Genomic DNA, 57671 nt, shown 5'->3' on the forward strand with positions numbered 1-57671 from the left:
AACTCGATTAATGAGCCTTTGAACTCGATTAATGAGCCTTTGAACTCGATTAATGAGCCTTTGAACTCGATTAATGAGCCTTTGAACTCGATTAACGAACCTCTGAACTCCATTAATGAGCCTTTGAACTCCATTAATGAACCTCCGAACTCCATTAATGAGCCTCTGAACTCCATTAATGAGTCTTTGAACTCCATTAATGAGTCTTTGAACTCCATTAATGAGTCTTTGAACTCCATTAACAAACCTCTAAGTAGCGGCGAGTAGTCCCCAATCCCTAATTCCCAGCCCCCAAGCCTCAATACCCAAATACCAAATACCATGCAAAACCGCAACTCAAAAGCTACAAACACACTAGGAAAACCATTCGCCACTACAACCACCAGCCACAGACCTTTCCTAGAAATTAAAGACGTTAGCAAAGTCTATCCCACAAAGAAAGGCCCCTTCACCGTACTCGATGGCGTTAACCTTAACGTCGAACAAGGCGAGTTTATTTGTGTTATCGGCCACTCTGGCTGTGGCAAATCGACACTGTTAAATATGGTATCCGGTTTTAACTTTCCCACCTCCGGGCAAGTGTTGCTGGAAGGAGAACCTATTACCAAACCAGGCCCAGACAGGATGGTTGTCTTCCAAAACTATGCCTTGCTACCGTGGCGGACTGCTTTTGAAAATATCTACTTAGCTGTAAACGCCGTTTATCCTAACAAACCACAAGCCGAAAAAAGAGCGATCGTCCGCGATCATTTGGCAATGGTGGGACTAGCTGATGCGATGGAAAAGAAACCAATGCAAATGTCAGGTGGTATGAGACAAAGGGTTTCTATTGCCCGTGCTTTGGCGATTCGTCCCAAAGTCTTAATTTTAGATGAACCTTTTGGGGCTTTGGATGCAATCACCAAAGAAGAATTACAAGAAGAATTGCTCAAAATTTGGAATGAGAATCGCTGCACAGTGCTAATGATCACCCACGACATTGATGAGGCACTATTTTTAGCAGATAAATTAGTAATGATGACCAATGGGCCTCATGCAAAAATTGGCGAAGTTATGGAAATTCCTTTTTCTCGTCCCCGCGATCGCGCCCGGATTATGGAAGATCCACAATACTACCAACTGCGTAATTATGCCCTAGATTTCCTCTTTAATCGCTTTGCTCATGATGATGTCAACTAGTAGCTTTTCAATTTGATAAAGGTTAGCGGGCTACATTTATGCCCGCTTTTGACATTGCTGGCGTCTTGTGCTTTGTCTGTTTATATTTGGTTTGCGATCGCTTTGACCCGATACCATAAAAGAAAAGTGGTGACTTTTGTCAACCATCGGCGTCATTGGATATAGAAAATCGAACCAAATCTTAAATATGAAAGTTTATAAAGAAGATTTGCAATGGGCTGCTTCCCAAGGTTTAATCTCCTCGCAACAAGTAGATGCAGTTTGGGATGCACTGTCTGAGCGTAACAGCGATCGGCCTCAATTTAATTTTGCCAATGTAGCTTTTTACTTTGGCGCGTTGATTGTGATCTCCGCCATGACTTGGTTTATGGTACTGGCTTGGGAGTCGTTTGGCGGTAGCGGAATTTTTCTCTTAGCCAGCATTTATGCCTTTTGCTTCGTCATCATGGGTAGAAGGCTGTGGTTTGACCAAAATTTGAAAGTTCCTGGAGGACTGTCATTTACAATCGCAGTTTGCATGACTCCCCTAGCGATTTACGGACTGCAAAGATGGACGGGATTTTGGATTCAAGCCGATCCGGGAACGTATCGTGATTACTATCATTGGATCAAAGGCAGCTGGTTTTTCATGGAAGTGGGAACTATCATTGCAGCTTTAATTGCACTCAAGTTTGTGCGGTTTCCGTTTTTGACTGCTCCCATTGCTTTTTCGCTGTACTTCATATCGATGGATTTAACACCACTGCTATTTGGTAAAACTGATTTTAGTTGGAAGCAACAACTATTAGTTTCTATGTGGTTTGGTATCGCGTGTTTAATCGTTGCGTACCTAATCGATATTCGCACTCGCAGGCGGGATGGAGATTTTGCTTTTTGGCTGTATCTGTTTGGGTTAATCCCTTTCTGGTTTAGTCTTTCTTTCATGGGAGACAGTAACGAATTCCAAAAATTTATATATTGTTTGATTAATTTAGGCTTAATGGTGCTATCGGTATTATTGAGACGAAAAGTTTTTATAGTCTTTGGGGCAATAGGTGTATTTGGATATTTTGGATACCTTGCCTCTACAGTTTTTAATAATGCCGTACTATTTCCGGTTGTGCTGACTATTCTGGGAATATTTGTGATCTATTTGGGTATTTTGTATCAACGCAACAGCCAAGCTATTGAGCGTTTCTTTGAAGGCTTACTACCAGAACAATTGAGACAAATTTTACCGAGAGATTAAGAGGTAACTAAAAAAGATGTAAGGACGCCAAGAGGCAAACAGGGATATCCTTATGTCCCCTTCAAGCATTAGCTCTATTACAATACAGATATCCACTGTGCTGTCCATCCACGTAAATCCAGAAGATAATCGATGAGTAATCAACTACAAGACTACAATCCTAGCGGCGTAGGTGAAGTAAATGGCAACCTCTTAGGTTTGCCCTGCGATTACGAGTCTGCAAACTTGATTGTCTTTGGTGTGCCTTGGGAAGTCACTGTTTCCTATGGTGCAGGCACAGCTAACGGCCCACAGAGAATTCTAGATGCTTCGACTCAACTAGATTTGTTCGATTTCGATAACCCTAATGGTTGGAAGCAGGGAATTTTCATGGTGGAAATTCCCCAGGATATTTTAGATAAGAATATATACTACCGCGCCTTGGCAGCAAAAATTATCGAGCGATTAGCCCAAGGGAAACAACTCTCAGATACACCAGATTTAACACCTGTGCTGACAGAAATTAATCAGGCTTGTCAACAGGTTAATAAATGGCTGTTTGAAAATTGTCAACAAGCAATTAACAATGGTAAGCGAGTTGCAGTCATTGGTGGAGATCACAGTTCGCCGTTAGGTTATTTCCAAGCATTAGCGGCTAAGTATACGAACTATGGTGTTTTACACATTGATGCCCACGCAGATTTACGCGATGCCTATGAGGGATTTGAGTTTTCTCATGCGTCTATTATGTTTAATGCGATGAAAATACCGCAAATTTCCAAGCTGGTGCAGGTGGCTTTGCGTGATATTAGTCATGATGAAGTGCAAATGATTGACCAATCTAGCGATCGCATTATTGCATATTACGACCCTGCCATTAAGCAAAAGCTTTACTCTGGAACAACTTGGATTGATTTATGCCGAGAAATTATCAATCATTTACCTGAGTCCGTTTACATTAGCTTTGATGCAGATGGTCTAGATCCAAAACTTTGTCCCAGTACAGGTACTCCTGTTCCAGGTGGGTTGGAATTAGAGCAGACTTTTTGTCTGTTCCGAGAATTGGTAAATAGTGGGAGAAAAATTATTGGCTTTGATATCTGCGAAGTCGGTGATGCTGAGTGGGATGGTAATGTTGGAGCGCGGGTAGTTTACAAGCTGGCAAACTTGATGGATTTGTCTCAGTAGAAAATATATCATAATTTGTAATTGGAAGACGAATAGTAGAGTAATGATACAAATACGTTAGTAGGGGCACAGCATTGCTCATGCATGTCAACTTAACGTAAAAGCCTGCCTAGATAGACCTTTCAGAGATTGCCTCGTTTGCCTCGTTCCCAGTCTCAGACTGGGAATGCCAGTTCCGAGGCTCCGCCTCTTTCTTTTGGCGGCACCACCAGGGAATGCATTTCCAGCCAGAGACTGGAAACGAGATTTGAGGACTTAGGATTTTTATCCGCTAACCATAGTTGGTGTTTTAGATAAAAGTTTAATCTTGGCAAAATATCTAACTTTTTGTATTTGATTTTAATATTGTTATGTGCAGCTATGTAATTTGATAGCTATAGCTTTCCACATTGCCCAGCTTCTATCCAAGATTCTTGTGTATAAATATGCCAGAAACTAAATCAAGTCCTCATACACATACAAACACATCAACCAAAGTTGATACCTTAGCTGCATCTGTTGTCTCCTCCTCAGCTTCTCAGGAAATCTACGATGTTGTTGTGATTGGTGCTGGTCCTATTGGGTTAGCAACTGCCATTGGCTTACGTAAACGTGGCATTGAAAATGTCCTTGTTGTCGATCAAACTCGCGCCTTTCGTGAAGTTGGACAAGGATTGGATTTACTCCCCAATGGATTACAAGCTCTCAAACATTTAGATCCTAACGCTTACGAAGAAGTCAAAAAAATTGGACTTGGTTTCTTGAATTCCAAGCAGTCCAATGACCAGAAAACTGTCGAACCGACAATAGGGCAACAACCGGCAAAGACTTCACCTCAATGGGCTTACAAAGATTTCCAGGGGCAGATAATTCAGTCAATATCGCTTAGTTTCGATGACTGGTTTAAAGATTATGGCGAGGGTCGAGTGTCAATTTCTTGGTACAATTTGCAGACAACCCTCAGACAGCTACTTCCACAAGACCGAGTTAAAGCTAATCACCGTTGTATAAATGTTGTGAATGAGCCGGAAAAAGGTTGTGTCCGGATAGATTGTGTAGCTAACACAGGAATAGAAGTCAACCCCTATGCGTATTGGACAGATGGGCAGAAACATAATGACACGCAGCCCCAAAACTCAGATATTGCCCCCCAAGAATTAGCAACAAAATCGATTAGAGCTAAACTAATTGTTGCAGCAGATGGGATTAATTCTACAGTTCGGAGGCTGCTTTACACAGAAACTCAATACCATAATTTTGCCCGACCTGAATACTCTGGATTTGCAGCTATATTTTGTAGGGAAATAGCTGAGGTAGCAAAGGAACTGTGGACAAAATTAGAAGAAGATTTCTTTCAAGACTCACCAATTGTAACAATCACTAATGATGAAATATCTGGAAATTCTGTTTGTATAAATAACATCAGCATAATTTTATTTCGCAGACCAACTGGTGAACTAGGGTACATAATACACCTTGCTTTGCCTTTAGACTCGTTGCAAGGAAAGTCTGAAAGTTCTTTAATTGACTTAGCTTTGCAGGAGTTGGAGAAGGCAGGCTTTCCTGATGCACTTAAGCAATTAGTACGTATATCTCCTCCTGCCAAGATGCAACAGCGTCCATACTATATTCACCACGCTACCATTTCGGATTCTCTACAAGTTTCTAACCCAACTGACCTCAATACTGAAGCTGATCCTGCCAAAATTCCACCAGCCTGGAGTGTAGGGCGAATCGTATTAGTTGGCGATGCCGCACATGGAATGCCTCCCTTTATGGCTCAAGGAGCTAATCAAGGATTTGAAGATGCATTAGTAGTTACAACACTCATCGCTAAAATTGCTCAGGAGAATAACTGGGATGATCCGCAAGCTATAGCCAAAGCCTTCGAGAAATATGAGTGTCTTCGTCGCCCATTGATAGGATACGTCCAACAGGCAACATTAAAGCGATCGCCCCACTCGTCAGACAAAGAGTGGCAAGAATACGCCCAACACGTGTATTGCCGCAATTTCGCTCAATTGATAGAAGGGCTGTTATAGATACATAGAACAGGAGGCAGTTCTAACTCCTGACTCCTGACTAATTATTAAAGTAATTAATATATAGCAGTCCTATCTGATTTTGTTCAAATTCGCGGTGTCTAGATCCCCGACTTCTATGATAAGTCGGGGATCTAACTTTTCACGAATGATTTAGGATTGCTATAATTCTTTTTTCTGCTTTTACTGGGCGTGAGAATACTACGTTTTTTGAGGCGTAGGCTTTTAATTTCTATTTTCATAACTATGAATTATGAATTACCTCAATCATCTTCTAGCTTCAGCAATTGTTCATCAAGAGTTTGTATCCGCTCGCGCACAATTTCTTCTGAGAGAATTCGCTTCCGCATTGCCTCATTGAGTGCTCCTTTTTCTGCCAGCAGTAAACGCCGACGAATAGCATCAAGTTTACTGCTGTTGCCACTTTTGCCTGACAACTCATCAGGACGACGATTATAAAGTTCCCGTAGTATCTTTTCTGCACCAGCAATTCGTACCTGATAAGCTGAACGCATCTCTTCATAAACGGCTTTTGGTAACACCCCTGATTTCAACAAGCTATCTAATTCATCCTGTGCTGCCTTACCTGTCATCAACTGGGCTTGTAATTCTTCAACGTGTTGTTGAGCTTCTGAAAATTTAGATAATTTTAAACGTTTTACCACCCAAGGCAAACTTAAACCCTGTCCTACCAATGACACCAGCACACTGCCAAAGACTATAGCAATGAGGACTTCTCGCCCTGGCAGTGTAGTGGGTAAGCTCAATGCCAGAGCCATTGAGAGTGAACCTTTGATGTTGCCTAAAAACAGTAAATGTTGCCAGCGCAGGGGAATTGGGCGGTCAAACCAACGAACCACTGCTAGCAGTGGATAGACCGTAAGAACTCGCCCGACTTGATAAGCCAAAACTGCAAGTAGAATTGCAGGTAAAGTCCTCCAGAGCGTTACCAGGTTTATTTGTACACCAATCAGCAGAAAAATAAAGGTATTGACGGTAAAACTGGCATATTCCCAGAAACTCAACAAGGTGATGCGACTAGAAGCAGAAGTATTGCCAGAAAGCGCTAAATTCCCGAAAATTAATCCAGCTACAACTACGGCGACAGCACCTGATACATCTAGAAATTCTCCAGCCTGGAAAGTGCCTAATGCAACTGCTACCGTCAGTAATAGACTGCTAAGGGGATCATCCAAACGGGCGAATACAGGTATGCTCAAGTAGCCTAAGACTAACCCCACGAGGCAGCCTCCTAGAGAGATAAATAGGAATTGTTGGATTCCCTGTAGTAAGGTGAGTGAACCTGTCGAATATACTTGCAAAACCAGGTTGAACGTAACTAGGGCAGCAGCATCGTTAAATAGGGTTTCTCCTTCAACGATGGTGGAAAGCCGGGAGGGCACCGGTATTTCCTTAAAGATGGCAATCATAGAAACTGTATCAGTATTTGCCAGCATTACTCCTACAAATAAGGCAGGTATCCAACTCAGTCCCAGTCCAAATTTCAACAGGATGGCAATAATACCACTGGAAAGCACAGCCCCTGGCCCAGCTAGAAGGGCAATTGGTTTAAAGGTGCTGCGTAGGCGACTGACATCTGTATTAATACCAGCTTCAAAGAGGAGAATTGGCAGGAAAAGATTCAAAACAAGGGTTGGATTTAAACCAATCGGACGAGATAATAGCTCAGTGATCGGCAGACCGGCTAATACTAAACCCACAACATAAGGAATTCGCAACCGCCGGGATAGCAAAGCTACACCTGTAGCAACGATTAGGAGAATAATTAAAACTTTGACTAATTCTGTAACATCCACTATTGCGTTTTAGAAAGTTAGTTTGACTTGACTGATAGATTCTCTCCTCATTCATGCCAAATTAGCAACTTCAGCGTGTGGATTCGGAATGTCGAATTTCCTCCACTTGACCAACTTCAAAAAAAATTAGAGTGAATGGTTGCCCCATTTCTCGTTCGATAAATTCTTCTAATAACTCTACTTGTCGAGGTGTGACAGGTTCTCTTGCCCGCAGCCTAAGCCAATCACACCGATGGGATGTTTTTTTAACTGGAAGTCCCTTACAGAATAATCAACAAGAAGGTTGATCTCTATTTGTGCATTTATGGGCTATTGTTGCTTAGTCAATCAATCGAAATCGGCCATAGGTCAAATTGTCAAAATTTCCTAAATCAAGAAAAAAGCGTAAAAATTTGTAGATAAATATAGACAATCTTTCCTCTAGCCCTCAGTATGTTTACTAGGATACTATTGCTCTGTTAACATCAAACAACGATCGCGTTAATGTTTTTCAAGTCTATCGACATTCAAAATATCAGTGAGCGCGATGCCAAAAATCGTTCTGCATCAGTGGGAAGTTTCTCCCTTTTGTAACAAGGTTCGTAAGATTCTCAAGCACAAGCATCTTGCCTATTCTGTCGTCAACTATAACGGTTTGCTGGCAGTGGCAGCTTCACGATTGTCATCTGCCAGAAAGCTTCCCGTGATCGAATACGATGGTGAGAAGGTTCAAGACAGCTCGGATATTGCAGAATTTTTGGAAGCCCGACACCCAGAACATGCACTTTACCCCGCAGACAGCAAAGATTTAGCACAAGCCTATTTGTGGGAAGACTGGGCAGATGAATCATTGTACTGGTTTGAAGTATATTTTCGCTTCCGCTATCCAGATGCTCTCCAGCTAGCGACCAGCTTACTGTGTAAAGGACGATCAAAGTTTGAGCAAGTAATCTTTGCTCCCCTAGTTCGTTACACCTACGAAAGGCAACTGAATGCTCAAGGAATTGGTCGCATCGACAAGAACCGTGTTGAAAAAAAGTTTTTCACCTATCTAGGAAACCTCGATACCATCCTCAGCCAGCAAGATTGGTTAGCGGGAAACCATCAGACCATAGCGGATCTAGCTGTTGCTGCACAAATAGATGAGATACTTCGCACTAGTCCGCTCAAAGAGCGCATTTTGTCATATTCCCACGTCAAAGATTGGCTAGAACGCATCTAATCCTGACCAAAAGAGGACTCTTGGGATGGAGAGACAGGGATAGAAGGAGACGTTGTATACCCATCCCAAAAGTCTGTTGGCAACTAAAGAGGGTTTCATGCCCCCACAAATCTTATTTGTTGGCTATGTATCAGGTGGAGTCTGAATCCCCACCTTATTTCTCCCAAGTCTGTTTCTTCAATTTAGTTTGCGCTTGAGGAAATAGCCTGCACCTAAAGCACCAAAGGCTAATAGACTGAATCCAAAAGTAGGCTCTGAAACGGTAGTAGGGGCACTAGTAACAATCGAGCCATTGACTGAAAACTGACCTTGGGAGCTGCTAAAATCAGGGCTGAAGGTTTCGGTTGCTGACAGCGTGAGATTGCCGATAGCACCTTGAAATATTCCTTCCCCGCCGATGATGGTGACATTACCAGATAAAGTGTTGATTAGAGTAGTGGGGTCTAGCAAACTAGTGCCGCTCACCTCACCAAAAAACTTATTGTTGCTACTGCCCTGTAGTGTAAAAAATCCTTTTGGTAACTTGAGCGCACCCAATGCGGTTGGATCTGTGCCAAATATTCCTGCGCCAGTATTCAGATCAATTTTGGCGTAGGCGAGGCTGTTAGGGTTAGTCAAACCATAGGGGGCATCAGTACTTGTGGCTTGAAAAATTAATTTTAGAATCCCCGGTATAAGAGAAGAGTATGTCACTAGTATTTGTTTGATAGCTAGCGGTAAAAGGGTACGTAGTTTGGGCGATCGCTGGAGTAGTAACCACCGCCAAACTGACCAATGAACAAGCTACTGGAACTATCCCTAAAAAGTTGGTGCGAAGCATTTTTGTGGTTCTCTTGAAATCCCAATTTAACCAGCATGTCAGTTGCTCACCATTAGATGAGCCACCCGTTCTGCTAAAGCAGCGATGGTCATGGAAGGATTGCGCCCAACAGCTTGAGGTAAAATTGCCCCGTCAGCGACGTAAAGATTTTTGTAGCCGAAGACTTCTCCTTTGTGATCGACAACCCCATCTTCAGCGGTTGTCCCCATTTTGCATCCTCCAAGGGGATGCACTGTCAACAAACTGCGGAGAACTGACCAGTAGAAAGGAATGTAAAGTTTACCACCGTTGGCTTGGGAAAGTTGCTTTTGCAGGTTAAGGATGGCATCAATTGCAGCCTTTGATCGCTGGATATTCCAGTCAAGTTTTAAGTCTGTTTCCCAAGGTTTAAGCCAGTTGCGACCGAGAGAAAGTTGCCCATCGGCAGCATCAACACCCGCACCGAGCCAAACCATAACGTTGCTTAAGGGGTTCTTTTCGTCCAAACCACGCTGCAAGTGATTGCGTAAAGCTAAGGCGAATAGGCTGAATTTGCCAGAATTCAGTTTGCTGCTAATGGCATTAAGCAACATATTGGGAAAGCCATCATCTTCAATAATAAAACTTTCTCCCTCAAAGCTACCGTCAGTAAAATCCATACCTGCGGTAATAGTTGGGCCAATGGATTGCCTAACCTCAACATCTTTGCCATAGAAGTCGGGTGTGAGGACGTTGGCGTTAGCACTCCAATTTTTACCGAGTTGCTGACTAATTTGGGGTAAAGTGCGGTACTTATCGCGGCTTTGTAACAGCAACTCACTAGAACCGAGGGAACCAGCAGCAATGACAACTATTTTGCCTCTCTCTTCACCACGAATTAGTTTACCGTCTTGGATGCGGTCGAAGATGACGCGATAGCCCCCGTCTTCTGGTTGAATGTACCGTACCAAGTGGAGCGATCGCACCTCTGCCCCTTTATTCTCCCCAGCGGGGATATAGTTCAAATCGAGGGTGTTCTTGGCGTGGACATCACACCCCAAATCACAATTACCCAGATGGATACAAGTGCCTTGCTTCTGCCCTTGGGCATTGACAAATTGCCGGGAGTGCTTCTGATTCAATGGGTCTTCCAGTTGGTAATTCCAGTCTGGATCGAAGGAGATTGCTAGGGGCATACTTTGGAAGCGATCGCCATACCCCACCTTTTGCGCCGCTTGTTGCATCAATTTCGCCCGTTGGGTATGCTGCCCTGGCGGTATGGGATGCACACCCATCATTTTCCGCACGCGAACATAATAAGGCAGCAATTCACTATAAGTAATTTCCGATGGCCAGCCCTGCTCAAATCGCGTTGGATTCGCCTCCAAAACCACGCTGGAATAGCACAGAGAACCGCCACCAACCCCCGCCCCCTGAGCAACAGCCATCCCCTTGAAAAAACGTAAATCGAGCCAGCCATTTTGTTTTTGCGGCTGGCTGTGTTCATAAATCCAGGCATCTTTAGCTTGACGTGGGTATTGGTCTTTAGTCCAACGCCGACCGCGTTCCAACACCAAAACCCGCGCTCCTGACTCAGCCAAACGGCAGGTAACTACTGACCCACCAAAGCCGCTACCGATAACGATGACATCAAATTGCTGGCTCATATGATTTACTTAATCACTACAGGGTCTGAAGGACGGGCAAGGTTATCTCTTTTTGGTACTGGGATATCGCGGGGAATCCAAAAGTGTATCCGTTTATCGCAACCCTCGCAGATGGCATAGTCATTCAATTCAATAACGCCCAACTTCGTCCACTCTTTTTCATCGAAGTTTTTGACGTTGATGGTGTAGACCAAGGTGTTGTTAGGATACTTTTCCAGTCGTAATTCATCCCGGAAGTCTTCCGCATCAATTTTAGGGGTGCCTTCTGCTACTCTGAGCATAAACAGGTCTGGGGTAACGACCTTGCCTCCTGGCTCGACACCAAGGGTGGAGATTGGAAAGACCTGGCGAAATCCTGGTCTCTTATCTACTAGCCGGAAAATCACGCGGTTAATAAGTTTGGCTCCAATATCTGGGCCAACTTCAGGAAAGTTGGTTAACTCAGTATCGGTGATATGCTTCGTCTTGATGCCTGTGAGATAATCGACAGTCACGAAATTACCCGGTTTTACCTTTTCGTGAGGATTTAGGGTAGGATAAACCTTACCAGCCAGACCTAAGGCACGGCGATCGCCCCGCTTAATTCCAGTACCAGCAACGGAAAGACGGGCGAACACTAAACCTTCTGAACCCTTAGCAAAATAGCCCGTGTAGGGTGAATCCTCAGTTATTTTCCAAACACCTGTGTAGCAAACACCATTAGCGTGGATTAACTTGTCGTAATAGGGGCGGATATCTCGCCTGTCGAATAAATTCCGCGCTGCGTCATTAAACAATTGTACAAAGGTTGTCAGTCCCACACCTTGTTGATAAGGCAGTGGTTCACCGTAGGGCCCACTAAAACCAACTTCTTTTACTTCTTTGTAGGTAGACCCGTTATACTCGAAAACATCATTGTCAGGGGTAGAAGCTTTAGGATTGTTGAGCATAGTTAGTATCAACAATGGAATTTGGAATAAGCACAAAACTAAGTCGATAATCCCGAAGGCAGGATAAATGTTGGGGTAAATAAAGAAAAAGAAGATGACTCCAGGCGGTCGGGAAAGGGTCGCTAATACGGCGTTGGGAGTGTAGCGGTACGGGTCATTTGCTCCAGGAATGTAGAACAGCGATAGCAGAACCACTAGCAAGCCAGCAAAGGAAGTCCATACTGGGTCTTGGGTAGGTCTTTGGTGGAGTAATTCCAGCAACCAATTCGGTGCAAAGATCGCCGGTAAGCCGATCGCCCAGTCTTGGATAACACCTAGCCAGACGATGCGGCGAAACCAAACAGCATATTTGTTCATAGCTTGGTTATAAAGTTTTGAGATATTCGACTAATGCTTGTTTATCTTTGGCGAGTAAATCAGTGCCATAGATATGTCCTTGGTTACTATTACCAGGAACGCTAATGTCATATTTAAAACCTACACGTTGCGCTTCTTCTCCTTCGGAAATAAAGCCAACTTTTTTCTGGTCGTAAACATCAAATCCTCGGTAAAAAGATTGGGGACGATTCTCTGGTTTTTCTAACAAGTCTTGTAGGGATGGCACTGAACCGTTATGGAGATAAGGCGCTCTTAACCACATACCATCAAGGGAGACAGATACATAACCATTGGTCTTCCGCAACTCGTTGAAGTCCCAAGAGTAACCATCACCAAATTTGTTGTAAGTATCTGCTGCTTGCTGCGTCCACATATCTAGACGGTGGCGGTCAGTTCCTACTTCATCAACAGGAATCACCTTACCAGTCCTTTCGCCGCCAAATGCATGACAAGATGCACAAGTGCTGCTAAAAATCTCTTTTCCTTGTGTAGCTAGTTGCTTATCAACTGCAAACGGATATTTTGGAGGCGATAGTTCCGAAATATAATCTTCTACCCGTTGGAGATCCTCTACTGGTAGAGACTCTTTAGTTGCACCGTCACCAATAGCGCCAGTCTGCACCGTTTCTCGCAGCGAAGTTTCTAAACCATCCCAATGCAGGGCAAAGTTTTGGTGTTGCTTTTGATTCCACAGAGGCATCATATCTGAGTTCCCAATGGTGTCATCTTTGGGCAACTTTAAGGTAGTGAACTTCACAGGGTTAAACGGGTCAATTCTACCTGGACCCCAATTGGGACGAGAATCAGTCCAAGCAAAGTCTGCTTTTTGTTGCAGCAGCCCTTTCTTTGTTTGGGGAATAATTACAAAGCGATAAAGCAGGTTTTCCCACCAGGGAAACTCATGGCTATATTTGATTTCATCAAGGATATAGTCAGGTTCAAATCTGGGGTCGCTAGCAGCATTACTGAGAAAGCGGACATAGCCTTGAGAATCAAATTTATTTGCAGGTCCAGCTGCAATGATTGTTGGCTTATCTTTGATGTTTTCTCGATAAGTAGCATGATGACAAACAGCACAAGTTATCCCAACTCTAGGAAACCCAATTGTTTTTTTAGCAAAACCGACTGGTAACTCTTTACCTTCTTCCCATGTAATTCCCAAAGAAGTATAACCACCTGGGCCTGGTAGCTTATCGGGAAATATGCGCGGCAATACTAACCAAATCCAATACGGTACACCTTGCGCCTGTTCTGTACCAATAGAACCATATTTAAAATGATCCTCTGGTAACTCATAAACTTCGCTAGGAACTTCGCGGAAAAGGTTGTACCATCCCACGTAACCCACAACCCCAAAAATCAGGACAATAACTACAGCAATTGAGGTGATTATTTTCCCTAATTTTGACTTAAGTATTGCCATAAACTTAGGTTTATCCTTGCTAAAGTGTCCTTCAAAGTTTCTTCATGTACTCAACAATTGCATCTTTCTCTTCTGGGGAAAGATCAACGCCGTACAAGTGACCGCTGTTGCTGTTACCATCAAGTTTTGTATCGAACTTGAAGTACTTTTTACCATTTTCTTCGGCTATATCAGAGACAAAGCCAACTTTTTCTCTATCAATAACGTCGTAGCCCCGATAGAATTCTTTTGGTCTGTTCTCTGGTTTTTCTAGTAAATCCCGTAGGGTGGGGACTGAACCATTGTGCAAATAAGGGCCGCGTAACCAAACACCATCAAGGGGCATATTTGCATAGCCATTAGTCTTGCGGAAATTTTTAAAGCGCCACGGATAACCTGCATACAGGGTATTTTGGTTAGAGATGGTTTCATAAGTAAATGAATCTAGGCGATGCCGATCTGTACCAATTTCTTGAATTGGTACAACTTTGCCTGTATAGGCACCACCAAAAGCATGACAACTAGCACAATTACTTTCAAAAAGTGGTTTTCCCTTCGCTGCTAAAGTTTCGTTAACTTCGTAGGGATATTTTGGTGGTGGTAGTTCCCAAAGCCAATCAGCAATTCGTTGAATTCGAGGCAAATCAATCGTGGTGGGTGTGACTCCAGTCCCTAAAGCTGCACTCTTATTTCGTTCATCAACGGAAGTGTTATTGCCATCCCAATGTAACTGCAATCCCTCGCGGGGTTTTTGATTCCAAACGGAGGGGAAATCAGAAGTACCAATCAATTCATCCTGACGCAATTTATCCATTGGGAAATGGAATTGAATTGCTTTATAAGGATTAAAAGTATCTACTCTTCCTGGGCCCCAATCTGGTTGTTTTTCAACAAACTTAAGTCGATATGCCTGATTAATTAGTGCATCTCTAGTTTGGGGAATTGCAATGAAGCGATAAAGTAATTTTTCAATGGGATTAAGACCACCACTGATTTTTTCAATTTCTGGCAACATCCGGTTAGCAGTAAAGCGCTCATCCAGACCAACTGCTGATAAAAACTTGATATATCCCTGCAAATTCAGCACATTAGCAGGCATGGCTGTAATCACTTGATGTTCGCTATTAGGGGTATTTCGCAGTGTTCCTGTATGACATACAGCACAATTCAACCCAATGCGATCAATAAATACTCTCCGTTGCGAAAAACCTACAGGCAAATCTTTGTCAGGTTCTTTGATAAATCCCAAAGAAGTATAACCTTTTCCAGGTAATTTATCTGGGAATAATTCTGGTAGAACTTTCCAAATCCAGTAAGGGATGCCATTGATGGGTTCGCTGCCGATTGAACCATATTTAAAGTGGTTTTCAATGTCAGCAAAATCCACTGGGGAGTTAGACAAAACAGGCCAAAGCAAAAAGACTGCTACTGCTACAACACCCACAATCACAACCCAAATTCGCTGGAAGACTCCCTTGATTGAGGTCGGGAGTAGCGTAGGGTTTGTTTGTTCAGTCATGAAACACTCCCTATATTGTCGAGATTATCTGTAAGCGAAATTATTAATGTAATACCCATCGCTTTTTTATCTAGATAATTTTGCCAGCTCAGTTTGATGAAAGACTGACATTACTTCTTCCATCATCTCTTCATAGCTATTGAAGCGATCCTGCTCGTAACAACCTAAGGGGTTTTCAATTACATTTAGCAGGCATTTATTGCAATAGGTACAGGGTTTATCTGCCAGGTCTTTACCTGCTTTAAAAGATTTAACTAAGTCATTGTTAGCAATTAAGGTTCGAGCCATTGTGACGCCATCGCAATAATGATCGTTAATTGCCTGACGAATATAAGAAGCCTGCTGTAAACCACCAGTACATAATACCGGAATATTAACGTGCTTTTTAATTTCTCTTGAATCCAGCAAGTTTCTGCCTTGGTTCTCTATCAGTAACTGCTTGATTTTGGGGTCTTTTACATCATCACCACTAAATGCTTGAGGAGGCAATTGCTTTTTCACGCGGTTCCATAAAAGATTGAAAATTGGATGCAAAAATGCTTTGCGGAATAAAATGTAGTTACGTGTAGTTTCGATGCCACTTGACAACATAGCGTCATATGTTTTACTAATGATATCGAAATTAAAATCACCAATGGGATTAAGTGGGTGAGGAAACAAGCTACCAGTTGACACATGCACGCCATCAGCCCCAGCTTCTTCTGCCCATTTACAAACTTGGATAGAATCTTCGATAGTATTACCTGGTTTTTCCCAAAAGGTGACGGCGTTGTTATAGTCAACGGCACTAATTTTGAATTGCAGGTGAAAGTCGTTGCCTACTTCTTTACGGATTGCTCTAATTACATCTAGCAAAAACCGCGCTCGATTCTTTAATGAACCACCGTATTCATCTTGACGGTCGTTGATTCCAGAACTGAGAAATTGATTAAAAAGATATCCATTCGCACTGTGCAATTCTACCCCATCTAACCCTGCTTCACGGGCACGTCTAGCACCATCGGCAAAGTATTGGATTGTTTCTTTAATCTCTGCTAGTGTCATCGCTTGACACAGAAATCCGTGGAATGGCTCAGTTTGGCTGGTGGAACTTAACGCTTTTTTTCCTGAGTTTTCTATACCGCCAATGTCCTGTTGTCGCCCAGAATGGCTTAATTGCAAGATAAATTTACAATCATATTCGTGGACTTTTTCTCCTACTTTTCGCCAAAAAGGAATGTGCTCATCACAGTGAATGGTGGCGTAATTGGGCATAATTCTGCCCCGGATGGCGACTGGGACAAAGGAAGTAATAATAGCCCCTACACCACCACGAGCAAACTTTTCTTCCCAGTTGATTCGGGCTTGGGTACCTGAACCATCATAGTTATCCCACCTTCCAGAAATGCTAGAGCGAAATATCCGATTTTTTACTGTGAGATTACGGAATCTCAATGGTTCAAAGATAATATCGTTTTCCATGTGTTCCTCTATCTTTCGTGTTGTTTCGGCAATACGATTCGGCTTGGTGAATTCTTCGTAGCACTAATTACCTCGCTAGAGAACTGTTATTTATAGTGTCTCTGGGAGGGCAATTGTTTATGTCTACAAATCCACAATGCAGGTTTTCGGATGCGATCGCTAAGTATTAAGTTTTTGTTACCTAGATTTGCCTACCAAGTTTCAGCATGGATGTTTATCCTCATTGGTTTTTACAGTTATATAAAGACTTTTGCAGTTTATAAACCTACATGACTCACGGAGCAATTCTTAAAAAAAGCGAAAACTTTGGTCTTTTATTTTCTCTGATGTTAAAGCAACCTTAATAGAAGCTGCTAACAATTTGTGACCAAGTTAAGTAAGTACGTAGGGGATAGATATAACCTTAGCAATTTGGTTCTTGAAGGCTATTGTAAGTTTACAAGTTTTTAAATTTTTGATTTTATGTGTACAAAAAAGCACAATATTATTTATAAAACTTGTGTAGTAAGTTCATATATAACGAACCTTAGTAAGGTACATTTTAAATAATCAAAAATATCCCAAGGTTAAATCCGGAAAATGGAATAACGATGATGGAGCATTAGTGTACCTCTGCAAACGTGAGGTGCAGTGGAGAAGATTTAGGTGTTACAACCAGAGAGTTTTATGAAAAAGACAAGTCTAATTTTGAAGGGCTGTCTGCTCCTGCTGTTCGTGACTATGTTTATAGTCTGCGGCTTTTATGAAACGCCTACAGCTCTAGGTGATGAGTATAGTGAAACATCTGTACCCATAAGTACTGAGTACTCTGATACGGGTGCATCCGAATACCCTGATAACTGTGAGGGTATCGGTTATCTCCCAGAGTACACAAAGGAGAATTTGACAGATGCTGAGAAACGCGGTCGTTGCACCTGGTACTTATGGACTGGCGGTAATGACAAGTACTATCGTGATTTAGCGAAGCGAACGCGTGGCGGTGCTGATCTGCTAAAGCTGATTGATTCGGATAAGCATGATCAGCGATTCAAGCTCTATGGCGCAATTAACGATCCTGGATGTGAAAAATCGACATCAAAAGATGAATACGGATTGCAGCTAGATAAATGTAAAGACCCATTCTCAACTGGTGTTATTGGGCTGCGTAAGTTCCCCAACCCCAACTTTGATCAAGCAAAATGGAATCCTGTTGAATATGCCAAAAATTCACAAGTCGAGCCTCCCTACTTGATCGGGCAGTCTTGTGCCATCTGTCACGTAGCGTTAGATCCCCTCAACCCACCCAAAGACAAGGAACACCCAAGATGGGAAAACCTCGTACCAGCATTGGGTAATCAGTACATCAAGGAAAACAAATTCTTTGACACCAGTGTTGCGGACAATAGTTTTATTAAGCAAGTACTTAACTCTCAGAAACCCGGGACTTCTGATACGTCACGGATTGCCACCGATCACATCAACAATCCGAATGCGATTAATGCCATTTTTAATTTAGGCGATCGCCCCAAATATCCAGAGGTGATGAACGATGGTTCAACTAAGGATGTTAATCATATTCTCAAGGATGGCGCGGACTCTACAGGAGTACCAATTGCCTCACTACGCGTCTACGTCAACATTGGGATGTGCGGCGATTACTGGACAAGTCTGCATGAGCCTTTATTAGGGAGAACTCCACAAAAACCTTTTGATATCGAAAAGGCGCGGAAGGACTGCGAAGGCTGGAGACAGACAGAAGCACGCATGGCTGATGCAGAAGCATTCTTAAAAAGCATCAAGCCGATGCACCTGAAAGATGCACCGGGTAGTGAAGAATTCTTAACTAAAGACGAGGAAGTTCTCAAACGTGGCAAGCTTGCTTTTGCCAGCACTTGTGCTAGTTGTCATTCCAGCAAAAAGCCACCTGCTGAGATTGCTGCTGACCCCGAACAGGCTCAGAAATGGTACGAAGAGTCTGTACTCAGTAGTAATTTTCTCGACCACAACTTCTTGTCTGATGACCAGCGTTATCCGGTGACACTAATTGGTACCAATGCGGCGCGATCGTTGGGGACAAATGCTACCAAGGGGCATATTTGGGATCAGTTCTCGTCGAAGACCTACAAAGAACTACCGTCACCAGGTACTTTGACGCTGTACAACCCCTTGGATGAGAAAAAACCGATCGAATTTAAGATACCGGACGGCGGTTTGGGATATTACCGTACACCTTCCTTAGTAAGTATTTGGGCAACAGCACCACTTCTTCACAACAACACACTAGGACTTTACAATGAAGATCCTTCAGTGAAAGGACGTGTAGAAGCCTATACGGATGCTATGGAAAAGCTGCTGTCACCTGAAAAGCGTCAGGGAATTATCAGTAAGACAGATCGAGATACCAAATTAGACCTTCCCCCAGGAGATCCGAATCCGAGATTTAGGATTCCTGTTCCAAAAGGTACGCCTGTGAATTTGCTGGCTAGCATCAATATTAGGGAGGCGATTACATCCCTCAATCTCAACAGCCTTTTCCAAGACTTGAAACCAGAGGGTGGAATCAAGGGTAAGTTGGCACGCGTGCTTTTAAGAGCTAACAAGTCTCCTGACTTCGTTGAGGATGAGGGTCATTATTTTGGCTCAAATCTACCAGATGAAGATAAGAAAGCCTTAATTGAGTTTGTGAAAATGTTCTAAGACCAATATGCTTGGGTTTATGATATTTGGCCCCGGAAGATCCCCCCAATCCCTCTTTTTAAGGGGGGCTTAATTTCCTCCTTTTTAAGGACGGTTAGGAAGAATCAAGCCTTATTGGTTCTAAGACAGCTTGTCTGGATGCTGCACTCGTTTCCAGGTTAAATCTGGGAACGAGCAAAAATACTTAAATTAAATAGTAGAGGATATATATGCAGTATTTACCGATCATCTTCGTTCATGGATATGCAGGTACACAAAAAGACGTTGAGCAAACGGTCGATGATCCGTTTTATGGCTTCAATAGCGGTTCAACTCATATTCGAGTGGATGAGGAAGAAAATCCCCACAAGTTTTTTTTCGAGAGTCCATTACTGCGGCTAATGACCGATCATGGTTATCAACCAATTGTTGACAATCAGAATGTGAGCAATCAGATTAAAAAATTGTCTGGGCAACTTAATAAAACTATTTGGATCTACCGATTTTATGATATCTCTACACCCAGTTTTGGCTCTAAAACCGGAGTTCGACAGGAGATGGAGGATATAGCTAAGGGTTTAAGAGACTGGATAGAGAAGGTCAAGGAAACGACGGGTGTAGGCAAAGTTTATCTTGTCGCCCACTCAATGGGGGGACTTGTTTGTCGCAGCTTGATTCAAAAGATTTATCCAGAACAAGGAGAGCAAGCTGCCGATCATATTGACAAATTCTTTACCTACGCCACACCTCATGGTGGGATTTATTTTGAAGTCGGGGGTGGCTTGCTCGAAAATCTTAGAGACAGGTTCCAATTGAATAATTCTGATGACTTTGGCCCTCTGCGGATGTACCAGTATTTAACACCTGATGCCAAGCCAACCGATAAGTTACCCGATAACTTTCAGCTAGAAAAACTACAAAGCATCGAGAATGCATTTTCGCCAAACCGGGTTTTTTCTCTGATAGGCACTAATGCACATGATTATGAAGAAGCTTTTGGTCTTTCACGCACGACTGTTGGGGTGAAAAGTGATGGTTTAGTTCAGATCGATAGAGCCTATATCCTCGGATCTCATCGTGCCTATGTTCATCGCTCTCATGGTGGGCGTTATGGCATAGTGAACTCGGAAGAAGGTTATCAAAATCTGCAACGCTTTCTGTTTGGTGATATCCAGGTGAAACTGTCTCTGAGCAATGTCGAGTTAAAAGACTTGGACAAGAAATTTTATCAACTGGAAACTAGGGTTGCTTTGCGTGGTCTTCCTATTCCTATATATGAGCAGGCGATCGCTCATTATTGCCCAATCACACAAGAGTTAATAAGAAAAGATAAAGCTAAACCCATTCCCTTGTTTACAGCTTTTTTAATCCCAAGAAACTCAGCTAGTGATGATAACGTCTGTAGATATGCCCTGCGTTTAGCACTGTATTCCTTCAACAAACAAGGGACGAATTGGTTGCTTGACAGTCATCTCGACCAAGTACCCCTATGGTCTGACTATCTAATTACTGATGTTGTCGCAACAGATGGCACATACGAGGGTAAATACAGCTGGAATTTCGATCAAAAAGAGCCAGTAACTAATTTAAATCGGAATCCCGAATCTAGTTCAGGGGTATATGTTGCATATGTTCTTCTGCCTGAACGTGGGCAAAGAGTCTTAGGAACAAATGCGGCAGTTCGCTTGGAAATCTCCAAATGGCAATAAATGTGATTGTTAAGTAGTAGTCACTCAAGCCAACTTTGAGGAGTGATAGTAGGAAATAGGGAGTAGAGAAAGGTTTTTTCGTTTTGTTAATTTGGATACCTAACAAATTTGCTGCAAAATCTTGAGGTACAAATTCAATGGATTTAGTCAGATTAGAAAACTGGTTGGATAATGGGGCGTTTGCCGTTCTATTTGTTACCATGCTGCTGTACTGGGTCGGCACAGCTTTTAAGGACATACCTTATATATGGATTTTAGGAACAGCTGGGATGGCGATCGCTAATTTGTCTATTGCAACTCTACTTGGGGCGCGATGGTTAGAAGCAGGCTACTTTCCTTTAAGCAATCTTTATGAATCTCTATTTTTCTTAACTTGGGGCATTACAACCATCCATTTAATTGCCGAAAACAGGAGTGCTAGTCATCTTGTGGGAGTAGTTACAGCACCTGTAGCAATGAGCATTACTGCTTTTGCAACTTTAACTTTGCCCTCTTCAATGCAGCAGGCAGATCCTCTAGTACCTGCGCTCAAATCCAATTGGCTAATGATGCACGTGAGCGTGATGATGCTCAGTTATGCAGCGTTGATGGTTGGTTCGCTGCTAGCGATCGCCTTTTTAATTGTGACTCGCGGTCAAAATATCCAATTACAAGGTAGTTCTGTAGGCACTGGGGGGTATCGTTTGTATAAATCTCCCACGCTAGTTGTTCAATCAGAAGTAACTGTTTTTGCAGCCAGCAGCAGTACAACCGCAGTTTTGGATAAAGTCAAAACATCCCCAATCCTCAATTCTCAAACTCTTTCACCACAGCGTCTTAGCCTTGTAGAAACTCTTGACAATATCAGCTACCGCGTTATTGGGCTGGGTTTTCCGCTCCTGACCATTGGCATTATTGCTGGTGGAGTATGGGCAAATGAAGCTTGGGGTTCTTACTGGAGTTGGGACCCAAAAGAAACTTGGGCGCTAATCACTTGGCTAGTTTTTGCTGCCTACCTCCACGCCCGGATTACTCGTAGTTGGCAAGGGCGTCGTCCGGCAATTTTAGCGGCAATCGGCTTTGTTGTAGTTTGGATTTGCTATTTGGGGGTTAATATCTTGGGGAAAGGACTACATTCCTATGGGTGGTTTCTTTGAGCTTGTACCACAGAAAAAGTGATGTAAATTTTAATATTTGTTTAGCAAAATACTGCTTGTTGTTCTGTAGTAAGTGATTAGTTATGGTTAATTAGCACTTCTTTGATTATTCTGGTGAGAAAATAATTAAGGTCAAAGAGTGTTAGGTTACTAATGACTAATAACTAATGATTCATTTGTTTTCAGGCTGTTAATAAAGGAAAAATTATGCAGAGTAATCGTAAACAAACGGCTCTTATTACTGGTGCATCTGGCGGCATCGGTTATGAATTCGCTAAGTTATTTGCTCAGGATGGTTACAATCTGGTGTTGGTAGCTAGAAGTGGGGACAAGCTGAATAAAATCGCCGATGAATTTAAAAATAAATTTGGTATTGATGCCAAGGTTATTTCTAAGGATTTATCTAACCCATCAGCCCCAGAAGAAATTTTCACTGAGTTAGAACAAGCATCTATCAGAGTTGATGTGCTGGTGAATAATGCTGGTTTTGCTACCTACGGATTATTTCACGAAATCGACCTGAATGCTGAACTGCAATTGCTACAGGTTAATATTTTATGTCTCACACATTTAACCAAGTTATTCCTCAAGGGTATGGTTAAGCGGGGGTCTGGAAAAATATTAAACGTGGCTTCGACTGCTTCTTTTCAACCAGGGCCGCTGATGGCAGTATACTACGCTAGTAAAGCCTATGTCTTGTCGTTCACAGAAGCGATCGCTAATGAATTAGAAGGTACAGGTGTTTCTGTGACGGCGCTTTGTCCAGGGCCTACAGAATCTGGTTTTCAACAAAGAGCCGCAATGGAAGACTCAAAGCTGGTAAGCGGTCAAAAGATTATGACTGCGGAAACGGTAGCCGAGATCGGCTATCGTGGTCTATTGGAAAACAAAACTGTTGTTGTTCCTGGAATTAAAAATAAGCTCCTCGCTGAATCCGTAAGATTTACTCCCAGAAAGCTAGTGACTAAACTAGTTAGAAACATGCAGGAAAGCAAATAAGTTGTAACTTTAGGGCAGACCGAAAGAAAGAAGACGCGGTGAAAGAACTCTCCGCGTCCTCTTCATTTAATCCCCTTGTGGATGCTCATCCCACAAGGTTGTCAGTTCCCGTAAACTTTGATGATTGCCATTGCCCAAAATCAGATGATCTAATACCGGAATGCCCAAAAGCTGCGCTCCTGCTAACAACTGACGCGTTAACTCTATATCTTCGTGGCTTGGTTCAAGGTTCCCAGAAGGATGGTTGTGAGCAACTATTACCCGCGTTGCACCTTGGCGAATAACTTCTCGAAAAATATCACGGGGAGAGGCTAGGGTTTCGGTTGCGGTACCAATGGTAATTACTTGCGTACCCAGCAAACGATTCTTGACATCTAACAGCACCACTGCAAAACGTTCTTTTGTTTGCCACATCAAATCTTGACTGAGGGTAGCAGCAGCAGCAAGTGGGCTATCAATTAATGTGCCATCTAAAGGTCGAGATTGAAAGGCGCGTTTGCCCAATTCAATTGCTGCTAAGATACTTGTCGCCTTCGCTGGGCCAACACCAGAAATTTGCATCAACTCAGCGGGTGTAACTTCTCGCAGAACTACCAAAGGATCACGTTGGTGTTTGCCTAATTCGCTCAAGATATATTGTCCCAAACCCACAGCAGATAATTTTCCCGGTCCTTGACCAGTGCCTAGAAGAATTGCAATTAACTCCGCTGTGGCTAAAATTTTGGCACCATGCGTCATTAGCCGTTCACGCGGACGCTCATTTGTAGGTAGGTCGGCAATTCTAAGGCAATAGGTCATAAACTAAGATAATCGTCACCACACATCAAACTATCCTTAGTTATCCCTTGTTTGCTCTATAAATCATCTTTATTTGATAAAATCTTTAATATTTTGCAATTCTCTCCTTTCGGCACATCTTGCCTTCACAAGAATAACGGTCATCAATAGCAAGATGTTACGTTTAGAGTTAGGCGACTTTATCAATCGGTGAGGACGAGGCAATTTGAAAGTTATCTGTGAAGCTTTGCGGTGCCGTTATGCGTGTGGTAATTGAGATTAGATCAGTGTTAGTTTACCTAATGTAATTCAATAATCTGTGATAAATCTCCGATATGGAACTAAATATCCGTGACGGGTTTCATTTAACTAGCATTTACCCCACAGATAAAACTGCTTACTTGGAACATTTCAACGACAGAAGTATTTCCTATACAATTCCTGTCATCCCCTATCCCTATACAGAAGCTGCCGCAGATTGGTGGATACAGCATAGGCTTGAGTTTTTGAGAGAAAATGCAAGAGAAATATCCTTTGTACTTCGCAACCCTGAAGGTTATTTAATTGGTTCAGTTGGTGTAGATGACTTAAAAGTTGGGAAAGCACATAGAGCAGAGATTGGCTACTGGCTAGCTAAAGCATATCGTGGGCAAGGATTAGCTACTGATGCGCTCCATGTTTTTGTTCAGTACGCGTTTGATAATCTCGAAGTGATTCGCCTAACTGCTCATGTTATTGATTTCAATATCGCTTCAGTGAAGGTTTTAGAGAAAAACAGATTTAAGCTAGAAGGGTGCTTAAGGCAACATACGAAAACTCAAAACGGTATATTCAATACACTTGCCTATGGTTTGCTTAAAGACGATAGTATGAGCGCATAATTGTTATACCAAAGTTAAACTAAGCTGCAATTGGTGCTAGCTTTAATAAAAAAATTTTATATAGCAGCAGCACACCATGTCATCCGCAGCGATCGCTAGTGTAGTGAAGATGATGGAGTCTTTATCTGTTGAGGTACAGGATAAAGTTGCAGAGCATCTTTGAGGATACATTAATGACTTACAAGATGAAACTTAGTGGAACGAATTTTTCCAGAGAACGCAACAAAAACTTGTAACTGCTGCACAGCGTGCTAAACAAGAAATCGCCCAAGGACAAGCTAAGGCGTTGGATTATGATCAACTATGAAATCCGCAGTGCTGCCCTCATTTGGGTCTGAATATAGGCAGTTAAGCGATGATATCAGACAGAGTACTAGGAAAACTTACCGATTGTGGGTACACAATCCATTTCACCCATCTTTGCATTTCAAGTGCATCAATAGCCAAGAGGGTATTTGGTCTGTAAGAGTGACAAGAGGTTATCGAGCGCTTGGGGTGCTAGAAGGTGATACGGTTACATAGTTTTGGATTGGCAGCCATGATGATTATGAGCGGTTCTTTTCCTAAGTCGTCTTTCAATTGATGGAACTACACTACTCCCTATTTCCTACTCCCCACTCCCTATCCCAGTTATTGGTACATTTGCGTTGCTTTGAGCATGTGGTAGGTAATAATCAACTGAGTAAGAGCAAGGGGGTAACTTTGCAATGTCTCCCCAGTTGTACCAGCAATTTTACCCAGTTCTGGATTACTTTCGCGATCGCAAATACTTCGTAAATGGGGCATATCAGAACAAATAATATGCTCTAGCTTATTCACCTGTTCTAAGGTTGCATGACCATCAACTTCTAAGACATCCACAGGCTTACTCATATCCCTGTCTAGCCCCAGGCGGATCGCTGAGTCAGAATCACCGTAGCTAGAGTTGATAATTGGGGTAAAATCTGGGTGGGGAATTGTCGGACGTAGTACCAAACGCACATTTAAATGTCCATTGGTTTCATCAGCTTCCTCAATGGGTGGGTAAAAACTAATAACTATATCAGACCATTGCCGCTGCGGACGGATGAATTGTGCTGAGTCTGGTTCGCGCTTTTCTAATTCCCCTATTACCTGTTGGGCAGTGTAGCCGCGCTTTTGCGTATCCCGCTTGACTTTCCACTTAGTGCGTAGTTCTTCAGGAGGTGCAAGGTAAACTTTAACATCGTAAGAGTCACGGGCAGCACGGGTAGAATAACCGAGTAATCCCTCAATAATCACAAATTTATTGGGCTTAATATATTGCGGTGGCTCGAATGTGCCGGTTTTATGGCTGTAAACTGGTTTAAGAATTGGTTGTCCTGTGCGTAGCAACGACAGGTGTTGCTGCATAATATCTAAGTGGTTGCAGTCCGGGTGGAGAGCGGTGATCCCAATATCTGCACGTTCTTTGCGATCGTAACGGTGATAATCATCTGTGCAAATAAGCGTAACATTTTCTGGGCCGAGTACCTGAGCGATTCCTCGCGTTAGTGTTGTTTTTCCAGCAGCGCTGTCGCCTACAATACCAAGAATTATTGGACGGCTCATCATACCTCCCAGAATAAAAACAAGTTTAGTAATAAAATTTCCCTACAATAGCTTTTATTCTAGAAGGGTTTAGGCAAGTAACTCAAGCAAAGGCTTGGTATGCAATATCTCTACATATAGAATGTCTGTGCGCTGGTTTATTGCATAATAATTACAATCTACATGCCTGATTGAGTCATCTGTACTTATAATAATGGACACTGAGTTTCAGAATAAGCATCCGAATTTTGTGGGATCTCATCGTGGTGATAGAAAGAGGTCAGGTTGAAGTACCAAACCTGACCTAACATGATCTATTTCACTGAGCAGCATTGAGATTAAACTAGAGCGTACACTTTAGCTTCCCAAGGGAAGATACTTTCTCTGCCTACCCATTCTGATTGAATTATTCGTTCTTGAGTAATTTCCTTCCACTGCTTGCCAACTGGAGTTGCAGGCCAATTCGGGACTGTGTACTCAGAACTAACAGGAGTGCCATAGTCAGAGAAATTCGCCACTACAACTACTAATTGATCGGCTTTATTACCACGCTGCCAGACTATAACTCGTTTACCATCATTAAAGTCAACATGCAGAAATTGAGTATCATTTACAGCTAAAGCATCGCAAGTCTTACGCAAGCGAACCAATCTGGCAACGTATTGGAAAATGCGTTGCCGCCAATCGTCTTTCACACGGCTGTAGTTAACAGGGTCAATCTGCTTATGATCATCTGTTGGAGGTAAATCCTGCTGATCGGCAAATTCATCTCCAGCAAGGATCATCGGAATTCCTACAGCGGTAAGCAGGCAGACAAATGCCAACTTAATCCGCGGTTCAGTATGATCAATTCCATTACTAATAAGGTAGCTGAAGAAACGCTCGTTACCATAACCGCCAACATCATGGGAAGTTATATAGTTTACCGCCTGAGAACCATCTGTAAAGCCTAAGTTTCGGCAATCAATTAGTTTGCGGATACTCCACTCAAAGCTGGGTTCATCCCAGGCATTCTTACCTAAAATCACCTGTCGGATGATTTGCTTGAACTTTTCATTCCAAAGTCCATCCAGACGATTTTGGTGGATAAGAGATAGGGGTACACTCAACTCTTCGCCAACTACGAGGAACCTATCGCCGATTCCGCCTCTTTTGTCCCAAAGGGTGCGGGCAAAATCTTTGAATTCCTGTAAAAAGTCATAGTTGGCAATATTGTTGACGCTATCCAACCGTAAACCATCAACCCGATAGTATTCCAACCAGTGGGCAATATGGGCTTTTAAGTATTCACGGGCTGGGACAAGCCAGGACTTTTGCCCAATAATCGGGTTATAGCCCTCTACCCAATAGTCGTACTTAAATAAATCCCCACCAAAGCCATCTCTTGACCCTTGTTCTGGATCACCACTGGCCCATTTGATGTAAAATTCCAAAAAATTAACGTTATGGTAAGGGTTATTCCGCGAGAATGCCATCACCACATCCACAAAAAAGCGCAACCCTTGCTGATGACAAACTTTGATCAGATTAGCTAAATCAGTCGAAGCAGTAGGTGCTGACTCGCTATCTGGGCGTCCTAAGTCAAAATCTGCTGCAAAATAATTTGCTGTACCATAGCCCCAATTGAGATTATCATCACTGTCTTCTGGTGGCAGAAGTTCTAAGGCGTTGATTCCCAGTTCCACAAGATGAGCGCGGTTATTCAAGGCGCTGAGTATGGGAAAAGTAGGAGCGATCGCTTCTGGGATCAACAGTGCCAGTACGTCACGAAATGTGCCGTTTCCTTCTTCAATCAATCCATTTGAGTTAATCTTTGTCCAGCGGGTTGGTAATTCGTAAATCACCAGTTGATTATTGGTTGGCAGCGTCTCTAAAGGAGCATCGCCTTCCCAATTTACAGTTTGCCCTTCAGGATCACAGGGAATCAGTGTGGCATTTTGATAAAGTACGACGCTTGCCGGATCGAAGCTAGCAACACCTCCCGATTCTGACGGCGTTGGTGCACGTAAGCGTCGATCCACAGTTGTCGCTGTTGGATCTGTGCAGTAGAGAATTTGATTAGCATTGGCAGAGTCGTAAGGGTCAGAGTTGCGGACTTTAAACCAGTAAAAGTAAACCTGTCCTTCAGTCAGACCAGATTCTTGAGCCGAAACTTCCCACAATTCTGGAAATTCTGTTGATTGACGAAGCGGAACTTCTTTAAATTGAGCTAATCTGTCTGGGCTTTCGGGAGCAGTGTTGCCAATGTAGAGAGTGGGAGCTAGTTCTGAAGCACCAGGACGCCACAAGACAAAATGAGTTTTTTTGCGGCTCAATAAATCGATAGGCATTACAAAAACCTCTGGGTGATCAAAGTTCAGTTATGAAGTTCTTACACAAAAGTCAAGTGTTATTCCAGACGATAGGTTGAATTTCTTTGAACTGTCAATATTAAGTAGTGGATTGAGTATTTTACTGGGAAATTTAGGAAGTTAACTGTATATAAACCTTATCTATGTTGAGAACCGTAGTTTTTGCCCTCACCCTAAATCCCTCTCCCAAGTAGGGAGAAGGACTTTTTTCCGGCTCCCTTTCTCCCAATATTGGGAGAAGGGGCTGGGGGATGAGGGTTTTTCTGTTCATACATAACTACAGTTTTCAACGTGGACGCGGTTTATCAAGGTTTTGATATTTCCTGCTATTAGCTTTCATCCCCGATTTCAAAGATATTCAATCCTCAAAAGTTTTGGGGTTTTGAAGATTGCATTTCGGGTTTTCTGCATATTTCTAATTAAAGGTAAAGAAAAAAACTATATATTAAGTACTAAGTACAGCTTTGCGTAAAAGCGTAGCGTTTTTAATGCAAGCCGACGCATTAACAATGTGAACCGACACATTAACAATGTAAGCCGACGCATTAACAATGTAAGCTGACACATTAACAATGTAAGCTGACACATTAACAATGTAAGCTGACACATTAACAATGTAAGCCAACGCATTAACAATGTAAGCTGACACATTGGCATTGCTAGGTATTGACAAATTTAATTCGCTACGAATTAATTAAATGCTGTACTAAGTGTAGTGTTGAGTTGGCGATCGCTAACTAGATCACAAGCGTGATTATTGGGTTCAATCCCGGAATCAAGCAAGAAATCAATATTGGTAAGCGCAACAATCAAACAGCAGTTGCTACAACTCTTGGAGAAATACGCAATGCGCTGCCTCAATGTGCAGATTCCCCACTCGCTGTTGAGGTTGAAACTGCAAGCGCTGTGTGAACCTTATGGATTGCAGGAAGGCACGTTATGACAACTCAAACATTAGGACTCGAACAAAATCTCTATGACTATTTACTATCAATCTCTCTTCGAGAACCAGAGATTTTAACCCAACTGAGACAGGAAACAGCCCAGTATCCAATCGGCAAGATGCAGATTGCTCCCGAACAGGGGCAGTTTCTGGCGTTACTGGTGCAATTGTTGGGAGCTAAGAAAACTTTGGAAATTGGGGTATTTACAGGTTATAGTGCCTTAGTGGTGGCATTGGCGTTACCGAGCGACGGTCAGGTGGTAGCCTGTGATGTGAGTGAGGAATTTACAACGATCGCACGGCGCTATTGGCAGCAAGCAGGAGTCGCGGATAAAATTCAACTGCACATTGCCCCAGCTTTGGAGACTTTGGATCGGCTACTCGCAACCAAAGAAGCGGAAACTTTTGATTTTGCCTTCATCGATGCAGATAAGAGCAACTATGATGGCTATTATGAGCGATCGCTGCAATTAGTGCGACGGGGAGGACTGATTGCGATCGATAATGTCCTCTGGTCAGGCAGAGTTGCCGACCCCCAAGTGCAAGATAATAGAACTAAAAAGATTCGTGCCTTTAATCAAAAGCTGCATCAAGACCTGCGAGTTAGTCTTAGTGTAGTAGCGATCGCAGATGGCTTGACTCTGGCACTGAAGAAGTAATATCTTTGAATCCCCATTTATCCATTTGTTACGAACGCAGAAGCGGCGTAGTGTCGCTTTTACAAAAAATAGTGGTTCCATAAGTTACTTTCATCTGTGACCCTTGGGAAGAAGACCATTTGTAGCAGCTGATTCCCACTAAAATCCACTTTTGCTACTCTGAAGCGTCACAATAATAATTTTCTTTTTTTGAAGATTAATAAAGGGTACAATTTTTCACCCATACACATTTTTTTTCTTTTTTTAAGTATTTATTCGGTAATATATTATTACTAGACCAAAGTGGATAAATGCATCTACTAATTGTTTAACTTTTAATATCCGTGGAAGATATTCAGCAAGCAGTAGAAAGAATTTTGCAGGACAAGCCTCTTGCTTCCATTCAGTGGTTTGTGCTCTCTCAATCGTGGTTGGGCAAAAGTTACAGTGAAATGGCAGAGGCATCAGGCTACCGCAACAATTACATCAAGGAAGTTGGCTCTGAGTTGTGGCAAGACCTTTCCGTTGCACTTGGAAAAAGAGTAACGAAAAAAAATCTGCATTTAGCCTTGAATAAATACTTGCAAGACAAGATAGGTGATCGGGAGAATCAGAGCCAACATCAGTTCGGCGAAGAATCTAGCTTAGAAATATCTCCAAACTTTTTTTCAGCAAGCAAGATAGAATTTCCTAGCGGCCCTGTACCACTGGGTTCTCCTTTTTACATCAATCGCCCTCCCCTGGAAGAACTTGTTTATAACGAGATTTTACACCCTGGTTGCTTAATCCGGATTAAAGCACCTAGAAAAATGGGAAAAAGTTCACTGCTGAACCGGATGATTGCTTATGCTAGAGAGCAAGGTTATCAAATTGTCTATTTGGACTTTCAAGAAGCTGACCAAGACGTTTTTGCTTCCCTTGATAAATTTTTGCGTTGGTTTTGTGTCAATGTCAGCAGGCAGTTAAATCTTTTTCCAAGTCTAGATGATTTTTGGGATACGGAAATGGGCAGCAAGGTAAGCTGCAAAATCTATTTTGAAGCGTATCTGCTGCAATACATTGATCATAGTCCTGTAGTTTTGGCTTTGAATGAAGTCCATCGAGTTTTTGAACATCCCAATATTGCCCAAGACTTTCTGCCAATGCTGCGATTTTGGCATGAACAAGCAAAGCAGGAGCAAATCTGGCAAAAACTGCGGATGGTGGTGGTTCACACAACAGAAATTTATATTCCACTCAACCTCAACCAATCACCTTTCAATGTAGGGATAACAATTACGCTGCCACCGTTTACTCTCAATCAGATACAGAATTTAGCATTATGTTACGGACTACATTGGGCAGCAGACTCCGAAGGGGCAAAACGCCTTGTACCCCTACAATTAATGGTAGGAGGACATCCATATTTAGTGAGCCTTGCGCTTTATCATCTATGTCAGGAGGAAATGACATTAGAGGTGTTACTAGAAACCGCATCTACACCAGTGGGAATTTATAGTCAGCATTTACGAGAATTGTTGAACCTACTCCAAAAAGAACCAGAATTAATGTTAGCTATGCAACAGGTAATTGCAACAAATGAAAAAGTAGAGCTAGACGCGATCGCTGCTTATAAGCTAGAAAGCATGGGTTTGGTTCAACTAAACGGCAATCAAGCTCACACGATGTGTGAGTTATATCGCCTTTATTTTAGCCAACAACTTGGACACTCAGGGTACTAATGGTTCTGGTAAACTATTGGAAGACAAATAATCAAAATAACTAATTCTCATTCTTAAGATGAATTTTATCAATTCTCCCGATACTAATTCATTTATTAATAAAGTGAACGCATTTTAAATTTTAAATCAAATGAACAATTATCGATACCAAGTTGGCGGCACTTTAACCAGTGACGCTCCTAGCTATGTTGAGCGCAGGGCAGATGTAGAACTCTACGAAGCCTTGAAACAGGGTGAATTTTGCTACATCCTTAGCTGTAGGCAAATGGGCAAATCCTCACTGATGGTCAAAACAAAGCATCGCTTGCAAAAAGAAGGCTTTAGATGTGCAACCGTTGATATGACTAATATTGGTTGCGAAAATATAACTCCAGAGCAGTGGTATAAGGGAATTATCGGGGACTTATGGTTAGGTTTTAAACTGTTAGGAAAAATCAATCTAAAAAGTTGGTGTGAACAACAAGATGATATTTCTTCAGTTCAGAAACTCAGTCGGTTTATTTCGGAAATGTTAGCTCAATTTCCTAACGAAAGATTATTTATTTTTATTGATGAAATTGATAGTATTCTCAACCTTGATTTCTCTGTTGATGATTTTTTTAGTTTAATTCGATTTTGCTACAACCAACGAGCAATTGATCCAGAGTATCATCGGATTACATTTGCAATTTTCGGTGTTGCGACACCTTCAGAATTAATTCTATATCGAAATCATCCCACACCGTTTAATTTTGGTAAAGCCGTGCAAGTGAATGGTTTCACATTTGAAGAAGCTCAACCACTATCATTGGGACTGGATATTAAAGACAATCATCCCCAAAAAGTTTTGAAAGAAGTATTAGCTTGGACAGAAGGGCAACCATTTCTTACTCAAAAGCTGTGTCGGCTACTTGTCAGTTTATCTCAAGATGATCTGGGTAGAAAGCTAAAATTTCCCCCTGGCACAGAAGAATTTTGGATAGAAAATGTGGTGCGATCGCACATCATTGAGAAATGGGAATCACTTGATGAACCGGAGCATTTGCGGACAATTCGCGATCGCATCCTCAAAAACGAACAAATTGCTGCCCGATTGCTAGGAATTTATCAACAAATTCTCCAAGGAGTGGAAGTACCAGCCGACGACAGTCGAGAACAGGTAGAACTATTACTATCTGGTTTGGTGATCAAAAAGCAAGGTTTTCTCCAAATTAAAAACCGAATTTATCAAGAAGTTTTCAATTTAGAATGGGTTGGAAAAAAATTAGCTTACTTGCGCCCCTACTACGAAACCTTCAATGCATGGGTAGCTTCAAAGGAAAAGGATGAATCTCGCCTATTGCGCGGGCAAGCCTTAATTGATGCCCAAACTTGGGCAAATGGCAAAAGCTTGAACAACTCAGATTATCTATTTTTAGCTGCTAGTGAAGAATTAGATCGGCGAGAAATGCAGCAAGCATTAGAGGCTGAACGTGCTAAAGAAGTTGAAGCACGACTTGCAGAACACCAAAAAAGGCTGGCTCAACAAAAGAAATTTGCCATAATAGTAACACTTTTGCTTTTGGGCATGACAATTAAGTTGGTGATTTCTCTAGTGTGGGGAATGTCGCTTTTACGAAAGATTGATGCTTTAGAATCACAAATAAAATGTACCCAAATAGGGCATCAGGGCAAAACATTAACTGCAAATTCTCGCTTAGGTGGATGCTGAGGCGAATTTGAGATTTTACTTTTTGCAGAATTAATTAAAAGTTACAGACTGGAACACGCAAAGGGATTTGGTCATAATATTGCCAATATGGTACTGTTATCGGCTTAAGTCTAAACTTTAGATCAAGTCCAGTCGCCAACTTCTGTATCAGTCAAAGGTTTTTCCAATTTAGAATACTCACTTTGGGCTGCACGTAACAAGTGTTTCATCTGCACGGATTCCCCAGCATCAGCAGCGAGAAAAGCCGCGTTGAGAGCAATATTGCGGATGTTACCTCCTGCAACATTCAGCTTTGCCAACTTCATCGAGTCTAACTCTTGTGTGGGAGTACTCGTTGGGAAAACTTGCCGCCAAATTTCTGCTCGTTGAATAGTGTCTGGGAAGGGAAACTGAACGACAAAGCGAATACGCCGTAGAAATGCTGTATCTATCGAACTCTTAAGATTAGTTGTTAAAATTGCCAAGCCAGGGTAAGCTTCCATGCTCTGCAATAGGTAACTGACCTCAATATTGGCATAGCGATCGCGGCTGTCTTTAACTTCACTGCGTTTGCCAAATAAGGCATCAGCTTCGTCAAATAATAAAATCACCCCGCTTTCCTGTGCGGCATCAAAGACTTGTCGGAGATTCTTCTCTGTCTCGCCAATATACTTGCTAATGACTGAAGACAAGTCAATACGATAAAGGTCAAGACGCAACACCGATGCCAGAACTTCCGCCGCTAAAGTTTTACCTGTACCGCTAGCACCTGCAAAAAGGGCGGTAATACCTAATCCCCGTGCACCCTTGCCACCAAATCCCCACGATCCATATACAGTGTTTCGTTGGCGTACATGGGCTACTACTTCATCCAATACCTGTTTGTGCAACGGCGGTAGCACTAAGTCTTCCCAATCAGCCGCCGGTTCAATTCTCTGGGCGAGTTCATCTAAACGCGGACGTGCTTGTATTCGGCAGACATCCCATAAAATATTATTGATATCACTGTTTTCCTGTTTTTGGCTTAAGTGTCCTGCGACTTGTGCACAAGCGGCTTGAATACTGACGGCATTCAAGTTGAACTGATTCGCCAAAATGTTGACCGAACCGTTTAATTGGGGAACCAAATCACTGAGTGCCTCTCGCCACACTGCACCTTGCTCTTCTAAAGTTGGTTTGTGAATATCAAAGCTAACAGTTGGACGTTGTTTTATGCTCATTCTGTCTTGACTGGTAATCATTAAGACACCGTTCAAATGCTCAATTAAATGTGCGATCGCTTTCAGACGAGCCATGTCAGTTGTATCTAATTCATCGCAGTTGATAAGCATTGCACTCGCACTTAAAAGTATCTCCCGATTCCACAAGCGAATAAAATTATCTAATTCATTTGGTATCACCGGAATTAAGTGTGCAGACATTGCGTTTAGCTGTAAACCCAACATCTCAGACACGGTGACTGCAATATCACGTTTATTTGCAGATTCCATGCCATGAAATTGGATAGCTGGCAATTCCCCCGTGGTTGGAGTGTGCAACAAAACTGCTACTACTTTCTCTGCTACAGTTTGATGTGATGGCACTAAATCATTGTGAGATTGCAATGGCTCAATCATGCCAGACAACCCTTCGTCAAGATATTGTATTCCAAATAAATAGTGTAGAATTCTTTCGTCAATTTGTAGTGGGCAGAGAGTCAGTGCATGAGCCTCTCCTATTTTTATCAAACGCCAACGACGCAAAGGCGCATATGGGGCGATCGCATCCCAGTGGGAATTTGGTAAAGCTGCTAGGGCTAGACCTAACGTTGGGTAAGGTTTTTGCTCCTCTGGTTGAGCTACACTGCATACACTAGAAAAGTTATTGCTCAACTCCATTGCTGCACACAATAGAAGTACATCGCGTTCAAAGGCTGAGAGACCAAAAATCTGACAAATTCTTTCTAATGCCGATGGAGCGGGTAAAGCGTCAGCAGCCTTTTGTAAATCTTGCTCATATTTATCATTGTTACTTAATTTATCGGAAGAGTTAAGCAAGTTCACGGTATACTGCTCCAAAGTATGCCTTATCAAGGCTATAAATGCAGATAAATACTGTTGGTTTGCCTCGTACCACTGTTTACTCATATAGTTAATTGTAGTAAATTATACTGCCAAGCTTGATTGGTTTGCAGGGGGCTTTCTGCCCCATCTACTTGTATCTGTACTAAGTAAGTTCCTGCATTAAGATTATTGACCTTTTTTAAATTCCAAATTCCAAATTCACGTAGGAAGAATTAAGATAATTTTGAATTGATTAATCCTTCTCCTAACAAAGACGCTATGCGAACGTGTTGAAGTATTTGAAAACCGTGTTGAGGTACTCCAAAATCGTGTTGAAGTACTTGAATATCGTGTTGAAGTACTCCAAAATCGTGTTGAAGTACTTGAATATCGTGTTGAGGTACTCCAAAATCGTGTTGAAGTACTTGAATATCGTGTTGAGGTACTCCGAAGTCGTGTAGGAGTACTTCAAACTTTGTCGCACCGCGATCAAGTACACAGGTACGTAGGCGTAGCCCGCCTTCTCTACGAGACGCTCCGTGAACGGCATCGCTTTGATAAATCTCCACAAACAAAGCAATAATTTTACTTTTAAAACAGTCGCTACCAACGGGCGATTGCACTTTGGCAAGTCTTTGATGCCGCAGAACGGGGTAATTTTATTATTTGATAAAGAGTCACGCCATATTTGGCAAGCGCAGTGAAGTCAAAGATAGTCATGACCGCCATGCCAGTATTGAAGTCAGTTACCTATTGCAGAGCATGGAAGCTTACCCCGGCTTAACAGTTTTGACAACTAATCTTAAGAATTCGATAGATACAACATTTCTTTACCGTATTCGCTTTGTCCTTCAGTTTCACCTGCCAAAGTCACGTGTCCACATGTCTTCCCCAAACAACTCCGCACCTCCTCCTGGTATTCGGGACAAATTAGCTTTGATTTGGTTTATCTCCTCTTCACCGCCCTCATTTCGGGCATCGATTGTCTCACTGGTTAAGATTTGCTCCCCTACTATCATCACATTTCCGTCCTCGCCCAGCGTCACCGAATATTCTGAGCTTTCCTTATCAATTCGTTTTATCCTGCCGCTAAATTTACATTCATCTTGGAAAAAGCTTGTCAACTCCTTCGGGTCTTTCTCTGTATCCACTTGCAAGGTAAAGCCCGTCTTGTTCAACGCCGTTCTTTCATTGATATAGATTTCGGTTGGCTGGACTTTTTCATACATACTTTTTAAATAGGCTGACATAGTCTTAATGTCTCTCGCTGGAAAATGTATTAGCGCGCCTTTTTGGCTGCCGGCATTAAACATAACTATTGGCGAACAACTACTAAATGAATTGCTACTTAATACCACTTCTCCTAGAGCAGCCACCACTCCCTGTCCCATAGCAAGCGTCACTTCACGTCTTTCGTTTATTGGCTTTGCCTTTGTGTTTGACGATCCAGGCTGAGAATCCCGCTTAGTATCATTTCTTTGTTCCACGTCTCTTTTCAGTTTCTCGACCTCTGAGTTGACCTTTTGGTGCGATGCCTTCGCTGCGGGTAGGTCTATGTTTATATTCTTGCCCAGCAGCTTTTCCTTGTGTAGCTCCGATACCCGATCTAGGATTAGTTTGCTATTTTTAATAGCTTCTTTATCGTTATTCCTTATAGCGTCAAAAATTTTATCCTGTAATTTGGAAAGGTTTGTGAGGTATTGAGTTTCTACATCCTTTATTCCTTGGAGGTCTTCATTGACGACTTCCTCGGCGTTTTCCGAACCGACTGCTCTGCTGGAAGCATCTGACACTCTTCTCAGTGCCTGTTCTTGTTCAGTTTCTACCTCTTGTTCTTCTGCAATTTGTTCAGTTTCTCTTTGACTCCCTATTTTGAGTCCCCGTTTTTTAGAAAATTTTAGATTTCCTGGCAAAGCCTTGCTGAATTGTACACATTGTATGACATCCAAATCTGCTGTTTCCTTAGCGCCAAAGGGTTGCAAATTTTCCGTCTCAGAGCGGGTGGATGTTGGCATCTTTGCTGCTGGTTGCTTACTCACTAAAAAGTCTGTTGACTGTTCTTTGCGCTGTACTGTACTGCCATTTTGCTGCACTACATGGGTCAACTCATGTGCCAATAATTTCTTTCCTCCCAGACTTCCGGGATTATATTCCCCTTGCCGAAAGAACACATCCTGTCCCGTTGTAAACGCCTTTGCCTGTATCGATTGATTCAATTGGTTAGCCCGAGAATCTGTGTGAACCTTCACCCTACTAAAGTCAGCCCCAATTGCCTGCTCCATTGGTTCTCGGATGCTCTTAGCTAGAGATTGCCCACCGCCCCGTGCCTGTTTAATTGACGCTTCCACTTCCGGTGCGGCAGTCATCCCAACCTTAGTCGACCGAAGCTGTAACATTGGCTTCATTTGAAGTTCTCTCTCTTTTTCTGAGACCTCCTCTCGCTGGACGGGATGACTTTGACCTGCCTGCCCAGAAACAGGTGCATTAATCTGGTTGACGACTTGTGCTGCTACTCGGTCTGCCTCCTGTTCGTACTTATCTCCTGGCTCTCCAATCGTAAGTTTCGTTTGAATCGCAAGCTGTGATGGTGCATCAGGACGACTTATGGCGATATTAGCAAAGTTGTGACCAAAACTTGATGCGTGTTCCAGTCTCGTGTGCAATGAGCCACTCATTTTCCCCTGCAATACAGTGAGCCGTTCCTGTCCCTCTGGGGTGATAGTGCCATACTTCGCCTGGATCTCTAGTTTCGTCGCTTCAAACTTCTGCTGTTGAAATTCTTGATTCTCAGTTTGGGTCTGAAAAAGAGGCTTTTCAGATTGTGGTTTGGCTTGGGCAATAAAGGGGCGCGACTGCAACTGACTCCTTACTGGGTTTGAGGCAGACGAGTCAGCTTTTTTGTGGATGTGCGACTGTTTTTTCATTGCCTACCTCAGAACTTAAGTGTCGGTCATCTAAACATTGTCTCATTCATCATTGCCTTTATCCATTAGACATTAGTCGAATATTTGTTAGCGCTCCAACTTTTCGATGTCTACGACAGGCCTAGCTGCGGCACGCTCATCAACCTTCATGCATGGGCGAGGCTTGACTTTTAAGACCGTCGCTACAAGATTAGCGATGTCTACGACGGGCTACGCCTACATACACTCATCAACCTTCATGCATGGGCGATCGCTTTGTTTTCCCAAAAACCAATCAAAAAAGCGGTAACTTCTCTACGAGACGCTACGCGAACGTTCAGCTGCGCTAACGCACTCTTGATCATACCAATTCGTAGGTTGGGTTGAGCGACAGCGACACCCAACTTTTACTACGGTATGAGGCGGTGTATGTTAAAGTAAACCGTAATGTTTCAGTAATGTTTGAATCTTGAGTTGTTAGGTTTCATGCTTCAACCCAACCTACAGGCGATCGCACTGCCAGGATAGTAACATTTTTGCTCTTAGGCATGACGATTAAGTTGGTGATTTCTATAGTCTGGGGAATATCGCTTTTACAAAAGATTGATGCTTTAAAATCACAGGGAAAATGTACCCAAATAGGGCATCAGGGCAAAGTAATAACTGCAAATTCTCGCTTAGGTGGATGCTGAGACAAATTTTATATTTTACTTTTTGCGGAATTAATTAAAAATTATATTGTTTGAACAGTAATCTCTACCTGAAGATAGATGAATACGTTTTATACCAGGAAAATAATTCTATAGGGTACTACATATGTATTTCTTTTGATAAAGATATTGCTATTGCCCAAAGTCAGTAGACCGAAAATTTAATGTCAGGTTGACTGCAAATAAAGAATTTGTAAAAACAATGCACAATAAAAGATTGTCAAAGACTCTCTCATCTATTAATACCAATTCCCAAACAGCAGAACAAAACCCTAAATTGGCGTATAGACCGTTTGGTAGCCAAATTCAAAAAGCATCAGCTGCACCTGTGACACAAAGTAGAAAAGAAGATGTTGCCTTTACAGAACAAAAGATGGAGGCTTTTGGACTGGAATTACAAGCCAAATATGGCAAGATTACCCCAGAGGGCCAGGAACGGCTGACTGTGCTGCAAGCCAAGATGGATGGATTATTAAATTCTCGATTGGAACACGCAACTCGATTTAGTTATAACATTGCCAATATTCCACTAACAAGACCAGATACACCAACACCAATTCAGGCAAAGCTGACAATTGGGGAGCCTGGAGATAAGTATGAGCAGGAAGCTGACAAAATAGCGGATAAGGTTGTGGAAAGGATTTATCAGCCACAGAGCAAGAAACTTCAACGCGAATCTTTGCCTGAAGACGAAGAAGAATTGCAAATGAAACCATTGGGCGGTATCCAGCGCGAGTCATTGCCTGATGAAGAAGATGAATTGCAAGTGAAGCCGATGGTGCAGCGTCGTGTATCAAACGGTGGTATGGCGGCAGCAACACAAAATTTGGAAGCATCCATCAATCAGGCACGCGGTGGGGGACAGCCAATGGAAAAGAATTACCGTGAAAAGATGGAGCAAGGATTTGGTGGGGCTGATTTTAGTAGGGTGAAGATTCACACAGATAGTCAGGCAGACCAGTTGAATCGGTCGATACAGGCGAAAGCATTTACGACGGGGCAGGATGTGTTCTTTCGGCAGGGGGAGTATAAGCCGGGGAGTCGAGGAGGGCAGGAGTTGATTGCCCATGAGTTAACCCATGTGATGCAGCAGAATGGTAGGGCGGTGGAGCAGGTGCAGCCCCAAACAGCGAAAGGTAAAGTGTCCGAGGAACATAAGGAAAACAAAACTGAAAGACAACTAGGTTCAACTCTTCAGACCAAACTGCTTGCCCATAATACGATGCCCGCAGCTAATGTAGTACAGAGGAGAAATGGGGCCAGCATAGTTAACTGGCATACTCAAAATATTAGAACAGATGATGGCTTCATCACACATAATGTTGGCTGGGAAAGTAGTACGGGTGTTATAAATGATCTCGATGATTTCCTAACACGGGAAGAAGTTACATGGACACAAGGGTGTCCGTGGGCCATAGATCCCGACTACCAGACGCCAGGACAGCATCATGGTATGGGTACAAATCGGGGAAATGTAGGGCAAAATATGGATACGCACCAGGCCTCGCAACCCTACTTTAATATCGAGAACCCTCGTCTGAAGCTGGGTGAAAGCATGGAATTTGTTATGACACAGGTTTATCAGTATTCCAGTGATGGCGGTATAACCTGGAACGACATACCAGAGAGTAATTACATACTGAGAAGAACGCTCAAACGGAAAATTTGGCCTTCAAAGAAATATGTTTACAAACTGACAAAACAGGGTCTACAAGATCGTGCTGTAAATCACACAACAAAAGTGGAGGTGAATGGGTGAATCATGCGACCGTCTGAAGAAAAGTCGGCGCTATGCGCCCGCAGTGCATGTTAAGGCTCTATTATACTCCTGTTCTGTTTTAATTGGCTTAGGCTGATACTGAATCAGTAAGTCAGTGTAGGTTTGTTGAGTAGAAGTAGGGGTCATCTTTCCACCTTTGCTTATCGTATTCAGGATGGGTAAGAACGTATTTAATAAAAATTGTCTGGCTGCAATATTTAATGTCTACTATTAAACGATAGTTATACCTTTGATGTTAAACACTCTCAATGTCACCAACCGCTTCTGCCTTTGGATATCTTTTCTAAACATCTATTAAATTAGACTAGTTCGCAATAGATGCAAACTTGTACCAGTCATTAAGAGCATCTTCAGAATCAACGTGTTGAACCCAGAATTCCCGCAATTTCACTTTGCTGATTACGTGCATTCCTGAAGTGAGAAATTTGTGCTAATCATAGCATTGACTGAGACGAACACCAGGGGAATAGTGCGATCGCCAATTTTGTAGCGACTGTCTTTCTTGAAAGTCAAGCGTAGGCGTATCCCGTCGTAGACATGGCTCATGTATTGTAAGTTGATGAGCGGACGACGCCGAATAGCCCGTCGTAGACATCGCCCTAAAGAAACGCAGGTCTGACCAACACTGCCGATGATGTGAGTTAAAATCCTGATATCTTCATAACTACTCACGCAGACAGCCCCCGAAAAAGCGATCGCTATGCTTCAGTACCCCAATCTCGAACAAGCGCTAAAATATCACTTCGGTTACGACAGATTCCGCCCCGGACAACGGCAAATTATCGAAGATGCGCTGCAAAATCGGGATTTATTGATTGTCATGCCTACAGGGGGGGGAAAATCTCTGTGCTTTCAGTTACCTGCATTGATCAAAAAAGGTTTAACTGTGGTAGTGTCCCCATTAATCGCTTTGATGCAAGACCAAGTGGAAGGACTGCGAAATAATAACATTGCTGCCACATTTCTGAATAGTAGCTTGAATCCCTATAAGGTGCGATCGCGGGAAGAAGCCATCCTCAGCGGTAAAGTTAGATTACTTTACGTCGCCCCAGAACGTCTGTTGAGTGAAAGATTTCTGCCGTTTCTCGATTTAGTCAAGGAAAAAATTGGGATTGCAGCTTTTGCTATTGACGAAGCCCACTGCGTCTCTGAATGGGGACACGACTTCCGCCCAGAATACCGGCAGATGAAATCTCTGCGGAAACGCTATCCTGATGTCCCTACCCTCGCCCTCACCGCTACAGCAACTGATCGCGTCCGTGCTGATATTATCCAACAACTAGGGCTAAAGCAACCCAGTATCCACCTTGCTAGCTTTAACCGCCAAAATCTCTACTACGAAGTTCGTTCTAAAAGCAAGTCTGCTTACGCTGAATTGTTAGAACTCGTTCGGGAAAATGAAGGTTCAGCAATTATTTATTGCTTGACGCGCAAAAAAGTTGATGAACTCACCTTTAAACTGCAAAATGATCATATTTCTGCTTTGTCTTATCATGCCGGATTAACTGATGAAGAACGCAGCAGCAATCAAACTCGATTTATTCGAGATGATGTGCGCGTCATGGTGGCGACAATTGCCTTTGGTATGGGAATTAACAAACCAGATGTGCGGTTAGTAATTCACTTTGATTTACCGCGTAACTTAGAAAGTTATTATCAAGAATCAGGTAGGGCGGGAAGGGATAGTGAACCTTCACGTTGTACACTTTTTTTCAGTTTCAGTGATATTAAAACCATTGAATGGAGTATTAATCAAAAAACTGACCATCAAGAACAGTTGATTGCTAAACAACAACTACGTCAGGTAATTGACTATGCGGAAGGTACTGTCTGCCGGCGGACAATTCAGCTAGGTTATTTTGGGGAACGTTTTAGTGGGAATTGCGGTAACTGCGATAATTGCCGTCATCCCAAACCAATGCAAGACTGGACAATTGAAGCCATGAAGTTTTTATCTTGTGTGGCGCGTTGTAAAGAAAGATTTGGGATGCTGCACATTATTGATGTGTTGCGGGGGGCAAAAAACCAGAAAATCACCCAAAACGAACACGATAAACTTTCTACCTATGGTATTGGCAAAGATAAGAGTGTAGATGAATGGCGGATGCTGGGGCGATCGCTTTTACATCAAGGGTTGCTAGAACAGACTAGCGATGGTTACTCAGTTTTGAAGCTTAACGCCCTCAGTTGGGAAGTGATGCGGCGACAGCACACAGTTTCTCTTGCTGTTCCCATAGCACAGAAGATTACTTGGGAAGAAGGCAGTGAAAAAGCTGCTGAAGCAGAGATATTAATGCAGAGGTTGCGATCGCTCCGTAAACAACTTGCTGATGAACAGTCTGTTCCACCTTACGTTGTCTTTCAGGATTCTACCTTAAAATTGATGGCACAGGTACAACCTAAAACACTAATCGAATTTGGTAAACTTTCTGGCGTAGGTAGTCACAAACTTTCCCAATATGGCGATAAGTTCCTTACAGAGATTCGCGCCTACCGCCAAGAAAAAGGTTTGATAGATCCACCACAGGTTAATTTTACACCCTCTGTTAGCTTACCTTCCGATACAGAAATATTTACATTCCAATTGCATAAACAAGGTTTGAGTGTTAATGAAATTGCCCAAAAACGCAACATTCGTCCTACTACAATCATTCGTCATTTGACAGATTTAATTGAAAAAAATCAGCCTGTAGATTTAAATCAGTTAGTATCTCTTGAACATCAACAAAAAATTTGGCAAGTTTTAGAAGTGCTTGGTGATATATCTTTAACGCCAATTCGAGAACAACTAGGCGAAAGTTACAGTTTTGATGAAATTCGTTTAGTACGGGGAAAATGGCGGCGCGAAAATCGCAAGTGATAATTTAAAATTTTAGAGGATGTTTTAAAAGTATTGGGCGACTATAAGTCGCTACTACACTAGCATTGTCTACCTCCGTGGACTAAGATAAAATCAAAGCTTAAAACCCACGCAGGTGGGTTTTGTCTGTATAGCCAAGCCAGTGCCTCATATGTTGTATCTGGCGTGCGATTTATAATCGCTAGGGCTTTATAAACATCTTCTTATGATTAAAATACAAAAGCCAGATTAAAGGAGTTAGCCGATGAGTCAGATGCTTAATACAGGAGAACGCTGGACGATTCACGATGTGGAACTCTTCGCAGAAAATGAAGGGACGCGCTACGAGATAGTTGATGGAGAATTATTTATGACCAGGGCACCTCACTTTAAACATCAGCAAACTTGTGGCAGAATTTTCCGACAACTTGATGTTTGGTCGGAGTCCACTGGTTTAGGGGAAGCTGTAATCAACCCCGGCGTTTTGTTTTCAGAATCAGATAATGTGATTCCTGATGTAGTTTGGGCTACTAAAGAAACCTTGGCGTTAACATTGGATGAAGCGGGACATTTAACTGGTGCACCAGATTTGGTAGTCGAAGTTTTGTCTGTTAGCCAGGAAGACTTAAGACGAGATAAGGAAGCTAAACTTAAACTTTATTCTTCCAGAGGAGTAAAAGAATATTGGATTGCTGATTGGCGATCGCGTAAACTAGAGGTTTATCGCCGCGAACAAAATCAACTTAAATTGGTAGAAACACTATTTAGTAGCGATATTATAATTTCTCCTCTCTTGGCTGGTTTTAGCTGTACTGTAAACCAGTTTTTTCCTGTATAAATTTTAGATTGAATGCAAGAACAAATCTCAAGTAACGGATTAACTAAAGTCCAGGTAGTGATTATGGCGATCGCAGCTGGTGTCTGTGTTGCTAACGTTTATTATAATCAGCCAATTCTCAAAGATATTGCATCATCTTTTGGAGTCAGTGAAGGCGAAGCGGGTAGCATATCTGTGCTTTCGCAAGTTGGTTACGGTTTTGGGCTTTTCTTTTTAATCCCCTTGGGCGATAAAATCAACAAGAAAAAATTAATTCTTTGCTTACTGATATGTTTGTTCTGTTTGTTGATCCTCATGACGTTTTCACAAAACATCGTCGAGGTTTGGATATTGAGCGTAGCAATTGGGATTGCAACAGTCTCAGCTCAGGTTATTCTTCCCTTAGCAGCAAGTATAGATAGAGTAACTACAGGCAAAACTGTAGGCAACATTTTTACTGGTATATTGATTGGAATTTTAGGAGCAAGGGTTTTTAGTGGATATATTGCTGAATGGTTGAGTTGGCGTTATGTATATGGATTTTCAGCAGGAATGATTTTAATTGTTACTATTTTACTACAGATATACTTGCCTAATGTCAAAAATGAATATAGTGGTGATTATTTAGATTTATTAAAATCAACGCTTCAACAATTAAAACGTTTTTCACTCTTGAGAGAAACGTCTTTAATTGGTGGGTTATTGTTTGGTGTCTTTTGCTCATTTTGGACAACGCTGACTTTCTATTTAAGTGGAACGCCTTTTAATTTTCAATCTGACACAATTGGGATGTATGGCTTTGTGGCGATCGCAGGTGCATTGATGGCACCAGTTTTTGGTAAACTAGCTGATCAAGGTAGCTCCCAACGTTCCTTGACTATTGCTGTATCGCTGGTGATTGGAAGTTTAGTAATTGCTAAAATTGCTTCTAGTTCAGCGCTGGCGATCGCTGTTGCTGTATTGTTACTAGATGTAGGTGTACAGGCAACGCAGGTCACAAATGTCGCAAGGATATACACTCTTGATGCTCAATCGAATAGTCGCATCAACACAGTTTATATGACTACCTATTTTATCGGCGGTGCTGTAGGTACTAGCATTGGTCTATTATGCTGGCATCTTGGTGGCTGGAATTTGGTGACTTGGCAAATGTTAGCTTTTAGTTTGCTGGCATTTTTTATTATCGTCAGACCTAAAATAACTACAGCAAGAACAAATAAATAATAAATAATCAAACTCTCGTTTTTGAGTCAAATATCGCCTTGCACCAATAACTAAATTTTCTCCTCATCAAGGCGATATTTAGAAACAATCAGTCTGTTTTAAGAAAAACTGGGGATTTCCAAGTTTGAATCTTGCGAGGTTACAGCAGACAGTTATGGCACAGCGTTCTCGTTTTGTTCAATTGTAATTTTAATTATTAGTTAAACATCAAAATTTAACTTTAAAGTAAAGCTTAGAAAGCTTAAATCTTTAGAAAAATCTAAAATGTTAAAAAATAATCCCTGTTTTTCATGTACAGCAATATTTTCCGCTTTTTAGCGGATTTATTTAGCATACCAAGTACTGAATAGCCATAAATTTTTCCAATTCCCCAATATAAATATCTACAAAGTTGAACTTAAGTACTGAGTAATTTGTAGTGGCAAATAGCCCATCAATTTGGAGAACACTTGGGACAAAAATCAGGACTGAATTTACAGAATTGACTACCTGTTAGTGCGTAAGCTGTACAATAAGGAAAACTTGTAAGTTCCACTTTGGCTGTTTGTAATTCTAAACCATTCAGCAACGCTTCAGTAGGTTTAGTTTTATCAGCTAGAAGGATAGCTACAAGCTTAGGAAACACCATGCAAGCAGCAGTGTTGATTAGCGTTACCAGTATAGCCTCTATCAAATTCATAGGTAATCATCTCCTGTCAAAAATAGGTGATCGCTGTTCTTAGATGCAAGCATAATATATGTGTAGGATTGATGTTTAGTCAATCTATTGCTTGCAATCTATGTAAACTAACTTTAACATAAATTTTTGTAAATAGAAACGTGGAATTCCTGGAATTATCATACACAGAAGGGAATGTGGATAATAAGCAAGGTAATTGTAGCAGAATAACAAAATAAACTGGAAAACGATCAGTTTACGATATTTAGGTAAGGTGTTATGTCAAAAACCCAAACTGCGTCTTCTTTTTTATCTAACATCAGTGAGCGAGAACGCCAGGCATTAAAGCGGTTGGTAGATTACACAAATGTGGAATCGCTGCCAGAAATTTGGTCTTTGGCAGCTCAACGATTTGGTGATGTTGTCGCCCTCCGCAGCCCTCACGCTAAACCAGAAGTAGTAATTACTTATACCCAGTTAGCAGAGCAAATACAACTATTTGCTGCTGGGTTGCAGGCGTTGGGAATAAAAGTTGGCGATCGCATTTCCTTAATTTCTGACAACAGTCCTCGCTGGTTTATTGCCGATCAAGGGATCATGACTGCTGGTGGAGTTGATGCAGTGCGTAGCTCTCAAGCGGAAAAAGAAGAACTGCTGTTTATTGTTGCTAATAGTGGCAGCACAGCAATAGTTGTTGAGGATTTAAAGACATTTAAAAAACTACAAGACCGCCTTCAAGATTTACCAATTCAGGTAGTCATCTTACTTTCGGATGAAGCACCACCAACAGATGAAACCCTAAAGGTGCTGAACTTTGCACAGTTGATCGAAATTGGGGTAAATCATAATTTTGTGCCAGTCAAGCAAAATCGTGACGCTCTGGCAACCCTAATTTACACCTCTGGCACCACAGGTAAACCCAAGGGTGTAATGCTGTCTTATAACAATTTGATGCACCAAGTGACAACCTTTGGCACAGTATTGCAACCAAATACGGGTGATATCGTTCTCAGTATCCTACCTTCGTGGCACAGCTACGAGCGGACTGTTGAATATTACCTATTATCTCAAGGTTGCACGCAAGTTTATACTAACTTGCGCTCTGTCAAAGGTGATTTGAGAGAATTTAAACCCAACTACATGGTGGGTGTACCCCGCCTGTGGGAATCGATTTATGAAGGAGTTCAAAAGCAATTCCGCGAACAACCAGCGAATAAGCAACGCCTAGTTAACTTTTTATTGGGCATTAGCGAGAAATACATCAAAGCGCGGCGAATTGTTCAGGGATTGAGTTTAAATAATCTTCATACCTCAGCTGTTGAACGATTAGCAGCTAAGATCCAAGCATCTGCTTTATTACCTCTCCATGCCTTGGGAGAACGACTTGTTTATGCCAAAGTGCGAGAAGCCACAGGAGGACAAGTCAAGCAGATGATTAGCGGGGGCGGTGCGCTTCCCAAACACATAGATAACTTCTTTGAAATTATTGGTGTGCAGATTTTGCAAGGTTATGGTTTGACAGAAACTTCTCCTGTTACCCATGTGCGGCGTCCTTGGCGAAATTTGATTGGTGCATCAGGGCTACCACTTCCGGCTACAGAAGCTAAAATTGTAGATCCTGAGACAAAAGCGCCTTTGCCAGTAGAGAAGCGAGGCTTGTTATTGTTGAGGGGGCCACAGATTATGCAAGGCTATTACCAAAATCCCGAAGCGACAGCGAAAGCAATTGACGCCGAAGGTTGGTTTGATAGCGGCGATTTGGGTTGGTTGACACCACAAGACGACTTGGTGCTGACTGGCAGAGCAAAGGATACGATTGTATTGACTAACGGGGAAAACATCGAGCCGCAGCCGATTGAAGATGCGTGTTTGCGATCGCCATATATCGATCAAATTATGCTCATCGGTCAAGATCAGCGCAGCTTGGGAGCCTTAATTGTCCCCAATGTCGAAGCCCTAGAAAAATGGGCAGCAAGTCAGAATCTGACACTGGATAGGCAAAATGATCAGGTTACTTCTTCACCTAGTCAAAAAATTGACTTGGAGAGTAGAATGATCCAGGATTTATTCCGGCAAGAATTGAATCGGGAAGTGCAAAATCGTCCAGGCTTTCGACCGGATGACCGCATCGGGACATTTAAACTCATTCTGGAACCGTTTTCCATCGAAAATGGCTTGATGACACAAACATTGAAAGTTCGACGACAGGTCGTCACGGAACGCTATCGCGATATTATTGACGGCATGTTTGCCTGATAATTCCACCTGCCAACTAGTAAGAGTGAACGTGAAATATTTATGGATGTCTCCAAATCTAATTTGCTCCTAAAACGCGTTGTTAACGTCAAAGTCATTGTTACTCCTCTCTGGAAAGAGGAAGTACAACAGCAGCTGCAAACGCAGATCAATCAACTTGACCAACAACTGCAACAGCTAGATGTTGAAGGACAAAGAGCGATCGCTGCAATTCAAAAGCAGAGTCTGCAACCACCTGGCCCCCAGACTCTCCAACAAATTGACAATATCCAACTCCAAGTCAATCAAAAGAAAAGTGAATTTCTAGAGCAGAAAAATCAGTTGCTGCAAAATCTCCAGCAAGTGCAGTTTCTCCAGCAAGATCAGGAAGTCAACCAATTCCAAATGGAAGGCTTTTTCCGGGTAGAGACGGGAGATAACCTGATTAGCAAAATGCAGGTCGAAATTGTTCTGCGTGATGGCGTTGTAGAAGAAATTCGCGGCGACATTTAGAAAGTTATGAGTTATGAGTTTAAATTCTTAACTCCTCACTTTTAACTCCTGTACAGACGCGATTAATCGCGTCTCTTCTCACTCCTGACTAACTCCTTACTCCAGCCCAAACAATTTCCCACACTGGAGGTGAGCTAATAAAAAGCGATCGCCCAAAGGTTGTCATCTCAACTCGATATTTAATACCAACAGAATTATCACCCCGCTTGATTTGCGTAATCGTTACAAAAGCCTGATTTCGTTGCGGATAAGCTACCTCTACCTTTCGCGTTCCTCGCATTGACGCTATGTCGTCAAAAGCATTCAGCGCAAGGGTAGCAGGATCACTACCTTGGAGCGATGAGTTAATATTTCCTAGAGGTATAGTTTTATAATCGTAACGCTCTAAATATGCCCCAACCTCCTGAGACTGATGTATTGCTCCCACCTGCTGGGCAACTCCCTTACTAGTCTCAACAATCGGTGCATATTGCTGGCTCTGGGTAATATATACTCCAGCGCCAGCAGTGGCAAAGATACTTAGTATCACAATCAAAAAGAATTTCAGCTTTGCCGACATAAAAGTAAACAGGAATTTCAAATAGGTTTATTACCAATTTTGAATTCTAGATTGAACTGCATTCCATATCCTCTACCTGTGAGAAGCTCCTGTATCTTAAGCAGTGGTTATAAGGAATATAAATAGCAATCCCATTTAATCTGTGAGCAACTCGTGGTGGTTTTTGCTAGTCAATTACTAAAACGAGATCGAGATATTGGCTAACCATTGAGGATAGCTCTGTATTATAGACCTTTAAGTTATATTTAGGTTCCTAGAGTTTGGAGCTTGGAACTCTCCCCCTGCTCCCTCATCTCCTCCACTCCCCAATACCCAATGCCTAAACCTAAAAGATAAAATCTCCAATCCAAAATTCTTTTTGTAACAGTCAAAGTTATCGCGCTCACCCGGCATCCCGCCCCAATACGGTTCGGTAAAGATCCCCCCGTTACCGATTGCTGGATGAACCAAGAATCCCCAGACTTTCCGAACATATGAGCGCAGCGAGATTTGTTCAGTCCGGGGAGTGTCAACAAGATACAATTCGATCTGATAAAAGCTGTTAAAGTCCATAAACCATTGATTCCCAAACCACCCTATGAGCATTCACGAAGTATTTATGCCGGCGCTGAGTTCTACCATGACCGAAGGCAAAATCGTCTCCTGGGTGAAATCGCCAGGTGACAAAGTGGAAAAAGGCGAAACAGTGGTGGTTGTAGAGTCAGATAAGGCAGATATGGATGTAGAAACCTTTTATGAGGGATTTCTTGCTCATATCATAGTTGAAGCTGGTGAAACTGCCCCGGTAGGATCTGCGATCGCCTTTATTGCAGAAACGGAAGCTGAAATTGAACAAGCAAAATCTCTTGCCAATTCAGACGGCGTGGCTGCTAATGCTACGTCATCTCCCGAACCACTCCCCGCCACAGCCTCAGCTGCAACACCTGCCTTAGTCTCTCAAAACGGGTCTAACCACAAAGAAGGAAGGCTTGTAGCTTCACCCCGTGCCCGCAAATTAGCCAAAGAACTCAAAGTTGATTTGACTACTCTCCAAGGCAGTGGTCCCCACGGCCGCATTGTCGCCGAAGATATAGAAGCATTGTCCAATCAGGGCAAGCAACCCGCTACTACCCCAGTTGCCCCACCAGCACCTGTACCAAGCAGCACCCCAGTTACACCCCCAGCACCTCGGACACCAGCACCGATACCAGCAGTAGCGGCTGTTCCTGGTCAAATCGTGCCTCTAACTACCTTCCAAAATGCCGTAGTGCGGAACATGGTAGCCACCATATCCGTGCCCGTCTTCCGCGTCGGTTATACAATTACCACCGATGGTTTAGACAAGCTTTATAAACAAATTAAATCCAAAGGCGTGACAATGACAGCGCTACTGGCGAAAGCTGTCGCAGTGACTTTACAAAAACACCCATTGTTAAATGCTAGCTACTCAGACCAGGGCATTGTCTATCATTCTGATATCAACATTTCCGTAGCAGTAGCGATGGATGATGGCGGATTGATTACGCCTGTGCTGCAAAATGCCGACGCAGTGGATATATATTCTCTATCACGTACTTGGAAGTCTTTGGTAGACAGAGCTAGGGCAAAACAACTACAGCCCCAAGAATACAACAGTGGTACTTTTACCCTGTCAAATTTAGGGATGTTTGGCGTAGACAAATTTGATGCGATTTTACCGCCTGGACAAGGGTCAATTTTAGCGATCGGGGCATCCCGTCCGCAAGTGGTAGCAACAGCAGACGGTTTGTTTGGTGTGCGACAACAAATGCAAGTCAATATTACTTCCGACCATCGGATTATTTACGGTGCCCATGCTGCGGCGTTCTTGCAAGATTTAGCGAAATTGATTGAGACGAATTCTCAATCTTTGACAATGTAATTTTGAGACACCAAATTTACCAAATTTAAATGTTAGCGCTATCAGCGAGCAGCAGTAAGTCGAAGAGTAGCGCTAACAACAAACAATACCTACACTTAAATTTTTTATGCACATAAATTGATATCACAATGGACACCATCTGTCCATAAAACCAATTCGCAATAACGCTAAAGCAATTACGTTTTGTAACGGGGATTTAGATCCCGACACAAAACATGCAATTTACTAGTTGTGGGGGACTTAAACCCTCAATCAAGGAAATCACCAAATCATGTCCCAGTGCTTGAGGGTTGATATTTATTTAAAACGAGCGCGGCAGGGTTCGAACCTGCGACCGATTGCTTAGAAGGCAATTGCTCTATCCACTGAGCTACGCGCCCAAAACAAAATTATGGCTCCCAAAGGAGCCACCTGCACTATTATATCGTTCCTACCTACCAAGAAGCAATCGAAAATTGCAGATTCACCATTAGCAAGGCTAAGATGCTAGTCGCTAGCTAGTCAATTTACACTATAAACAAAACAGATGGGGTATTGGTTTAGATATATTGTGCTGCTAAGGGGTTATTTGCCTGTTAGCGCCAACGCCCTCTGGGCAGCTACCTTCGAGAAGTATCTAGTGATCGCTAGGTTCATTTCCACAGCACGTTAGGTAATTTCAGCCTTGGCGATGCTGCCAAATGCCATTATATATTCCATATTAAGAGTGCCCCTGTGAGGAGTTATTTGCTAGTGCCATGTTTATTCTCAAACGGCAGGATGTTGAAATCTCAAGCATTCAGCACCCAAAACGGGATCAGCAGGTGCCGATCCTCAATTATCAAGGGCAGACTTTTCGCTTGATTAGTGTTTTCAAAGCTAGTCAAGAAGAAGAAGCTAGAGCCTTATGGAGAGAATTAACGGATAATCGGGGTAAAGCCTGTGTTTTGCTGGAGGAACCGGAACGCTTTAGCGTCTGGGGTAAAATCCGTTTAGAGCATCTGGGTAATGACACAGGTGGTCATAGTAAAACGGGGATTTTAATCCAAGCCAGTATTTTGCTGTTGCAAGGTGTTTCTATCGACATTGAAGAGTTTTTAGGTGCTAGGCAAGCTGCATTATTTGAGAAAGATATTGCGGAGGTATTACAGCAGAAGCAATTTCCCCAAGCATCTTCCCTAGAAGCAGTTAAATATTTAGTATCTACAAATCCTTTGCCGACAGCCAAAATACCTAATTGGCAAGAAAATCATGTAGTTATCCTGTTGGAAGAACTGCATCGACTAGGAAAGGCGTATTTTGGCAACGCCAATTTTACCAAACAAGTGATTTATAAGCTAGAAGATATGCCAGAAGGGGAGCGATCGCTGTTTATCAGTTGGCTAAATCAATCGCCACTGGGTAAACTATGGCAGTAGCATGGAAATTTTTTAACAAAATTCCTGCTACTGGTACTTGCTTTTGGTATCTGATTGTGTATTGTTTGGCAGACACAGTACTAGATATACAGTTTTTTAACTCAAAATACTGTCAGAGTGCATCTACATAGTCAAGTCTTATGAATAACTCTTACGATAATTCGTTCCTTTCTAAATCCATTTTCACCACTCAGAACATTGTCTTAGCTAATATTGGCTGGGCCGTACTGGCACTGCTATACTATTTGTTGTTTAGTGCCAAAGTTCCCGGAGCAGATGGCATAGAAAGCCGGGCCGAGTGGTATGTGATTGGCACAAATATTTTTGAAGGTTTAGCTTATTTGAGTGCCGGTATCTTATGCTTGAGGAACTGGCTGAGTCCACAAATCGTCAGTGGCCGGAATGTTTGGCTCTTAATTGGCTTAGGTATGCTTTCCTATTTAGTTGGGGGGATAATTTTCGGCTATACCGAAATAGTTTTAAAAAATGAACCGGATGTGTCTTTAGGCGATATATTTTTTGTACTCACTTATCTATTACTTGGCGCAGGGATGATTTTCGCTGTGGCTTCCAGGCGAATCAATTTGGAAAAATGGCAGTGGCTAATTGTATTAGCAATCGCAGTGTTCGGTAGTTTGTTGGCATGGTGGATTTCTATGCAACAAGAAACACCCACAGAACTGCTAGTTGCTATTTTGAATTGGTTTTACGTAGTTAGTGATGTGCTTCTATTAATTATTGCTACCATTCTGCTTTTAGCCTTTTGGGGGGGAAGAGTTTCCCAGTCTTGGCGAATGATTGCAGCGGCGGCCTTTTCGCTTTACATTGCAGATATGTGGTTTAAATACGCCCAAGGCCCCAATTATCAAAGTGGGGAGATATTAGAAGTGTTTTGGGTGTTTAGTGGAGTGTTATTTGGCATGGGCGCTGTCTTAGAATATGACGCATCACTAAGACGAACGCGGCGTACCAGCGGACGAAAACGAGCTTAGTAAAGATTTTTGGTATCTACCGTGAGAAAATTAACAGACTCTGACAAGCAAGAAATTCTTAAGTTATATCGAGAGACTGCCGAAACAACCTCAACTTTGGCAGACCGCTATGGTGTGAGTAACTCGACAATTAGTCGCCTGCTCAAAAGCACTTTGCCAGAAGATGAGTATGAATATTTGGTCTCCTTAAAGCGGGCTGCTAGAACTCCTGAGGGTAGGGCGCAGGTAAGCTACGAGCAGTTACCCCTGCTGATTCAACCAGAGCCTGAGATAGAAGTTCCACCCGTTGAAAGTGAAAGTCAACCCTTGGAGGTACCAAAAGTAGAGCCACAGCCGCGTCGGGTAATTCATCTAGAGCAGGAACTTTACTCAGAGGAAACGGCGGAGTCAATCGCCGCTAGTAGACGCGTGCGGCGACGCCCCTCGGCGTCGGAAAAACCGAAGCTCCGAGTCACAGAGAAATTAGAAACTCCAGAGCAAAAGCTACCGGAAATAGTTAGCATCCCCATCCCACCGCTAAAGAATGAACATCCAGGAGCGGCCGTCATAGCGCAGATGCTGGGCGAAGACTTGCTAGACGAATCGGAGGATTTGGATGATTTAGAAGAAGATGACGACTTTGAGGAAGAAGACTTTGATGACGATGACCTGGATGAGCAAAGACCTTTAGTCACAAAACGAAGACCAGGTGAAGCATCAGTTCAAGTTTTACCTCTGTCGGTAGCCAATTTGCCTAAAACTTGCTATTTGGTGATTGACCGTTCCTCGGAATTAATTACCCGACCTCTCAAGGACTTTGGTGACTTAGGGCAAATTCCCAGCCTGGAAACTCAGCAAAGAACTTTACCGGTGTTTGATAACCATCGTGTCGCCAAGCGCTTTTCTACTAAGCGCGATCGCGTGATTAAAGTTCCTGATAGTAAAATGCTTCATAAGGCTCGTACCCATCTTCAAGCTAAGGGCATCACACGACTGCTGATTGATGGTCAGGTTTATTCCTTGTCTACGACGGTTTAAAGGTTATGGAGACACCTGCTGGCTATGGTGTGGTATTGGTGACAGCTGGCAACATCCAGGAGGCAGAAGCAATTGCAAATGCCCTTGTGGAAGCTAAACTCGCTGCTTGTGTGAGTCTGTTACCAATCCACTCAATTTACACCTGGCAAGGGGAACTGCATAAAGAGCAAGAATGGCAATTACTGATTAAAACTGATTTGGCGCAATTTCCGGCAATGGAGGCCAAAATTAAGGAACTGCACTCCTATGAAGTGCCAGAAATTATTGCTTTACCAATTGTTGCCAGTTCTCAAGCCTACTTGCAGTGGATTTCTCAGCAAGTTAAAAGTAAAGAGTGAAGAGTCAGGATTTTCATAACTCCTGACTCCTCACTCTCAACTACTAACTTTAAGCGTAAACAGCTGCTTCAAAACGAGTTGCTAAGTTAATAATGTCCTGCTTACGAGCAATCTGGTTCATCCATTGTTGAGGAATATTTTCCACCCCGTAATAAATTCCTGCTAACCCACCGATGATGGCAGCAGTAGTATCAGTATCCCCGCCTAAGTTAACAGCTTTTAGTACCGTCTCAGAATAAGACGAGCTATTTAATAAACACCACAGGGATGACTCTAAGGTATCAATCACATAGCCACCAGAATTAATCTCTTCTACTGGTAATTTGGCAATCTCACCACTGAAAACTCTGCCAAAATGCGGCTTCTCTAACAAAAATTCCTGCACAGAATAAATTGTTTGGATGTCTTGTAATCCTTGTAGATAAGCTGTTTGTGGGTCAGCCCCTTCCAAGAGCGCCACTGCAATACTAATATAAATGCCGCAGGCCATTTGCGATCGCGCATGAGCGTGGGTAATGCAAGAAACTTGATGTACCCGCGCAATCAATTCATCCAGAGTTAAACTTTTGTGACAATAAGCCATCGGCAAGATTCTCATCAAAGAACCATTGCCATTACTATTTTCACTAGTACCACCTGCTTTCAGGGGTGGAGTTCCTTGTTTCCAGTTCACAATTGCTAAAAATGTGGTGTTACCGATATCAAATACTTCGCCTTGAGGAGTCCAGTAACTTTCGTGATACCAGTGCCAGAAGGAATTAGCAATCGCATCTAGTGAAAATCCCTCACAAAGACATTCTGCCAAGCAAAAGGTTAGCGAACTGTCATCTGACCACGTACCAGCAGGAACATCCCAAGTTCCATAACCCAACATAGATACGACTGGAGATTTTACTCGTTCAGCGCGGCTGGTGAACTCCACTGGCACACCCAATGCATCACCAACACATAAACCCATCAAACCAGACAACGTTTTTGCAGCGGTTAGCATTGTTCAACCAGCATGAAAATTTTCTACAACTGATTGTACTTGCGAAAAGCAGCTGATCAAATAATTGGTATAATTTCTAATTCCAAACTAGCTGTAAATAGCCTTTGTAAAACGCTCTGCCAAGTAAATAATGTCTTGTCTACGAGCAATTTGATTCATCCATTTTTGAGGAATATTTTCCACTCCGTAATAAATTCCCGCTAACCCACCAGTGACCGCGGCGGTAGTATCAGTATCCCCGCCTAAGTTGATAGCTTTCAGTACTGCTTCAGAATAAGAGGAGCTATTTAGTAAACACCATAGGGATGACTCTAAGGTATCAATCACATAGCCACCAGAATTAATCTCTTCCACTGGTAACTTGGCAATCTCACCACTCAAAACTCTGCCAAAATGGGGCTTCTCTAACAAAAATTCCCGCACAGAATAAATTGTTTGGATATCTTGTAATGCTTGTAAATAAGCTGTTTGCAGGTCAGCCCCTTCCAAGAGCGCCACTGCAATACTAATATAAATGCCGCAGGCCATTTGCGATCGCGCATGGGCATGGGTAATCGCTGAAACATCATGCACCCGCGCCAGCAATTCCCCTAAAGTTAAGTTTCTGTGACAATAAGCCATCGGCAAGATTCTCATCAAAGAACCATTGCCATTACTATTTTCAACCTTCCCGCCCGCCTGATGGGGTAGAATTCCCTGTTTCAGGCGCATAATTGCTGTATGGGTCGTTTGACCAATATCAAAGACATCGCCACGAGGAGTCCAGTAAGCCTCCTTGTACCAGCGCCAGAAGGAATTAGCTATAGCATCCAACGAATACCCCCGACAAAGGCATTCTGCCAAGCAAAAGCTTAACGAACTGTCATCTGACCAAGTTCCTGGTGGTTGATTCCATGTGCCATAACCCAGCATTGTTGTCACTGGAGATTTCACTCGTTCAGCACGGCTAGTAAACTCCACTGGCACACCCAACGCATCACCGACACATAAACCCATCAAACCA

48 protein-coding genes, 1 tRNA gene and 1 pseudogene (1 of these 50 running past the window's edge) are annotated in these 57671 nt (G+C 42.6%); 27 read left to right on the top strand and 23 right to left on the bottom strand.

Annotated features, from left to right (window positions below; translation table 11 throughout):
• The coding region (locus V7K46_RS19645) for a hypothetical protein (RefSeq protein WP_335115995.1) at window positions 1-323 on the bottom strand (323 nt) is incomplete at its 3' end.
• On the opposite strand from V7K46_RS19645, the gene V7K46_RS19650 reads away from it, so the two are divergent.
• The 4 genes from V7K46_RS19650 (at window position 322) to V7K46_RS19665 (ending at window position 5595) form a co-directional block, all read left to right on the top strand.
• Window positions 322-1179 carry a nitrate ABC transporter ATP-binding protein gene (locus V7K46_RS19650; RefSeq protein WP_335115997.1) on the top strand — a complete coding sequence of 286 codons (858 nt, stop codon included), beginning with the start codon at window positions 322-324 and terminating at the stop codon, window positions 1177-1179. The two genes, V7K46_RS19645 and V7K46_RS19650, sit on opposite strands and share 2 nt — an antisense overlap.
• A gap of 187 nt (window positions 1180-1366) precedes the next feature.
• Entirely contained in the window at window positions 1367-2407 is a 1041-nt protein-coding gene (locus V7K46_RS19655) for a hypothetical protein (RefSeq protein WP_335115999.1), read from the top strand.
• A 132-nt stretch (window positions 2408-2539) separates the two neighbouring features.
• Window positions 2540-3574 carry an agmatinase SpeB gene (gene speB, locus V7K46_RS19660; protein WP_335116001.1) on the top strand — a complete coding sequence of 345 codons (1035 nt, stop codon included), beginning with the start codon at window positions 2540-2542 and terminating at the stop codon, window positions 3572-3574.
• A gap of 425 nt (window positions 3575-3999) precedes the next feature.
• Window positions 4000-5595, top strand: coding sequence for an FAD-dependent oxidoreductase (locus V7K46_RS19665; RefSeq protein WP_335116003.1), 1596 nt, complete (start codon window positions 4000-4002; stop codon window positions 5593-5595).
• A 263-nt stretch (window positions 5596-5858) separates the two neighbouring features.
• On the opposite strand, the gene V7K46_RS19670 is transcribed toward V7K46_RS19665, so the two are convergent.
• Both V7K46_RS19670 and V7K46_RS19675 read right to left on the bottom strand, forming a co-directional pair.
• A complete protein-coding gene (locus tag V7K46_RS19670; protein ID WP_335116005.1) occupies window positions 5859-7412 on the bottom strand; it encodes a cation:proton antiporter in 1554 nt (517 codons plus the stop codon).
• A gap of 70 nt (window positions 7413-7482) precedes the next feature.
• Window positions 7483-7632, bottom strand: a pseudogene (locus tag V7K46_RS19675) (TIGR00341 family protein); the annotation flags it as partial.
• Between the two features lie 306 nt (window positions 7633-7938).
• On the opposite strand from V7K46_RS19675, the gene V7K46_RS19680 reads away from it, so the two are divergent.
• Complete coding sequence (locus V7K46_RS19680; RefSeq protein ID WP_335116007.1) at window positions 7939-8613, top strand: glutathione S-transferase family protein; 675 nt, start codon at window positions 7939-7941, stop codon at window positions 8611-8613.
• A gap of 177 nt (window positions 8614-8790) precedes the next feature.
• Here the strand turns inward: V7K46_RS19680 and V7K46_RS19685 are convergent, their stop codons facing one another.
• The 7 genes from V7K46_RS19685 to V7K46_RS19715 all read right to left on the bottom strand — a co-directional run bounded on the left by V7K46_RS19685 (window position 8791) and on the right by V7K46_RS19715 (window position 16747).
• A complete protein-coding gene (locus tag V7K46_RS19685) occupies window positions 8791-9306 on the bottom strand; it encodes a hypothetical protein (protein WP_335116009.1) in 516 nt (171 codons plus the stop codon).
• Between the two features lie 17 nt (window positions 9307-9323).
• Window positions 9324-9470, bottom strand: a complete 147-nt coding sequence (locus V7K46_RS19690) for a hypothetical protein (RefSeq protein ID WP_335116011.1) — start codon at window positions 9468-9470, stop codon at window positions 9324-9326.
• 1 nt (window position 9471) lies between these two features.
• Window positions 9472-11058: a GMC family oxidoreductase gene (locus V7K46_RS19695; protein ID WP_335116013.1), complete on the bottom strand. Its 1587-nt coding sequence runs from the start codon at window positions 11056-11058 to the stop codon at window positions 9472-9474.
• A 5-nt stretch (window positions 11059-11063) separates the two neighbouring features.
• Window positions 11064-12344, bottom strand: coding sequence for a hypothetical protein (locus V7K46_RS19700; protein WP_335116015.1), 1281 nt, complete (start codon window positions 12342-12344; stop codon window positions 11064-11066).
• Between the two features lie 7 nt (window positions 12345-12351).
• On the bottom strand, window positions 12352-13788 hold the full coding sequence (locus V7K46_RS19705) for a cytochrome c (protein WP_335116017.1): 1437 nt from the start codon (window positions 13786-13788) through the stop codon (window positions 12352-12354).
• Window positions 13789-13819: 31 nt separating this feature from the next.
• A complete protein-coding gene (locus V7K46_RS19710; RefSeq protein WP_335116019.1) occupies window positions 13820-15286 on the bottom strand; it encodes a cytochrome c in 1467 nt (488 codons plus the stop codon).
• Window positions 15287-15352: 66 nt separating this feature from the next.
• A complete protein-coding gene (locus V7K46_RS19715; RefSeq protein ID WP_335116021.1) occupies window positions 15353-16747 on the bottom strand; it encodes an NADH:flavin oxidoreductase in 1395 nt (464 codons plus the stop codon).
• A gap of 666 nt (window positions 16748-17413) precedes the next feature.
• Between V7K46_RS19715 and V7K46_RS19720 the strand changes: the two genes are divergently transcribed.
• The 4 genes from V7K46_RS19720 to V7K46_RS19735 all read left to right on the top strand — a co-directional run bounded on the left by V7K46_RS19720 (window position 17414) and on the right by V7K46_RS19735 (window position 23246).
• Entirely contained in the window at window positions 17414-19423 is a 2010-nt protein-coding gene (locus V7K46_RS19720) for a hypothetical protein (protein WP_335116023.1), read from the top strand.
• A 209-nt stretch (window positions 19424-19632) separates the two neighbouring features.
• A complete protein-coding gene (locus V7K46_RS19725) occupies window positions 19633-21111 on the top strand; it encodes an alpha/beta fold hydrolase (RefSeq protein ID WP_335116025.1) in 1479 nt (492 codons plus the stop codon).
• Between the two features lie 137 nt (window positions 21112-21248).
• Entirely contained in the window at window positions 21249-22247 is a 999-nt protein-coding gene (gene ccsB, locus V7K46_RS19730) for a c-type cytochrome biogenesis protein CcsB (protein WP_335116027.1), read from the top strand.
• Window positions 22248-22454: 207 nt separating this feature from the next.
• Window positions 22455-23246 (top strand): SDR family NAD(P)-dependent oxidoreductase, encoded by a 792-nt coding sequence (locus V7K46_RS19735; protein ID WP_335116029.1) that lies wholly within the window; start codon window positions 22455-22457, stop codon window positions 23244-23246.
• A gap of 66 nt (window positions 23247-23312) precedes the next feature.
• On the opposite strand, the gene radC is transcribed toward V7K46_RS19735, so the two are convergent.
• On the bottom strand, window positions 23313-24044 hold the full coding sequence (gene radC / locus V7K46_RS19740) for a RadC family protein (protein ID WP_335116031.1): 732 nt from the start codon (window positions 24042-24044) through the stop codon (window positions 23313-23315).
• Window positions 24045-24358: 314 nt separating this feature from the next.
• On the opposite strand from radC, the gene V7K46_RS19745 reads away from it, so the two are divergent.
• Window positions 24359-24904 (top strand): GNAT family N-acetyltransferase, encoded by a 546-nt coding sequence (locus tag V7K46_RS19745; RefSeq protein WP_335116033.1) that lies wholly within the window; start codon window positions 24359-24361, stop codon window positions 24902-24904.
• Between the two features lie 303 nt (window positions 24905-25207).
• A complete protein-coding gene (locus V7K46_RS32115; RefSeq protein WP_442939855.1) occupies window positions 25208-25426 on the top strand; it encodes a ParE family toxin-like protein in 219 nt (72 codons plus the stop codon).
• A 108-nt stretch (window positions 25427-25534) separates the two neighbouring features.
• On the opposite strand, the gene V7K46_RS19750 is transcribed toward V7K46_RS32115, so the two are convergent.
• Complete coding sequence (locus V7K46_RS19750; protein ID WP_335116229.1) at window positions 25535-26473, bottom strand: phosphoribulokinase; 939 nt, start codon at window positions 26471-26473, stop codon at window positions 25535-25537.
• A gap of 317 nt (window positions 26474-26790) precedes the next feature.
• Window positions 26791-28782, bottom strand: a complete 1992-nt coding sequence (locus tag V7K46_RS19755; protein WP_335116035.1) for an alpha-amylase family glycosyl hydrolase — start codon at window positions 28780-28782, stop codon at window positions 26791-26793.
• A 771-nt stretch (window positions 28783-29553) separates the two neighbouring features.
• Between V7K46_RS19755 and V7K46_RS19760 the strand changes: the two genes are divergently transcribed.
• From V7K46_RS19760 to V7K46_RS19775, 4 genes are all read left to right on the top strand, one after another.
• On the top strand, window positions 29554-29715 hold the full coding sequence (locus V7K46_RS19760) for a hypothetical protein (protein ID WP_335116037.1): 162 nt from the start codon (window positions 29554-29556) through the stop codon (window positions 29713-29715).
• A gap of 27 nt (window positions 29716-29742) precedes the next feature.
• On the top strand, window positions 29743-30405 hold the full coding sequence (locus tag V7K46_RS19765; protein ID WP_335116039.1) for a class I SAM-dependent methyltransferase: 663 nt from the start codon (window positions 29743-29745) through the stop codon (window positions 30403-30405).
• Window positions 30406-30722: 317 nt separating this feature from the next.
• Window positions 30723-32105: an AAA-like domain-containing protein gene (locus V7K46_RS19770; protein WP_442939857.1), complete on the top strand. Its 1383-nt coding sequence runs from the start codon at window positions 30723-30725 to the stop codon at window positions 32103-32105.
• Window positions 32106-32235: 130 nt separating this feature from the next.
• The gene (locus tag V7K46_RS19775; protein WP_335116042.1) at window positions 32236-33795 is read left to right on the top strand and encodes an AAA-like domain-containing protein; all 1560 of its coding nucleotides are present in this window, start codon (window positions 32236-32238) and stop codon (window positions 33793-33795) included.
• Between the two features lie 122 nt (window positions 33796-33917).
• Here the strand turns inward: V7K46_RS19775 and V7K46_RS19780 are convergent, their stop codons facing one another.
• The 3 genes from V7K46_RS19780 to V7K46_RS19790 form a co-directional block, all read right to left on the bottom strand.
• On the bottom strand, window positions 33918-35900 hold the full coding sequence (locus tag V7K46_RS19780) for an ATP-binding protein (RefSeq protein WP_335116044.1): 1983 nt from the start codon (window positions 35898-35900) through the stop codon (window positions 33918-33920).
• 149 nt (window positions 35901-36049) lie between these two features.
• Entirely contained in the window at window positions 36050-36439 is a 390-nt protein-coding gene (locus tag V7K46_RS19785) for a hypothetical protein (RefSeq protein ID WP_335116046.1), read from the bottom strand.
• A gap of 234 nt (window positions 36440-36673) precedes the next feature.
• Complete coding sequence (locus V7K46_RS19790) at window positions 36674-38740, bottom strand: eCIS core domain-containing protein (RefSeq protein ID WP_335116047.1); 2067 nt, start codon at window positions 38738-38740, stop codon at window positions 36674-36676.
• Window positions 38741-38846: 106 nt separating this feature from the next.
• Here V7K46_RS19790 and V7K46_RS19795 point away from each other — a divergent pair, with 106 nt between their 5' ends.
• Together V7K46_RS19795 and V7K46_RS19800 are read left to right on the top strand one after the other, a co-directional pair.
• Window positions 38847-39029 carry a hypothetical protein gene (locus tag V7K46_RS19795; RefSeq protein ID WP_335116049.1) on the top strand — a complete coding sequence of 61 codons (183 nt, stop codon included), beginning with the start codon at window positions 38847-38849 and terminating at the stop codon, window positions 39027-39029.
• Window positions 39030-39631: 602 nt separating this feature from the next.
• Entirely contained in the window at window positions 39632-41188 is a 1557-nt protein-coding gene (locus V7K46_RS19800; RefSeq protein ID WP_335116051.1) for an eCIS core domain-containing protein, read from the top strand.
• Between the two features lie 112 nt (window positions 41189-41300).
• Here the strand turns inward: V7K46_RS19800 and V7K46_RS19805 are convergent, their stop codons facing one another.
• Together V7K46_RS19805 and V7K46_RS19810 are read right to left on the bottom strand one after the other, a co-directional pair.
• A complete protein-coding gene (locus tag V7K46_RS19805; protein WP_335116231.1) occupies window positions 41301-41420 on the bottom strand; it encodes a type II toxin-antitoxin system HigB family toxin in 120 nt (39 codons plus the stop codon).
• A gap of 188 nt (window positions 41421-41608) precedes the next feature.
• Window positions 41609-41881, bottom strand: coding sequence for a hypothetical protein (locus V7K46_RS19810; RefSeq protein ID WP_335116053.1), 273 nt, complete (start codon window positions 41879-41881; stop codon window positions 41609-41611).
• A 28-nt stretch (window positions 41882-41909) separates the two neighbouring features.
• On the opposite strand from V7K46_RS19810, the gene recQ reads away from it, so the two are divergent.
• The 3 genes from recQ (at window position 41910) to V7K46_RS19825 (ending at window position 46089) form a co-directional block, all read left to right on the top strand.
• The gene (recQ, locus tag V7K46_RS19815) at window positions 41910-44069 is read left to right on the top strand and encodes a DNA helicase RecQ (RefSeq protein ID WP_335116055.1); all 2160 of its coding nucleotides are present in this window, start codon (window positions 41910-41912) and stop codon (window positions 44067-44069) included.
• 244 nt (window positions 44070-44313) lie between these two features.
• Window positions 44314-44886, top strand: a complete 573-nt coding sequence (locus tag V7K46_RS19820; protein ID WP_335116057.1) for a Uma2 family endonuclease — start codon at window positions 44314-44316, stop codon at window positions 44884-44886.
• A gap of 12 nt (window positions 44887-44898) precedes the next feature.
• Complete coding sequence (locus V7K46_RS19825; RefSeq protein ID WP_335116059.1) at window positions 44899-46089, top strand: MFS transporter; 1191 nt, start codon at window positions 44899-44901, stop codon at window positions 46087-46089.
• 433 nt (window positions 46090-46522) lie between these two features.
• Here V7K46_RS19825 and V7K46_RS19830 read toward each other — a convergent pair whose 3' ends face one another.
• A complete protein-coding gene (locus tag V7K46_RS19830) occupies window positions 46523-46768 on the bottom strand; it encodes a hypothetical protein (protein WP_335116061.1) in 246 nt (81 codons plus the stop codon).
• 258 nt (window positions 46769-47026) lie between these two features.
• Between V7K46_RS19830 and V7K46_RS19835 the strand changes: the two genes are divergently transcribed.
• Window positions 47027-49003 (top strand): AMP-dependent synthetase/ligase, encoded by a 1977-nt coding sequence (locus V7K46_RS19835; RefSeq protein ID WP_335116063.1) that lies wholly within the window; start codon window positions 47027-47029, stop codon window positions 49001-49003.
• Window positions 49004-49045: 42 nt separating this feature from the next.
• Complete coding sequence (locus tag V7K46_RS19840) at window positions 49046-49495, top strand: YlqD family protein (protein WP_069072569.1); 450 nt, start codon at window positions 49046-49048, stop codon at window positions 49493-49495.
• A gap of 88 nt (window positions 49496-49583) precedes the next feature.
• On the opposite strand, the gene V7K46_RS19845 is transcribed toward V7K46_RS19840, so the two are convergent.
• Window positions 49584-50054, bottom strand: a complete 471-nt coding sequence (locus V7K46_RS19845) for a hypothetical protein (protein ID WP_335116065.1) — start codon at window positions 50052-50054, stop codon at window positions 49584-49586.
• A gap of 577 nt (window positions 50055-50631) precedes the next feature.
• On the opposite strand from V7K46_RS19845, the gene V7K46_RS19850 reads away from it, so the two are divergent.
• The gene (locus V7K46_RS19850; RefSeq protein ID WP_335116067.1) at window positions 50632-51933 is read left to right on the top strand and encodes a dihydrolipoamide acetyltransferase family protein; all 1302 of its coding nucleotides are present in this window, start codon (window positions 50632-50634) and stop codon (window positions 51931-51933) included.
• 307 nt (window positions 51934-52240) lie between these two features.
• Here V7K46_RS19850 and V7K46_RS19855 read toward each other — a convergent pair.
• A tRNA-Arg gene (locus V7K46_RS19855) sits at window positions 52241-52313 on the bottom strand.
• 357 nt (window positions 52314-52670) lie between these two features.
• Between V7K46_RS19855 and V7K46_RS19860 the strand changes: the two genes are divergently transcribed.
• From V7K46_RS19860 to cutA, 4 genes are all read left to right on the top strand, one after another.
• Window positions 52671-53330: an Npun_F0813 family protein gene (locus tag V7K46_RS19860; RefSeq protein ID WP_334964326.1), complete on the top strand. Its 660-nt coding sequence runs from the start codon at window positions 52671-52673 to the stop codon at window positions 53328-53330.
• A gap of 140 nt (window positions 53331-53470) precedes the next feature.
• Window positions 53471-54322, top strand: coding sequence for a hypothetical protein (locus V7K46_RS19865; RefSeq protein WP_334964328.1), 852 nt, complete (start codon window positions 53471-53473; stop codon window positions 54320-54322).
• Window positions 54323-54343: 21 nt separating this feature from the next.
• Complete coding sequence (locus tag V7K46_RS19870) at window positions 54344-55339, top strand: transposase (protein ID WP_335116069.1); 996 nt, start codon at window positions 54344-54346, stop codon at window positions 55337-55339.
• A 5-nt stretch (window positions 55340-55344) separates the two neighbouring features.
• Entirely contained in the window at window positions 55345-55677 is a 333-nt protein-coding gene (gene cutA, locus V7K46_RS19875) for a divalent-cation tolerance protein CutA (RefSeq protein WP_335116071.1), read from the top strand.
• 49 nt (window positions 55678-55726) lie between these two features.
• Here cutA and V7K46_RS19880 read toward each other — a convergent pair whose 3' ends face one another.
• Both V7K46_RS19880 and V7K46_RS19885 read right to left on the bottom strand, forming a co-directional pair.
• On the bottom strand, window positions 55727-56668 hold the full coding sequence (locus tag V7K46_RS19880; protein ID WP_335116073.1) for an ADP-ribosylglycohydrolase family protein: 942 nt from the start codon (window positions 56666-56668) through the stop codon (window positions 55727-55729).
• 87 nt (window positions 56669-56755) lie between these two features.
• Window positions 56756-57671: the 3' portion of an ADP-ribosylglycohydrolase family protein gene (locus tag V7K46_RS19885; RefSeq protein WP_335116075.1), read on the bottom strand. 26 nt of this gene lie beyond the right edge of the window; the window shows 916 of its 942 coding nt (coding positions 27-942); the start codon falls outside the window, past its right edge; the stop codon is at window positions 56756-56758.

Source organism: Nostoc sp., from assembly GCF_036917395.1.
GTDB lineage: Bacteria > Cyanobacteriota > Cyanobacteriia > Cyanobacteriales > Nostocaceae > Nostoc.

What these genes read in the sequence shown, in the direction of transcription:
- V7K46_RS19650 (WP_335115997.1), top strand. Translation starts at nt 322, where the DNA reads ATGCAAAACCGCAACTCAAAAGCTACAAACACACTAGGAAAACCATTC.
- V7K46_RS19655 (WP_335115999.1), top strand. Translation starts at nt 1,367, where the DNA reads ATGAAAGTTTATAAAGAAGATTTGCAATGGGCTGCTTCCCAAGGTTTA.
- speB (WP_335116001.1), top strand. Translation starts at nt 2,540, where the DNA reads ATGAGTAATCAACTACAAGACTACAATCCTAGCGGCGTAGGTGAAGTA.
- V7K46_RS19665 (WP_335116003.1), top strand. Translation starts at nt 4,000, where the DNA reads ATGCCAGAAACTAAATCAAGTCCTCATACACATACAAACACATCAACC.
- V7K46_RS19680 (WP_335116007.1), top strand. Translation starts at nt 7,939, where the DNA reads ATGCCAAAAATCGTTCTGCATCAGTGGGAAGTTTCTCCCTTTTGTAAC.
- V7K46_RS19690 (WP_335116011.1), bottom strand. Translation starts at nt 9,470, where the DNA reads ATGCTGGTTAAATTGGGATTTCAAGAGAACCACAAAAATGCTTCGCAC.
- V7K46_RS19695 (WP_335116013.1), bottom strand. Translation starts at nt 11,058, where the DNA reads ATGAGCCAGCAATTTGATGTCATCGTTATCGGTAGCGGCTTTGGTGGG.
- V7K46_RS19700 (WP_335116015.1), bottom strand. Translation starts at nt 12,344, where the DNA reads ATGAACAAATATGCTGTTTGGTTTCGCCGCATCGTCTGGCTAGGTGTT.
- V7K46_RS19705 (WP_335116017.1), bottom strand. Translation starts at nt 13,788, where the DNA reads ATGGCAATACTTAAGTCAAAATTAGGGAAAATAATCACCTCAATTGCT.
- V7K46_RS19710 (WP_335116019.1), bottom strand. Translation starts at nt 15,286, where the DNA reads ATGACTGAACAAACAAACCCTACGCTACTCCCGACCTCAATCAAGGGA.
- V7K46_RS19715 (WP_335116021.1), bottom strand. Translation starts at nt 16,747, where the DNA reads ATGGAAAACGATATTATCTTTGAACCATTGAGATTCCGTAATCTCACA.
- V7K46_RS19720 (WP_335116023.1), top strand. Translation starts at nt 17,414, where the DNA reads ATGAAAAAGACAAGTCTAATTTTGAAGGGCTGTCTGCTCCTGCTGTTC.
- V7K46_RS19725 (WP_335116025.1), top strand. Translation starts at nt 19,633, where the DNA reads ATGCAGTATTTACCGATCATCTTCGTTCATGGATATGCAGGTACACAA.
- ccsB (WP_335116027.1), top strand. Translation starts at nt 21,249, where the DNA reads ATGGATTTAGTCAGATTAGAAAACTGGTTGGATAATGGGGCGTTTGCC.
- V7K46_RS19735 (WP_335116029.1), top strand. Translation starts at nt 22,455, where the DNA reads ATGCAGAGTAATCGTAAACAAACGGCTCTTATTACTGGTGCATCTGGC.
- radC (WP_335116031.1), bottom strand. Translation starts at nt 24,044, where the DNA reads ATGACCTATTGCCTTAGAATTGCCGACCTACCTACAAATGAGCGTCCG.
- V7K46_RS19745 (WP_335116033.1), top strand. Translation starts at nt 24,359, where the DNA reads ATGGAACTAAATATCCGTGACGGGTTTCATTTAACTAGCATTTACCCC.
- V7K46_RS32115 (WP_442939855.1), top strand. Translation starts at nt 25,208, where the DNA reads ATGAAATCCGCAGTGCTGCCCTCATTTGGGTCTGAATATAGGCAGTTA.
- V7K46_RS19750 (WP_335116229.1), bottom strand. Translation starts at nt 26,473, where the DNA reads ATGAGCCGTCCAATAATTCTTGGTATTGTAGGCGACAGCGCTGCTGGA.
- V7K46_RS19755 (WP_335116035.1), bottom strand. Translation starts at nt 28,782, where the DNA reads ATGCCTATCGATTTATTGAGCCGCAAAAAAACTCATTTTGTCTTGTGG.
- V7K46_RS19765 (WP_335116039.1), top strand. Translation starts at nt 29,743, where the DNA reads ATGACAACTCAAACATTAGGACTCGAACAAAATCTCTATGACTATTTA.
- V7K46_RS19775 (WP_335116042.1), top strand. Translation starts at nt 32,236, where the DNA reads ATGAACAATTATCGATACCAAGTTGGCGGCACTTTAACCAGTGACGCT.
- V7K46_RS19780 (WP_335116044.1), bottom strand. Translation starts at nt 35,900, where the DNA reads ATGAGTAAACAGTGGTACGAGGCAAACCAACAGTATTTATCTGCATTT.
- V7K46_RS19790 (WP_335116047.1), bottom strand. Translation starts at nt 38,740, where the DNA reads ATGAAAAAACAGTCGCACATCCACAAAAAAGCTGACTCGTCTGCCTCA.
- V7K46_RS19795 (WP_335116049.1), top strand. Translation starts at nt 38,847, where the DNA reads ATGTCTACGACAGGCCTAGCTGCGGCACGCTCATCAACCTTCATGCAT.
- V7K46_RS19800 (WP_335116051.1), top strand. Translation starts at nt 39,632, where the DNA reads ATGCACAATAAAAGATTGTCAAAGACTCTCTCATCTATTAATACCAAT.
- recQ (WP_335116055.1), top strand. Translation starts at nt 41,910, where the DNA reads ATGCTTCAGTACCCCAATCTCGAACAAGCGCTAAAATATCACTTCGGT.
- V7K46_RS19820 (WP_335116057.1), top strand. Translation starts at nt 44,314, where the DNA reads ATGAGTCAGATGCTTAATACAGGAGAACGCTGGACGATTCACGATGTG.
- V7K46_RS19825 (WP_335116059.1), top strand. Translation starts at nt 44,899, where the DNA reads ATGCAAGAACAAATCTCAAGTAACGGATTAACTAAAGTCCAGGTAGTG.
- V7K46_RS19830 (WP_335116061.1), bottom strand. Translation starts at nt 46,768, where the DNA reads ATGAATTTGATAGAGGCTATACTGGTAACGCTAATCAACACTGCTGCT.
- V7K46_RS19835 (WP_335116063.1), top strand. Translation starts at nt 47,027, where the DNA reads ATGTCAAAAACCCAAACTGCGTCTTCTTTTTTATCTAACATCAGTGAG.
- V7K46_RS19840 (WP_069072569.1), top strand. Translation starts at nt 49,046, where the DNA reads ATGGATGTCTCCAAATCTAATTTGCTCCTAAAACGCGTTGTTAACGTC.
- V7K46_RS19845 (WP_335116065.1), bottom strand. Translation starts at nt 50,054, where the DNA reads ATGTCGGCAAAGCTGAAATTCTTTTTGATTGTGATACTAAGTATCTTT.
- V7K46_RS19850 (WP_335116067.1), top strand. Translation starts at nt 50,632, where the DNA reads ATGAGCATTCACGAAGTATTTATGCCGGCGCTGAGTTCTACCATGACC.
- V7K46_RS19860 (WP_334964326.1), top strand. Translation starts at nt 52,671, where the DNA reads ATGTTTATTCTCAAACGGCAGGATGTTGAAATCTCAAGCATTCAGCAC.
- V7K46_RS19865 (WP_334964328.1), top strand. Translation starts at nt 53,471, where the DNA reads ATGAATAACTCTTACGATAATTCGTTCCTTTCTAAATCCATTTTCACC.
- cutA (WP_335116071.1), top strand. Translation starts at nt 55,345, where the DNA reads ATGGAGACACCTGCTGGCTATGGTGTGGTATTGGTGACAGCTGGCAAC.
- V7K46_RS19880 (WP_335116073.1), bottom strand. Translation starts at nt 56,668, where the DNA reads ATGCTAACCGCTGCAAAAACGTTGTCTGGTTTGATGGGTTTATGTGTT.